Below are 55,411 nucleotides of genomic sequence, written 5' to 3'. Positions count from 1 at the left end.
CCGTTTTATCGGCAAATCCAAGGCCATGGAAATGTGCCTGACGGGCCGGATGATGGGCGCTGAGGAAGCCGAACGCTGCGGTCTCGTTTCTCGTGTCGTGCCCGCCGAGCAATTGGTCGAGGAGGCGGTGAAGACGGCGCGCACAATCGCGTCCATGTCCCTGCCGATCACCATGCAGATCAAGGATTGTATCAATTCAGCCTTTGAATCGACCTTGACCGAAGGTGTCAAATTCGAACGGCGGAACTTTCACGCCGCATTTGCGACCCACGATCAAAAGGAAGGCATGACGGCGTTCATCGAGAAGCGCCAGGCGCATTTCAAGAATCGCTGACACGATTCGCGAATAGGATTGCAAATCCCGCGTTGACGAAACGCCCTCATCGCGCTTATAAGCCCTTCACACGCGGCGCCTGCTTGAGGCGCCGTCATTGTTTTCAGGCGACGCAGCCACGACGTACGGCGCGCGCTTTCGTCCGGGGATCCTCATGGCGAATACCAAATCGGCGAAGAAGGCCGTCCGTCAAATCGCTCGGCGCACCGCGATCAATCGCCAGCGTCGCAGCAAAATGCGCACATTCATCCGCAAGGTCGAGGAAGCGATCAGCACGGGCGATCAGTCCGCCGCCAAGTCCGCGCTCGCCGCAGCCGAACCGATCCTCATGCGCGCCGCGCAGAAGGGCATTGTTCACAAGAACAATGCGTCCCGTAAAGTGTCGCGCCTGTCCTCTCGCGTCGCTGCGCTCGGCAAACAGGCGTAATCACCCCTTCTTCCGCGCCTTTTGGCCCCGCCGGTCGCTTCGGCGGGGTTTTAGATTTTATGCAGCCGAAGCAGCAGCCACTTGCATCGTTCATCGCGCCGCGTCAATATTTTATATGGCTGCAAATCCGGACGTCCTGGCCTCCAGCGCAGGGTCGCTTTCGCGACTTAATGAACGCTCGCGCGAAATTTTCAAGAATATCGTCGAGACCTATCTTGCCCATGGCGAGCCGGTCGGCTCACGCCACCTTTCCCGTATTCTGTCCGTGCCGCTGTCGCCCGCCTCGGTGCGCAACGTAATGCAGGATCTGGAGGAGTTGGGCCTGGTCTATTCTCCTCATACCAGCGCTGGTCGCCTCCCGACCGAACTCGGGCTTCGCTTCTTCGTCGATTCCCTCCTCCAGATCGGCGATCTCACCGAACTGGAGCGCGATCGGATCGAAGCGCAAATTTGCGCGGCGTCGCGGGAACGAACCATGGAGGACGCCCTGTCGGAAGCCGGGCTCCTGCTATCGGGTCTGACGCGAGGAGCGGGCGTCGTTCTGACAAGCAAGGACAATAGTCGCCTAAGACAGATTGAATTCGTGCGCCTTGAGCCGGAAAAGGCGTTGGCGATCCTGGTCTCGGACGACGGCTCCGTCGAGAACCGCATTCTGCCCGTTCCCGCGGATCTTCCGGCCTCCGCCCTGGTCGAGGCGAGCAACTACCTCAATTCGCGCGTCCGGGGCCGGACTTTGTCGCAAGTGCGTGACGAAATCGAGATTTCGCGCGTCGCCGCTCAGGCTGAACTGGATGTGCTGACCGCGCGGCTGGTTGACGCGGGCCTGGCGATTTGGGCCGGCCCGGCCGGCGCCGCCCAGAACCTCATCGTGCGCGGCCACGCAAATCTCCTTGATGATTTGACGGCGATGGTCGATCTCGAGCGTATCCGCCTGCTGTTCGATGATCTCGAAACAAAGCGGGACGTCATCGATCTGCTTTCCCGCGCCGAAGAGGGCGAGGGCGTGCGTATCTTCATTGGCTCGGAAAACAAATTGTTTTCTTTGTCCGGCTCGTCGATGATCGCCGCGCCCTTTCACGATTCACAACGGCGAATCGTCGGCGTGCTCGGCGTGATTGGACCCACGCGGCTCAATTACGCGCGCGTCGTCCCCATGGTCGATTATACCGCCCGGGTCATGGCGCGCCTCTATGGCGGCGTCTGAACGGCCGGGAGGCTCCCGACGGAGGAATATGCATGGCTCCCGAAACGGAACTTGTCGGGTTCCTTGCCGGAACGCTCACGACCTTGTGCTGGACGCCGCAGGCGGTCAAAATTCTGCGGAGCAGGGACGCGAAGTCGATTTCGATGACGACCCAGGCGACATTCGTCGTCGGCTGCATGCTTTGGCTGATTTACGGCGTCCTGATCGGCTCTCTGTCGATCGTGTTGTTCAATGCGATCACCATAGCGCTCAATGCGCTTATCATCCTGCTCAAGCTGCGTTACGACGCGAGGGTGGTCGACAACCCGGCTTGAACCTATTGGGAGAGAACGACCCCAAATATGCCGGCTGGATACGTTCCCTGCCTGGTGGGCGCATAGGACATTACGGACGAATGGTAAGGCCGCCCGGCGTAATGGGCGTAGTGACGATGATGGCGCCCGGCATTATAGGCATAATGGTGGTGATGCTTGCGATCGCGCCATTCGCTGGCGAACGGGCGGCTGGGCGGCGGGGAGCCGCTGATCCTGATCGTAGCGCCCTCCGCCCGCACCAGGGAATAGAGCTGGGCGGCATTGGCAGGGGAAATTCGGACGCAGCCGTGCGACGCCGGGCGTCCGAGGGAGCGCGTCGCATAAGTTCCATGGATCGCATAGCCGCCACGGAAGAAAATCGAATGCGGCATTGGCGAATTATGGTATTTTTTGGAATAGTGCATCCTTTGCAGAGATGTCGCCGAATATACGCCGCGCGGGGTCACATAGCCCGCGCGGGCGGAGGAGATCGGCCAGGAATAACTTTGGCCGTCGGAGGAGCGGACGTCCATCCTCTGAGTTGAGAGATTGATGGATATCTGGACCCGCGCCAACGCGGCGGGCGCAATCAAGAATGTAGCGAAAACCAGGAGGAGTTGAGCCAATTTACGCATTACGGGCTCCAGACGAACTTAACTTTCCAAGCTCCGCCTAGCATTCCAATTTACGGCGGCGCGGTAAAGTTTCGAATGAAATAAAGGTTGATGGAATGAAATCGAGCAAAATATCCATTCGCCTGGCCCTCGGTGTTTTCGCAATTCTGTCATCCGCGTTCGCGTTCGGCCTTGCCGCCGAGGCGCAGGAAAAGGGAACGCTCGACCCGAAGCCGCTGCCTCCCCTCAAGCACCCCAACGATCCTTCGACCCCGGCGAAGCAATTGTTTGGTCGGGCGATCGAACCCGCTCAGCTTTCTGCCCGTTCCATCGGATTTTATTCGCGCGGCTGCCTCGCGGGCGCCAAGGCGTTGCCGGTCAATGGCGCGACCTGGCAAGTCATGCGCGTGTCCCGCGACCGTTATTGGGGGCATCCCGCTCTTATAGGCTTCCTCGAACGCCTGGCGGCTCGTGCGCCCAGCGAGGCCGGCTGGCCTGGGATTCTCGTCGGCGACATGTCGCAGCCGCGGGGCGGGCCGATGCTCACGGGCCATGCGTCGCACCAAATTGGCCTGGACGTCGATATCTGGCTTACGCCGATGCTGGAACGCAGGCTTTCGCGTGGGGAGCGCGAGACAATATCGGCGGTGAACATGGTTCGCCGGAATGGCCTCGACGTGGATCGCTCCGTCTGGTCTCCGGGTCAGCTAGGCATTATTCGCGCCGCCGCGCGCGATCCGATCGTCGAGCGCGTTTTCGTGAATGCGGCCATCAAAAGAGCCCTGTGCCGCGACGCGACCGGCGATCGGTCGTGGCTGCATAACGTTCGCCCCTATTATGGGCATAATTACCATTTCCATGTTCGGATCGCCTGTCCGGCCGGGAACGAAGAATGTCGGCCGCAGGATCCCGTTCCGCCCGGCGACGGCTGCGATGCTTCGCTCAATTGGTGGATCACGGACGCCGTTCTTCATCCAAGACTCAATCCTCACGCCAAGCCCCGGCCCTCGCTGACAATGGCGGAATTGCCGCCGGAATGCCGACGCGTTCTGGTTGCGAAATAGGAGCCAGGCGGAAATGGCTTCGCCTTAATTTCACGTTCTTCGTCCATGAGACTGCCGAACAAGCAGCCCGATCAAGAGGTGGACGTTGCGGAGGAGCGCCTAGGATCCATCAGGGAGAGAGCCGGAATGAGCAACGCCTTTTTTTCCGATCTTTTGACGAGCATCGCCGAGCGTGGGAGGAATCTGCTCGACGGACGCTCGTGGTCGTTCAGCGAGGCCTCTGTGACCGCCGCGGATGTCCTCGCGCTTTGCGGCGCCTTATTATCCGGCCGGGGTGAAGCGACGGGCGCCGTCATTGCGCGCGAGACTTTGGACGCCTTTGCTCGTCTGCCTGAAGCCGCGCGGAAAAGCTTTTTTGAGGTTTTGGCTCGCGAGTTCGGGCCGGACCAGGCGCAACTCGAGCGGGCGGTCGAGGCGTTCAGGCTGGCTCCGGACGGCGCGGCGGCGTCACGCCTGCATTATATGTCCGAGCCGCGCCGACAGGAATTGTTCCGTCGACTCAATCGCGCTCCCGGCGGCACCAAGGATCTTGTCGCGATGCGCGTGGATTTGCTCAAAATTTGCAATGAGGTTGCAGAATTCGCATTAATCGACGCGGATTTTGTGCATCTTTTTAACTCCTGGTTCAATCCAGGCTTTCTTGTTCTGCGCCATATCGACTGGGGAACGCCAGCTAATATTCTGGAGAAAATCATTCGTTACGAGGCGGTCCATCAAATCCATGATTGGGACGACCTGCGACGCCGGATCGATCCGAAGGATCGACGCTGCTACGCCTTTTTCCATCCAGCTCTGATCGATGAACCTCTCATTTTCGTGGAAGTCGCGCTGACGGCGGCGATGCCTGACAATATCCAGGGACTGCTCGCGGCGGATCGGGCGCTCGAGCATCCGGAAAAAGCGCGCACGGCCGTGTTCTATTCGATTTCGAATTGCCAGCAGGGATTATCCGGAGTCTCGTTTGGCAATTTTCTCATCAAACAGGTCGTGGAGGAGTTGCGCCGCGAATTGCCTCATCTGGATCAGTTTGTCACCCTGTCGCCCGTCCCAGGATTTATGAAATGGCTGTCCTCTGGTGACGCGCCGCCGATCTCAAGGCTGGAGCAGGCATTGCGCGACCTGCTGATGACCGATGATTGGCTCGAGAGCCCCGAGAAACAGGAAGCCGTGCGTCGCGCGCTGGAGCCGATGGCGGCCGAATATTTTCTGAAGGCGAAATCGCAGAAGGGCCGCCCTGTCGATCCCGTCGCCCGGTTCCATCTTGGCAACGGGGCGCGGCTCGAACGCATCAATTGGCTTGGCGACCGCTCGCCGAAAGGGCTGCGCGAATCCGCCGGCATTATGGTCAATTACCTTTATGATCTTGAAGAGATCGAGGCCAATCACGAGGCCTTTCTCAACAAGGGAGAGGTCGTCGCCGCCAGCGCCGTCAAGAAATTGCTACGCGGCGACACACGTTCGATGTTCTCGCGCCAGAGCCCAAGTGGACCCGTCGCCACGACATAAAGATTGGAAGCGTCAGTTTGGTGGAGCCAGACGGAATCGAACCGACGACCTCTTCAATGCCATTGAAGCGCTCTCCCAACTGAGCTATGGCCCCATAACTTTGCCGCCTCTTAAGTCATTGGGAAGACGAACCGCTTAGCGGCGAGGCGTGGGCGGGTGTATAGCGGCAAGGCGGCGGCGGTACAAGCCCTTTAAGCATCGCGGCGGTAAAATTTTCGACCGCCGGATTTGTAGAAGATTTCTCGGTCGCGTCTTCGAAAGGCCTATCGGGCGACGGTTAGGCGCTGCGCAAAAATTCGCCCGCGTCTTGCGTTGACGCGGGCGAGAAAAACCGGACCGGAATGGAACGGCTTTCGTTTCAGCCTTCTTCGTCCGTCTCGATGTCGCTGTCGATCAGGTCGGAAACATCGTCATTGTCTTCTTCCTCTTCCTCGAGGAACGTGTCGTCGTCGCCAGCGTCATCGCCCAGATCGACCTCGTCGTCGACCGTAGCGGCGACCTTGTCCTCCGAGGCGTCGGCTTCCTCAAGCGGCACCATTTCGGCGGCGGATTCAGGCAATTCGGTTTCTTCATCCTCGGCCGCCGCAGCGCGCGCCGCGGAACGCGACACTGCGGGCGGTTGGAAGGTCGCCCCGCATTTCGGGCAGAGAATGGGATCCCTGTTGAGATCGAAAAATTTTGCACCGCAATTCTGACACTGCCGTTTGCTGCCGAGTTCCGGTTTCGCCACGTTTGGAATCCTCTTGTCGTCGGCCGCCAGCGGACCGGGCGGTCGATAGCCGTTGGACGGTCGGGTTATTCGCGCCGCGTTGCGCTGTCAATCGGTTTCGATCAGGAAAGTTCCAGGCGCGGCCGGCGCGTTGTGACGACTGATTCCGCGGTTGGGCCACCCTGTCCTCGCCCTCAGCGTTCCAATTCCGAATCCCAATAGAGAAAGTCGTTCCAGGTCTTGTGCAATTCGTTGTTCGCCTGAGGAAGCCGCCGCGCGATCATATCCAATTGATAGGGCGTCGGCTCAAATGGCGCGCGTTTCAGCTTCATTCCCGCCTGTTTCGGGGTCATGTCGGCTTTGAGCAAATTGTCGCGTTGGCAGCAGGCCACAATATTCGACCAGGTCGTTGAACCGCCCTTGGAGCGCGGGATGACATGGTCGAAGGTCAGGTCTTTCGCCAGACCCTTCTCTCCGCAATATTGGCAAGTAAACTCATCGCGCAGGAAAACGTGATAACGCGTGAAAGCGATCGTCTTGCGCCGGTGATAGGCCTTGAGGGCCACGACCGATGGGACTTCGAAGGATTTATTGGCGGATCGCACGACGACGTCTTCATAGGTCGCAACGGGATAAACGCGACCCTTCAGCAGCGCGACCAGCGCATCCTGCCAACTCCAAATCGACAGAGGCGCCCAACTCACCGGCTGCATGTCGGCGTTCAGTACGAGTGTGCGCAGATTGGCGACCGGAGCGTTCATCGGGCGCCCCGCAAAGACGGTTCGCGGGCAATCTTTGCTACGGTGCGCGTCGCCACGGCGCGGGTTCGAACAATGCGCTCCGGCAGGAGAAATATTGAAAGAGCGGCAATTTCGAGAGGCGCGGCGCCGAAGCCCACCGTTTCCGCATCCGTCGCCTCTTGGCGACTATGCAGAAACGCGGCGATCACGCCCACCTCCCTTTTCTGCTGGGCGGGACCGAATCCGCAGACGAAACCGCCGATCCGGGAAAAACCCCAGGCGCGCGTTTCGGCCGCAACTGCCCCTTCATAACTCGCCTCCGGAAAAAACGACTCGATTTGCGAGCCCGTTTTCGGGTGCGGATAATCTATAGGCGCCATGACGCCTTTGTGAAGGCGCCGCGGGCATTTTCCAAAAATCTGGCGTCCTATCGTGTCGGGATAGGCGCCCCGCTACGATAGTCGTAGAAGCCGCGTTGGGTTTTTCGGCCGAGCCAGCCTGCCTCGACATATTTCACCAACAAAGGGCAGGGTCGATATTTCGAATCGGCGAGGCCTTCGTGCAAGACCTGCATGATCGAAAGGCAGGTATCGAGGCCGATGAAGTCGGCGAGTTGCAATGGCCCCATGGGATGGTTCGCGCCAAGGCGCATAGCCGTGTCGATGGCGTCGACCGTGCCCACGCCCTCGTAGAGCGTGTAAATGGCTTCGTTGATCATCGGCAACAGAATCCGGTTGACGATGAACGCGGGGAAGTCTTCGGAAACCGTCACCGTCTTGTGCAGCGTTTCAATATAGTTGCGCGCCGCGGTGAAGGTTTCATCGTCCGTTGCAATACCGCGAATGAGTTCCACCAGTTGCATCCGTGGAACCGGGTTCATGAAATGTATGCCGATGAAGCGGCCGGGCCGGTTCGTCGTCGAAGCAAGTCGGGTGATGGAAATCGACGATGTATTGGTTGCAATGATCGCGCCCGGCTTGAGCGGCAAGCAAACGTCCGACAAAATTTTCCGTTTGACCTCTTCATTCTCTGTCGCCGCCTCGATCACAAGATCGGCCGACGCCAGATCGTTGAAGGTCAAGGCGGGCTTGATCCGCCTCAGAGCTGCGGCTTTGTCGCCGGCCGTCATCGCGTCGCGTTCGACCAGGCGGCTCAGATTTCCGTCGATTCTGGAGATCGCCGCCTGAATCCGATCTTCGGAAATATCGTTCATGAGGACGTCAAATCCGGCCGACGCGCTCACTTGCGCGATTCCGGAGCCCATCTGCCCCGCGCCGACCACGCCGATTTTGCGAATTTCGAAAGCCATGACCTTTTCCCGAGCGGCGCATGAAAACGGCGGCGATCATAGGTTACAATCGCCGCCATCGCATTTATTCTATCGACCGATTTTCGAGAGTTCTTCCTTAAATTCCGGTAAGGCGGAATAGAGATCGGCGACGAGGCCGTAATCGGCGACCTGGAAGATCGGCGCCTCCTCGTCCTTGTTGATGGCGACGATGACCTTGGAGTCCTTCATGCCGGCCAGATGCTGGATCGCGCCGGAAATCCCCACCGCGATGTAAAGCTCCGGCGCCACCACCTTGCCGGTTTGGCCGACCTGCCAGTCGTTGGGCGCATAACCCGCGTCGACAGCGGCGCGCGAGGCGCCCATGGCCGCGCCCAGCTTGTCGGCCACCGGCTCGATATAGGTCTTGAAGTTCTCGGCGTTCTGCATCGCGCGCCCGCCCGAGATGATGATTTTGGCGGATGTCAGTTCGGGACGATCCGAGACGGCGAGCGCCTCGCTCTTGAAAGACGACAGGCCTGCTCCGGCGGGTCCGCTGATCGCTTCGATCGCCGCCGAACCACCCTCGCCGGTCGCCGGGAAGGTCGAGGTCCGCACCGTGATCACCTTCTTCGCGTCCGTCGCCTGCACCGTCTGCACGGCGTTGCCGGCATAGATCGGGCGCTCGAACGTGTCGGGCGAAATCACCTTGGAGATTTCCGACACCTGCGCGACATCCAGCAACGCGGCGACGCGCGGCAGCACGTTCTTGCCGGTCGAGGTCGCCGGGGCGACGATCGCGTCATAGGACGGCGCGAGCGACACGATCAGGTCGGCCAGAGGCTCGGCCAGGCCGTGCGCGAAGGCCTCGCCCGAGGCGGTCAGCACTTTTTCCACGCCCGCGAGCTTCGCCGCCGCCTGCGCGGCTTCATCGCCCGCGCCCACGACCAGAACATGCACCGGGCCGCCGAGCGCGCTCGCCGCGGTCAGGGCCTTGGCGGTCGAATCGTTGAGATGGCCGTTGTGGACTTCGGCAAGGAGAAGAATCGTCATCACAGCGCCCCTGCATCTTTCAATTTCGCGACCAGCTCGGCGACCGAGCCCACCTTCACGCCCGCCTTGCGGGTCGGAGGCTCCGTGGTCTTGAGCACCTTCAGGCGCGGCGTCACATCCACGCCGTAATCGGCCGGGGTCTTTTCGGCGATCGGCTTCTTCTTGGCCTTCATGATATTGGGCAGCGAGGCGTAGCGCGGCTCGTTGAGGCGCAGGTCGGTGGTCACGACCGCCGGCGTCTTCAGGGTCACGGTCTGCAAGCCGCCATCAACCTCGCGCGTGACATCGACCGAGCCGTCGGCCAGTTCGACCTTGGAGGCGAAGGTGCCTTGGCCCCAGCCGAGCAATGCTGCGAGCATCTGGCCGGTCTGGTTGGAATCGTCGTCGATCGCCTGCTTGCCGAGAATGATCAGGCCGGGCTCTTCCTCGGCGGCGACGCTTTTCAGAATCTTGGCGACCGCCAGCGGCTCGACGGCCTCATCGGTCTTGACCAGAATGCCGCGATCCGCGCCCATGGCGAGGCCGGTGCGAAGCGTCTCGGTCGCCTGCTGCGGGCCGATCGAGACGACGACGATTTCGGTCGCTTTGCCGGCTTCCTTCAGACGAAGCGCTTCTTCGACGGCGATCTCGTCGAATGGGTTCATCGACATCTTCACATTGGCCAGCTCAACGCCGGACCCATCCGTCTTCACTCTGATCTTCACATTGTAATCAACAACCCGCTTCACGGGCACAAGAATTTTCATCGGTTTCAACCTCCAGGAGCCTCTTTCCGCTCAGCGCGCGGGAACAGGCTTAAACTTGCGACGATTTCGGTCTTCGTTTGCTCAAGCTTCCAAGCGGGATAAGCGGGTCTTCTTCTTCCTATGATCGCCTGAAACCTGCGTCTGGGGGCGGCTTCCGGCGAAGGGAAACAGTTGAACCAACTGGTAATCGCCGCGTTATAGCAAGTCAACGCCATCGCCGCGCCGGCGCTGTCAAGTGGCTATCGATGATCGGCCGACGTCGCCAGGGACCTATCGATTCTGGCCCGGTTTCCAGAGCACGTCATCGGCGCCGTCTCGATTGGCGACGCGTGCGGCGACGAAAAGAAAATCCGACAGACGATTGATGAATTGCAAAGCGGGCGGGCTGACGATTTCGCCCGCCGCCGCCAGCGCGACCATTCGTCGTTCGGCCCGCCGCGAGATCGCGCGCGCGAGGTGCAGCGCGGCGGATGCGGGCGATCCACCCGGCAGAACGAACGAGCGCAGCGGGCTCAGCCGGACGTTCAGTGCATCGATTTCGTCTTCAAGCCTGGCGACTTGGGACGCGACGATTCGCAGCGGCTCATAGCCGAGCGGCCGGTCGGAAGGCGGCGTCGCGAGGTCGGCGCCCAGATCGAACAGATCGTTCTGTACGCGCTCCAGCATCGCGTCGAGTTCGGGCATGTCGGCCGTGGACAATCGCGCGAGGCCAATCGCGGAATTGGCCTCGTCCACATCGCCGTAAGCCTCGACCCGGGCGTCGCTCTTAGGGCGCCTCTCGCCATTCGCGAGGCCTGTCGAGCCGTCGTCTCCGGTTTTCGTGTAGATTTTGTTCAGTTTGACCATGTGAGCTTCTATTCGCGGGATTTCATCGGCGTAGGAACAGAACGGTCATGATGACGATGAGAGCTACCAATTGCAGCCCCACGCGCCAGCGCATCAGCGTCTGCGACAGATTGGGGCTGCCGCCGCGCAGCATATTGGCCAGTCCCATCAGCAGCACCAGCGCGACAGCAGCGAAAGCCGCGGCGGGAAGTAAATTGGAAATATTGCCCATTCCCTCGTAATCCTGTTGCGGCCGGGCTGAGAGCGTTTTCAAGCGAAATGGCCACCGGTTCGCGTGAAGAAAACGCGTCAAAAAACGAGAGCTCCGATCCGAATCAACCGGATTGGGACTCTCTAGTCGGGTCTGATCAAGCGTTCGAGATAATCGAGTTCTTCGCGGGCGCGGTTGGGATCTGACAGGCGCCGACGAAGTTCCTCCAGAACTTTCCTCGCTCTTTGCGCGGTGGTCGCGTCGACATTGTTCTGTCTGTTAGCACTGCCGAAACGTCCTTCGCTGTTGCGCCCCTTGAACCCCTGCCCATTTTTTTGACCCGCCTCCTGGCCATCGCCCTGGCCGTTGCCCTCGCCCTGCGCGGCGGCGGCTTCGGCGGCGCCCTTGCGCAGGCCCTCCAACGCGCGCCCCTGTGCGCCCGTAGCGGAAGCGGCGTCTCCGTTCTTCAGGGCGTTCTCGGCCTGACGCATCGCCTCAGCGGCCTCGGCCAAGCCCTTCGATTTCCCACGCGCAGCGCCTTCCGCCTGCCCCCTGAGCGAATCGAGTTTTTCACGCAAGCGTTCCTGACGTCGCGCGAGTTCGTTTTGAAGAGCCTGGTCATTTTGCCCCTGAGACGTCTCGCCCTGCCGTTCCGGGCTCGCGGGCTTTTCGCCGCGCTCCTGAGAATCCGATTGCCCGTCGTTTTCGCGATCGCGCGCATAAGTGTCGTCGCGCAGCTTTTGCTGTTCGCGCATCATATTATCGATATCGCGCATCATCCGGCGGTTGCGCGCGGCTTCGCTCGCGCCTTTGGATTGCCGCGCCTCGCGGAGATTTTCGAGCATATCCTGGAGGCGATCGAGCATCCGCATGGCGGCGTCCTTGTCGCCCTGGCGGGCCGCTTCCGCCATCTGGTCGAGCATGGATTTGAAATCCTTCGGCGTCACCAAACGTTGGTCGCCGGGCGTCATTTCGTCCGCTTTGCTTTGCTTGGCGGCCCTTTCCTGCATCGCGGCGAGATAGCGATCGAGCGCCTTCTGCAATTGTTCCGTCAGTCGCGCGATTTCCTGCTGCGAGGCGCCCTTCTTGAGGGCGTCGCGCAGGGCCTGTTCGGCCGCCTTCAGGTCGCGTTCGGCCTGCGGAACGTCGCCTTCCTCGATCCGCAGGGCCATATTCCAAAGCAGGTCGACGACGGCCGTGAGATCGGCGTCGTTGCGGGCGTGACGAAGCGAATCATGCGCGAAGCGAAGCCCGAGATAGACGCCCAGATTGGGCATGAAAAGCTCCGGCGACATCGTCAGCGCGTCGATGGCCGTCAGCACTCTGTCCCTTTGCCAAGCGTCAAGGGCGAGGATTCGTCTTTGTTCCACTAGGGCGAGCGCGAGCGGATTCCTGAAAATCTTTCCGGGCAGGACGTAATTCTTGATGGTGGCGCGACCTTCATTGCCGGCGTCGTCGTGAACCGCCAAAGTCAAATCGACGCGAGCGCCGGCATAGGGACTGTCGCTCCAATCGACGATGGTCGCGCCCTCGCCCAACGCGCCGGGCCCTGTCGGCAATTCGAGCGACCCTTTTGGCGGTTGTACGAGCGGATGGGCGTTCAGAGAGGTTTGGCCCGAAACCAGTTTCGCGGAAAGCTCCGCGTCATGCGCGCCATAGTCGTCCTCGATGCGATACCGCAACTCGAACGAACCGCGAAGATTGGTCTTCGGCGCGGCGATCGGCGTGATCTTCGGTGGGAGGTCGGGAATGGCCTTGAGAGCCAGGCTCGCGATTTCGCCTGCGCCAAGACCAAGGCTCAAGCGCCCGTCGCCGCGCAGCAGGAAACGTCGATCCTTGGACGCGGCGTCGTGGGTCGCTGCGGGCTTTGCGGCTTCGACGCCGCCTTGGGCGACGATGCGAAGATCGCCGGCGTTGACGGCGCGGATGATGATCGACGAGCCGACAGGCGCGGAAATTGCGCCGCCGCCCTCGCTTTTGGTTCTCAGCGGAAGGACGATCGGCGGCCTGCCGGTATAGGGCGGCGGATCGATCCAGGCGTCAATGCGCGAAGGGGCGCTATGTGCAGGACGCCACCGCCAGTCAAAGGCGGCGGCGACACGGGCGTATTTTTCCGGTCCGGCAAGCAGTCCCGTCGCAAAAAGCGCCAGGACGGCAAGGGCGCCTATGGCGTAAGGGTCGGCCGACCAAAGTCGAGGCGCGGGCAAGACAAGCCGAAGCCGAGCCGCGCGTTTTTCGGCGCGGCGCTGATGAAGGCGCCAAAGGCTTTGCGTCTGGGGGTCGCCGCTGTTCGCCAAATTGTCTGCCAGAGCGGCGGCGGGCGCGGTGGGATCCCCCGCGTCGAGCGCGTCGCGGGCCTCGCCGGCCCTGGGCCAGACAAAGGCGCGCAGGCCGATCAGCGAGGCGACCAGTGCGCCGATCAGAGCCGAAACCCCGAGAATGCGAAGAAAGGAGGGCGCGCCAAGCCAGATTCCTGTCCAGCTCAGCGCCACAAAAAATGCAACGACGATGAGGACCGGAAAAAAAGCGCGGAGGAAACGCTCGAAAGCGATCGCGCCCCAGGCAAGAACAGTAAGGCGGCGCGGTCGCGCCCTTCGCCAATCCGCGATCCGGGCGCGGACCGCCTCTCGCCAACCCAATAGATATTGCTTCACTCTGCGGCGCCTCGATTTGCCCGCAATCATTTCGCGCCGAAGGGAGACTTCATGTCAACCAGGGCGGAACTTTGTCGAGGCCGATCAAACTCTCGTAATCGCCGCGCGGCCGGATCACCGCATGGCGGTCGCCATCGACGAGAAGCTCTGGAACCAGGAGCCGGGAATTATAGGTGCCGGCCTGGACGGCGCCATAGGCGCCAGCGGACATGACCGCCAGCAGGTCGCCGGGCCGGGGTTCAGGCAAATCGCGGCTTCGTGCGAGGAAATCTCCGGTCTCGCAGACAGGCCCGACGAGATCGGCCTTGATGCGCTCAGAGCCGTCGCCGGGCGCGACCACCGGGAAAATATCGTGATGGGCTTCATAAAGCGTCGGCCGGACGAGATCGTTCATCGCGGCGTCAACGATGATGAAATTCTTCGCCGCGCCATGTTTCACATAAATGACGCGGGTCACGAGAATTCCGGCATTGCCGACGATCAGCCGGCCTGGTTCGAAAATAAGCCTCGCGCCAAGCGGCTTGATGTGGCGGCGAACGATTTCGGCATAGAGTTCAGGCCGATAGCTTTCCGGATTGTCGCGTTCGGAATAGGGTATGCCAAGGCCGCCGCCGAGATCGACATGGCCGATGGGGTGTCCTTCGGCCCGCAATTCCCGCACGAAATCAGCCAGAATAGCGAAGGCGTCGTCAAAAGGCGCGAGGTCGGTGATCTGCGAGCCGATATGCATGTCCACGCCGGCGACCTCGACGCCGGGGAGTTTCCTGGCGCGCGCATAAACCTCGCGGGCGACGGAAATAGGAATTCCGAATTTGTTTTCCGATTTGCCGGTCGAGATTTTGGCGTGGGTTCTGGCGTCCACGTCCGGATTGACGCGAATGGCGATGCGAGCTTTCTGGCAGCGCGACGACGCGATTTGCGAGATGCGCTCCAATTCGGGGTCGGATTCGACATTGAAACAAAGAATGCCGTAATCGAGCGCCAGAGCGATTTCGCGGTCGGTCTTGCCGACGCCGGAAAAGGTGACGCGGTCGCCGGGAACGCCCGCGGCGCGAGCGCGCCGCAATTCGCCCTCCGACACGACATCCATCCCGGCGCCCATCCGGCTGAGCAGCGTCAGCACCGCCTGGTTGGAATTGGCTTTCATCGCGTAACAGACCAGGGCGTCGAAATCGCTCAAGGCCTGTGAAAAGACCTGGTAATGGCGGCGGATCGTCGCCGCGCTGTAACAATAGAACGGGGTTTCGACCGCCTTCGCCATCTCCGGCAAAGGGACGCCCTCGGCATGCAGCACGCCGTTCCTGTAATCGAAGAAATGCATGCCGGGCCTTAGAGGAGAAAGTCGAAGGGCGTGGGCGTCTTGCGCGCTCCGGCCTTCAGCGAATAGGGATCGAGGCCGGTCGGCAGTTTCTGGTGGGGCTGCGCCGTCGCATTGGCGCCCTCGCCAGTCTTCTGCGCGGCGGCGGAGTCGACGGGAACCGGCGGGCCGCGCCGGCCGCATCCTTCGAGCAGGAGCGCGCCCGACAGGGCGGCGGCCAGCAGCGCCGTCTTGATAAGGCTTCGACAGGTCAATGCGCCACTCCCGAAATTCGCGCGAATGGCGCGGACCATAGCCGACGGTTTGGCCGATTTTCCATTTTCGTCAAGCGGATTTCTCGCCATCGAGACGGTCGCGCCACGCTTGCGCCTGTTTGCGGACATTGTCCGGGGTCGTCCCCCCATAGCTCAGGCGGCTGCGAACCGAATTCTCCACCCCCAGAACCTCGAAGACGGCCGCGGTGATCGCCGGCTCGACCGCCTGCATCTTTTCGAGCGAAAGCTGCTCCAGCTCGAGTCCTTTTTCGGCGGCGAGCGCGACGATCCGTCCGGTGACATGATGCGCCTGACGAAAGGGCATGCCCAGTGTGCGCACCAGCCAGTCGGCCAGGTCGGTGGCGGTGGAATATCCCGACCCCGCCGCCGCCTTCATCCGGTCGAGGCGCGGCGTCATGTCGCGGACCATGCCGGCCATGGCCGCAATGCACAGCGACAGCGATTGCAGGGAATCGAAACAGCCTTCCTTGTCTTCCTGCATGTCCTTCGAATAAGCGAGCGGAAGTCCTTTCATTACGATCAGCAGCCCGGCGAGGTCCCCGATGATTCGGCCGGACTTGCCGCGCACCAGCTCCGCCGAGTCGGGATTGCGCTTCTGCGGCATGATCGAGGAGCCGGTGGTGAATTTGTCCGACAGGCTGATGAACCCGAATTGCGGCGTCGTCCACAGCACGATTTCTTCGGCGAAGCGCGAAAGATGGGTCGCCGCGATCGCGGCGGCGGCCAGGGTTTCGAGCACGAAATCGCGATCCGAGACGCTGTCGAGCGAATTGGCGGTCGGGCGGTCGAAGCCAAGGGCGCGGGCCGTCGCCGCGCGGTCGATGGGGAAGGAGGTTCCGGCGAGCGCCGCGGCGCCGAGCGGACATTCGTTGAGCCGGGTGCGGGCGTCGCGGAACCGGCCGCGGTCGCGGGCGATCATCTCGACATAGGCGAGCAGATGATGGCCGAAGGTCACCGGCTGGGCGGACTGGAGATGGGTGAAGCCCGGCATGACGGCGTCGGCGTGAGCTTGGGCCTGCTCGACAAGCGCCAGCTGGAGGTCGCGCAACTGGCCGTCGAGCTCGTCGATCGTGTCGCGGACCCAGAGCTTGAAGTCGACAGCGACCTGGTCGTTGCGCGAGCGCGCGGTATGCAGACGGCCCGCCGCCGGGCCAATCTTTTCGGCAAGCCGCGATTCGACATTCATGTGAATGTCTTCCAGCGCCCGCGAGAAGGTGAGCTTGCCGCTCTCGATTTCAGCGCCGACCTCGTCTAAACCCTTGGCGATGGCGTCGGCGTCCGCCTGGGACACAATCCCTGTCGCCGCCAGCATGGCCACATGCGCCTTAGACCCGGCGATGTCCTGCCGGGCAAGGCGATAGTCGAAACCGATGGAGGCGTTGATCTCCTCCATGATCGCGTCGGGGCCGGTGGTGAAACGACCGCCCCACATCTGATTGCTCATGACCGCTCCGCAGCGAGGACCCTAAATGAATGACGAGCAAGAACCGCAGCCGCAGGCCGATCCCGCGAAAATGCGCGCACTTGCGCGGCGGCTCGTCCTGCCGCATGTTTTTCTCGTCGCGGCGCTGATCGCCGCGGCGCTGTGGTTCGTCCTATACGAGATGAAAGGGGGCGGGAGCAAGGAAGCCGCGACCTTTGCCGCCCAGTGCCCGGTCTCGACGCCTTTGGCCGCCAAGCTCGCGCCGCTCGCCAAAGGCGAAATGGCGGCCCTCGCCATTCACGCCCATCCTCGTCCCATGCCGGCTCTCAGCTTCCTGCTTGACGGCGCGGCGACCGACGTCGCCGCTTTCAAAGGTCGAACGATCCTGCTCAATTTCTGGGCGACCTGGTGCGTGCCTTGCCGTCAGGAAATGCCGAGTCTGGACCGTCTCGAGGGCGCCGAGGGCGACAAATCCTTCAGCGTGGTCGCGGTCAATGTCGACACGGCGCGTCTTGATCGCCCCAAGGCCTTCCTGAAGGAAATCGGCGTAAAAAATCTCGGCTTCTATGCAGATCCGAAAGGGAAAGTCATTCAGGTCCTGCAGCAGACCGGCAAACTTGTCGGTCTGCCCACCACCTTTTTGGTCGGGCCGGACGGATGCGAGATTGGCGCTATGGCCGGTCCCGCGGAATGGGATAGCGCCGACGCCGCGGCTTTGATCCGCGCGACCACGCAAAAATAACCTGGGCCTTTCGCTTAGATCGCGACTTGTCGCGATCTAAGCTTCTTTCCATTGCCTCGGTGGCAAAATCGTCCCCAACCGATTCTCGCGGACGGGAACCGGCGTCAAGCCTGGCGCGGGTCTTTGACCGAAACGCCTTTCGTCTTGAACTGATCGATCAGCTCGCCGGACTGGAACATTTCACGAATGATGTCGCAGCCGCCGACGAATTCGCCCTTGATATAGAGCTGGGGAATGGTCGGCCAATTGGCGTATTGTTTAACGCCTTCGCGAATTTCCGGATCTTCGAGGACATTCACGCCCTTGTAGGGCACTTCCAGAAAGCTCAGAATCTTCGCCACCTGGCCGGAAAAGCCGCATTGCGGGAAGTTCGGCGTGCCCTTCATGAAGAGTACGACGTCGTTCTCGCCCACGTCCCGCTTGATACGGTCAATGGCGTTGGAAATCATGGCGTCTGACATAGCTTGTTCCTTTCACACGGAGGTCAAGGCTCCGCGATAGGGAATAATTAAGCCGCGTCGGTCCGCCGTTCAAGCCGTTTCGGGCGGCGCGGTCTCAAGCGCCAGGGCGTGAAGCACGCCGCCGACCTGCCCGCCGAGCGCCGCATAGACCAGCTGATGCTGGCGCACGCGGCTCAAGCCGCGAAAGGCCTCGGAAATCACTTGAGCGCGGTAATGATCGCCGTCGCCGGCGAGATCGGTGATATAGACCTCGGCGTCCGGCAGGGCCTTTTTGATCAGGCGCTCGATTTCGCTCGCTTCCATTGGCATTGTGACATCCTCGATTGTTCAGTCGGCTTTCCCGCCAGCCATGTAGGCCGGCATCCAGTTTTCGTGCGCGTCAAGCAATTCCCGCACCAGAGCCTGCGACGCCGCGCCGAGCGACAGGGCGTCGCCTCCGGTCTCGCCGATCGCCGCCACCGTCACGCCTGCCGTCTGGGCTCTCAGCAGAATCTGCTCGGCCTTGTCCCTGGACGCCGTCAGCAGGTAGCGTCCCTGGTCCTCGCCGAACCAGGCCGCGGCTGAATCGCCGCCCGGCGCCGAGGCTTTGGCGCCGATGCCGCCGGCCATCGCCATTTCGGCCAGGGCGACGGCCAAGCCGCCGTCGGAAAGGTCATGGGCCGCGCTGACGAGACCGTCCTCGATCAGGGCGCGGACGAAATCGCCATGGGCTTTTTCCTTGGTGAGATCGACGGGCGGCGGCGCGCCTTCCTCCCGGCCCAGAATTTCCCGGAGGTAGATCGACTGACCAAGCCAACCTTCGGCGTCGCCAACGAGCAGGATCATCTCGCCCGCCGATCGGAAGGCGAGGCCGACGCTTTTCTCCACGTCCGGGACGAGACCGACGCCGCCGATCGCCGGCGTCGGCAGAATGGCCTTGCCCTGGGTCTCATTATAAAGCGAGACATTCCCCGAAACGATCGGAAAATCGAGCGCGCGGCAGGCTTCGCCAATGCCTTCGAGGCAGGAGACGAACTGGCCCATGATCTCCGGTTTTTCCGGATTGCCGAAATTGAGGTTGTCGGTGAGCGCGAGCGGCTTGCCGCCCACGGCGGTAATGTTGCGCCACGCTTCCGCGACCGCCTGCTTTCCCCCTTCGACCGGATCGGCCAAACAATAGCGCGGGGTGACGTCGGCCGTCAGCGCCAATCCCTTCGGTCCGTCCTCGATGCGCACGACGGCGGCGTCGCCGCCGGGCGCCTGGACCGTATTGCCCAGGATCAAATGGTCATATTGCTCCCAGATCCAGCGCTTGGAGGCCAGATCGGGACAGGCGACGAGTTTTTTCAGCGCCGCGTCGATTGACAGCGGACTTGGCAGCTTCGCGGCGTCGAGTTTGGCGGGTTTGGGCGTCGCAATATGGGGCCGATCATAAAGCGGCGCTTCGTCGCCGAGCTGCTTGATCGGCAGGTCGGCCTTGATCTCGCCACGGTGCTTGACGACGAAGCGCAGAGTGTCGGTCGTCCGGCCAATAACGGCGAAGTCGAGGCCCCATTTACGAAAAATCGCCTCGGCCTCCTCTTCCGTCTCGGGATGGAGGACCATGAGCATGCGCTCCTGGCTTTCCGAGAGCATCATTTCGTAAGCCGTCATGCCGGGCTCGCGGCAGGGCACGAGGTCGAGATCGAGTTCGATGCCGAGATTTCCCTTGGCGCCCATTTCGACCGCCGAGCTGGTCAGGCCCGCCGCGCCCATGTCCTGAATGGCGACGACGCAGCCGCTAGCCATGATTTCAAGGCAGGCTTCGAGCAGAAGCTTCTCGGAGAACGGGTCGCCGACCTGAACCGTCGGGCGTTTCTCGTCGGAATTTTCATCGAATTCCGCAGAGGCCATGGTTGCGCCATGGATGCCGTCGCGTCCGGTCTTGGAGCCGAGATAGACGATGGGGCGACCGACGCCGGTCGCGGCGGCGTAGAAAATCTCGTTCGTCCGCGCCAGGCCGACGGCCATGGCGTTGACCAGAATATTGCCGTCGTAGCTCGAATGGAAAGCGGTGGAGCCGCCAACCGTCGGCACGCCGAAACTGTTGCCATAGCCGCCGATTCCGGCCACGACGCCTGAAACAAGATGGCGGGTCTTGGGATGGTCGATCGAGCCGAAGCGCAACAGGTTCAGGCAGGCGATCGGCCGCGCGCCCATGGTGAAGACGTCCCGCAGGATGCCGCCGACGCCCGTGGTCGCCCCCTGATAGGGCTCGATATAGGACGGGTGGTTGTGGCTCTCCATCTTGAAGACGCAGGCCTCTCCGTCGCCAATGTCGATTACCCCGGCGTTTTCGCCCGGCCCCTGGATGACCCAGGGCGCCTTGGTCGGCAATTTCCTCAAGTGAAGCCGCGATGATTTATAGGAACAATGTTCGTTCCACATCGCCGAGAAAATGCCGAGCTCGGTCAGGGTCGGTTCGCGCCCGATCAGGTCCAGAATGCGCTGATATTCGTCCGGCTTGAGGCCGTGCTGGGCGACGAGCCCCGGCGTGATCGCCGGTTCGTGGGATTGGGTGTCAACGGTCAAGGAATCCGGCCCCTCAAGGAATGGCGCCGAGAACTCGCGGCGGAGCCGGGAACAGGCGCGCTGCGTTCGATAAATCTTCGCGTCGGACTTGGCAAGGATGGCCCACGGCTCTGCAAAACCGTGCCATTTTTACAACAGGTGGTGATCGACAAATCATGGCTTCCTAATCTTTTGATCCAGATCATCCTCGCGTTATCGCAATGCGGCGAATGTCACGCCGCACCCAGAACGCCCCGAAGGCTGTCCTGAGGTCATCGCTTTTTGGAATTGGAATGCCTCCCATGAAAAATAAATTTCGCATCGCCTTCGCGGCCGCCCTCCTGAGCACCGTCGTCGTGCCGGCTTTCGCCGCCGATCTCCCCTCGACCAAGGCCGCGCCGGCCTATACGCAGATCGATGATTCCTTCGACCCCTTCCTGATCCGCGTGCGCGCGCTCGGCGTTCTGCCGAATGGCTCCGGCTCGACCATCAACGGTTCGCCGATCTATGGCGCGTCGCTCCTGCAAAATGTGGTTCCGGAAGTCGACTTCACCTATTTCTTCACCAAGCACTGGGCGGCGGAGCTGATCTGCTGCTTCGCTCATACGAGCCTGACTGGATCGTTGACCCCGGGCGGCGCGAAATACAATTTCGCCAACACCACGTTTGAAATAGCCCCGTAAGTCGCCGGACAGGCACTCCCACTTCGCTAAGAGGTAGGAGTAATGTGGTGTTTATGACTGGTGACAATCCGAAGAGTGAGGTCCTGCCGGGCCGAGAACGACGGCGTCGGCGCACGTCGGCGGAGAAATTGGCGATCATTGCCGAGACGATGGAGCCGGGCATGACGGTTAGCCTTGTCGCGCGCCGTCACGGCATCGCCCCCAATCAGCTGTTCACCTGGCGGCGGCTGGCGAACCAAGGCGCCCTGACCGCGACGCAGGCCGAGGAGGACGTCGTTCCGGCGTCCGCCTACAGGGCTTTGGTCGACCAGGTGCGCGAACTGCAGCGCCTGCTCGGCAAGAAGTCGATGGAGGCCGAAATCCTCAAAGAGGCGCTTGAAGTCGCCGTAGGCTCAAAAAAACGGATGTTGCGGTCGTTGTCGCTGCCGACGCTCAATCCACGGGACGGTTCGCGATGAAGGCCGTCTGCGAAACCCTCGGCGTCGCCCGCTCGAATGTCGCCGCGCGCATTGCCGGCGGCGCGGCCAAACGCATGGGCCGACCGCCCCTGCCGGAAGACGATCTGCTCTGCGAGATCAAGGGGATCATCGCCGAACAGCCGTCCTGGGGCTACGCCCGCGTGTGGGCCGACCTGCGCCGCAAAAGACGCGCCGAGGGCGCGGCGCCGGTCAACCGCAAGCGGGTTTATCGGGTGATGAGGGCGCACGGCCTGTTGCTTCAACGTCATGCCGGCGGCGGCGAAAACCGCCGGCATGACGGCAAGATCGCCGTTCTGCGCTCCAACCTGCGTTGGTGTTCCGACGGCTTCGAGATCGCTTGCGACAATGCCGAAAAAGTCCGCGTCGCCTTCGCGCTTGATTGCTGCGACCGGGAAGCCCTCGGCCATGTCGCCACGACGGCGGGCGTCAAGGGCGAGGACATCCGCGACCTGATGGTCAGCGCCGTCGAATATCGCTTTGGCCCGGTCAATCGCCTGCCCAGCCCGATCGAATGGCTGACCGACAACGGGTCTTGCTACATCGCTGGCGACACGAAACATTTTGCCCGCGAAATCGGCCTTGAGCCGCTGACCACGCCGGTCGAAAGCCCCCAATCGAATGGAATGGCCGAAGCCTTCGTCCGCACGATCAAACGCGATTACGCGCGCGTGTCGCCACTGCCGGACGCCGAAACCGTGATCCGCTTGCTGCCGTCGTGGTTCGAGCATTACAACACACGCCATCCGCATCGCGCGCTTGGCTATCGTTCACCCCGCGAGTTCATCGCGGATCGCTTGGCCGCCGAAGCCGGAGAGTGTCTGTCCGAAACTTAAGGGGCTACAACAACGTTGATGCCGCCGACCCTTACGCTGCAATACCACTTCGCGCTCGGCCAGCTTGACCCCTATGTCGGCGTTGGCGCCAATTATACGTGGTTCCTTTGGACCAATTCGCCGCTCACCCGAGCCCTTGGCTATGGCGACGCCGTCAACATCAAATCGGCCCCCGGTCTCGCGTTCCAGGCGGGCGTCGATTATTACCTGACCAAGCACTGGGTGCTCAACGCCGACGCCAAATATCTGGTCCTAAACACCGACGCCAATACCCCGTTCGGTCAGAACACGGTGCACATCAACGCCAACACCTGGCTGGTCGGCCTCGGCATCGGCTATCGCTTCGGCCTGCCCATGATGAGCGCGCCGGTCGTCGCCAAATATTGATCGTCTGCGTCATCACATGACGAAAGAGCCCGGCCGCCAGGCCGGGCTCTTTCATTCTGGGAGTGAAAAGCTCACAAATATCAGCGGGGACGCGCCAGACCGGCGCCTTTACGCCACCCGCAAGAGGCTTTCGAACAAGCCCCGCCCATCAATGCCCCCGACCAGCGGGTCGATCAGATTTTCGGGGTGCGGCATCATCCCGAGAACGTTGAATTTCTCGGAATAAATTCCGGCGATGTCATGGGTCGAGCCATTGGGGTTGGCCGCGCCGCCGATATCGCCCTCGGCGTCGCAATAGCGGAAGGCCACGCGGCCCTCGCCTTCCAGACGTTCGATCGTTTCCTCAAGCGCCTCGTAATTGCCCTCGCCATGGGCGATAGCGACGTCGATCGCCTGATGCAACGCATAGGCGCGGGTGAACGCCGTGTCATTGCGTTCAACACGCAAATGCTGGCGTTTGCAGACGAAGCGCAGATCGCGATTACGCATCAGGACGCCCGGAAGAATCCCGCTTTCGCACAGGATTTGAAATCCGTTACAAATGCCCAGAACCATCCCGCCTCGGTCTGCATGGCGGCGCACCGCGTCCATGATATGCGCGCGGCCCGCGATGGCGCCGCAGCGCAAATAGTCGCCATAGCTGAAGCCGCCCGGCAGGACGACGAGATCGGTTCGCGCAGGAAGGTCGTGATCCGCGTGCCAGACGATCGTCGTGTCTGCGCCCGCCTGCCGCAAGGCGCGCGCCGCGTCGCCCTCGCGATTCGATCCAGGGAACAGCACGATCGCCGCTTTCATGGCGTTCTCCCGAGGTGTTTCTATTCGAAGGAATTTGGGCCGTGCGTCAGAGCAGTTCGACGCGATAATTTTCGACGACGGTATTGGCCAGCAGTTTCTCGCTGGCCGAGGCCAGCGCCGCTTTGGCCGCTTCCGCGTCCGATCCTTCGACTTCGATCTCGAAAACCTTGCCTTGGCGAACCGAGGCGATCCCTTCGATTCCCAAGGAATGAAGGGCGCCTTCAATGGCCTTGCCTTGCGGGTCCAGCACGCCGTTTTTCAAAGTCACGGTAACGCGCGCCTTCATGGCTGCACTTTCCTTTTCCGCAATCGCCTCGGGCGGATTGATTACTGGACGAGTTTCGGGCCGCCGGAATGCGGCTTTTCGCCTTCCTGCATGATGCCGAGCCGTCGCGCGACTTCCGCATAGGCCTCGACCAGTCCGCCGAGATCGCGGCGGAAGCGGTCCTTGTCGAGCTTGTCGTTGGACTTGATGTCCCACAGACGGCAGGAGTCCGGTGAGATTTCGTCGGCGACCACGATACGCATCATGTCGCCTTCCCACAGCCGGCCGCACTCCATCTTGAAATCGACCAGGCGGATGCCGACGCCCAGGAAAAGTCCGGTGAGGAAATCGTTCACCCTTATGGCGAGGGCCATGATGTCGTCGATTTCCTGGGGCGTCGCCCAGCCGAAGGCGGTAATGTGCTCTTCCGAGACCATCGGATCGTTCAAGGCGTCGTTCTTGTAATAGAACTCGATGATCGAGCGCGGAAGCTGGGACCCCTCCTCGACGCCGAGACGGGTTGAAAGCGAGCCTGCGGCGACATTGCGCACGACGACTTCCAGCGGAATGATCTCGACCTCGCGGATCAGCTGCTCGCGCATGTTGAGCCGGCGGATGAAATGGGTCGGAACGCCGATGTCGTTCAGATTCTGGAAAATATATTCCGAAATCCGGTTGTTCAGCACGCCTTTGCCGTCGATCACCTCGTGCTTCTTGGCGTTGAAAGCGGTGGCGTCGTCTTTGAAATGCTGGATCAGAGTGCCAGGCTCCGGGCCCTCATAGAGCACCTTGGCCTTGCCTTCGTATATGCGACGGCGGCGATTCATGGGAATTAACCGATCTTTGCGATGATCCACGGATGCCTGAGCTCCCTCCGGGCCTCCAGCGATTCGAATGCCCGCGGCATTGCCGTGGGCGTCATGCGCTCTTTTGGAGCGCGCATCGCGCGGCATGGACGCCTCGGGCCATATTTGTTCAGGTTCCTAGCCCGTTCCGAGCCGTTATACAACCTGTTTCCGTTGATTGGCCCCGGGCGAGAAGGAATTTTCGAGCAGACCGGCTTCGGAAACACCTCCTTGTTCAGCGCCCAGCTAGGCAGGAACTTTCCAACTCTATATATATGCGCCGAAGCAAGCTCCGAAACGGGAAGGGGATTCGCATGTCCGAGTTCAATAAGCGCGAAGAGTCCTTTGAAAGGAAATTCGCGCACGACGAGGAAGTTCTGTTCAAAGTCCTCGCCCAGGCCAACCGGATGCTGGGGCTTTGGGCTGCCGAGCAACTCGGCAAGACGGGAGCTGCAGCGGAAGAATACGCCAAGGCGCTTGTCGAGCAGGATGTGGCGTCGCATGCGCAGGCGGGCGTTCTAAGCCAGATTCATAAAGACTTTTCCGCAGCCAGGGTCGCGCAGTCCGAGCATCAGATCGCGCGCCACTTCGAGGAATTCCGCGCGCTGGCGGAAAAGGAGCTCAAACGCTGAGCGGCAACCGCCGGAAAAGAGTTTTTTGACGATTTCCGGCTAGATTGCCGGGATGGGAGAACGACGAGGCCAATATGCGCCCGGGCCCGAATCCGGGGTCTTTCCGGGGGTAAAAGCGCGGCTCGCTGTGCCGGCTGCGCTTTGGCTGCGCCGCCTTGCCGGGGAAAGGCGTGCGTCGCCGCTGACGATTGAGGCCTATGGCCGTGATCTGCGGCAGTTTTTCCATTTCCTCCGCGAACGCTTCGAAACGCCGCCTGATCTCGATCTGCTCGGCGCGCTGAAGGCTGCGGATGTGCGGGCTTTCATGGCGGCGCGTCGCGCGGATGGCGTCGCATCGCGTTCTCTCCTGCGCCAATTGGCGGCGCTGCGGTCTTTCGCCCACTATTTGGAGCGCGAAGGCTTGGTTCGCGTCGACGCCGTCGATAAGGTTCGATCGCCGAAAATCGCCCGCGTTCTGCCGCGAGCCTTGTCTCCCGAGAAGGCCCGCCAGATCGCGAGGGGCGAGGACGGGGGCGACGAGAACCGCGCGCCTTGGATTCTGGCGCGCGACGCCGCTGTTCTTGCATTGCTCTATGGCGCGGGCCTGCGGATTTCCGAGGCGCTGTCGATCAGGCGCGGCGACGCTCCGGTTGGCGCAACCGACAGCGTGACAATTATCGGCAAGGGCGGCAAGACGCGCGCGGCGCCCGTCATTCCGCCGGCGCGGCAAGCGATCGAGACCTATCTGGAACTCTGCCCGCATCGCCTCGCTAAGGACGGTCCCTTATTCGTCGGCGCGCGCGGCGGGCCGCTCTCGCCGCGCATCGTCCAGCTTACGGTCGAACGCCTGCGCGGCGCCCTTGGCCTGCCCGATTCCGCGACCCCACACGCGCTGCGGCATTCCTTCGCCACCCATCTCCTGAGCCGGGGCGGCGATTTGCGCTCCATCCAGGAATTGCTCGGCCACGCCAGTCTTTCGACGACCCAGATTTACACCGCAGTGGATAAAGCGCGTCTTTTCGATGCCTATCGCTCCGCCCACCCGCGGGCAGGATAGCCGGACATCACATCCCGAAGGCGCTGCGGAAAGCGGCGTCGGCCTGTTCGGCGTAGCGCCGGGCGAGATAGGCCTCGTTCAGCACGCCCAGGGGGGCCTTGGTTTCCGGGTCAAGCACTGTGAGCTGGTCCGCTTCGGTCTGATCGAACAAGGTCATGGCGGTCTTGGCGTTCATTTGCGGCACAAGCCAGACCTCCTTTTGTCGCGCGAGACTTGTGATCCCGCCTTCCGACCGGTGAGCATGGACATGAGCTTCCGCCACATTGACCATCCCGGCGTAACGGCCGGCCTCGTCGAGAAGAACGACGAACTGGGCTGATCCAAGCGGATGGCGGGCGCAGAATTCGGCGATATCAAGCCCGGCGGGCGCGGTCGGCGGATTGTAGCGCATCAGTTTGCCGATCTTGAGTTCGTTCATCCAGCCGATGTCGCTCGCGCTGCGGACATTTTCGCCCCGCAGGTGCAGGCGCCAGGTCGAGAACGAGAAGCCGAAAGTGGCGCGGACCATCAGACTTGCGAGAATGGAGGCGGCGAACACGCCGGCGGTGACCGAATAATCCGATGTGTTTTCCAGGACCAGGAAGGACATGGTCAAAGGCCCGCCGACGATGACGACGCCAAGGGTCGCCATGCCGGCGAGAATGCAGACCGTTGGATCCGGCGCGATCGCGGGAAGCCAGGCGGCCAGTGCGAGGCCGTAAATCTTGCCCATGGTCGCGCCCATGAACAGAGACGCGAAAAAGAGACCGCCGCGGAATCCGGTCGAGAGCGAGATCAAGGACGCGACCATTTTCAGGGCGAGAAAGGACGCCAGCACGGTGAGCGGGAAATCGGTCGAAATGTTCAGTCCGAGCGCGCCGTGGCCGGCGCCCAGAACCTGTGGCGTAATGGTCGCGAGGCTCGCCACCGCCGCGCCGCCAATCACCGCCTTGGCCCATGCGGGCGCCGAGGTTGCCTGCAAAGCCCGTTCGGACGCGCCGGCGAGCCGCATTGCGGTCACGCCGATGACGACGGCGCAGGCGGCGACCCCGAACAGCGCCGGGTAGCCCAGGAGCGTGAGCGGCTGCACTGGCGGGGTGTCGATTTGATAGGGCGCGCCGGATATGAAACGCGTGACGAGCACGCCGACGATCGAGCCGGCGAAGACCGGGCCGGCGGCGGCGATCGAATAGCTGCCGAGGACGACTTCGAAGGCGTAAAAGGCGCCGGTGAGCGGCGCGCCGAAGGCGCTGCCGATCGCCGCGGCCGCTCCGGCCCCGACAAGAAGGCGCAAATCGCCGCGTCGCAGCCGTAATTTCTGGCCCAAAGCCGAGCCGAGGCTCGATCCGACCTGGGCGTAGCCGGCTTCAAGCCCGACCGAAGCTCCGCAGGAATTGGAAATCAAGGTTTGCAGGCCGACGACAAGGCTGTCGCGCAGGGACATCTGCCCACCGCGCAAGGCGTTGGCCTCGACGGGGTCGACCGGGCCGGGGAGTTTTTTTCTGAGGCGATAGGTCTCCATCAGGCCGAGGCTCAGGCCGCCCAGCATGAGCGAGGCGAATGCGGCCAAAGGCGGAACGTAGTCGGCGGCGCTGAGCCGCTCGTCGAAGGGCAGGTCGAAGATCAGGACATGCATGAACATCGCCGTCTTGGTCATCAAGGTGACGCTGACGGCGGCGACGACGCCGATGAGGGCGGATGCGGCGACCAGGGCCGGCTCGTTCGAACGCAATAGCGCGCGAAGACTGCGCACGAACTTGCCGGCGACTGGTCGCTTTCCCTCCAAGGTTTCGGCATCCGACGACATGGGAAATTCCAGCGCTCGATATCGTGATTCGCGGCCGCGCGCGCTGATCTTACGGGGCCGGCGTCGGGACGCCAAACGGGTCGGCAAAAGCAAAGGCCCGGAAGACCGGGCCTGAGCGAAAGGATGAATCCGGCGCGGGCGGATCAGGTGTGGATCGCGCGCTTCTCGACGGCCAGCGCCGCTTCCTTGACCGCCTCCGACATGGTCGGATGAGCGTGGCAGGTTCGGGCGAGGTCTTCGGACGAGCCGCCGAATTCCATGAGGACGGCGGCCTCGTGGATCATTTCGCCGGCGCCGAAGCCCAGAATGTGCACGCCAAGGACGCGATCGGTCGCCGCGTCGGCCAGGACCTTCACAAAGCCGTCGGTATGGCGCATGGCGCGGGCGCGGCCGTTGGCGATGAAGGGAAACTTGCCGCTCTTATAGGCGACCCCTTTCGCCTTCAGATCGTCCTCGGTCGCGCCGACGCTGGCGATTTCCGGATAAGTATAGACGACTCCGGGGATGACCTCGTAATTCACATGGCCGTGCTGGCCCGCGAGAATTTCTGCGACAGCGATGCCTTCGTCCTCTGCCTTGTGCGCCAGCATCGGCCCGCGCACCACGTCGCCGATAGCATAGATTCCCGGCACATTGGTGGCGAAATGGCTGTCGATGACGACCTGGCCGCGCTCCATGGCGACGCCGAGCGCTTCGAGGCCGAGGCCTTCGGTGTAGGGACGACGGCCGATCGCGACCAGAACGACATCGGCGTCGAGAACCTGGGCGTCGCCGCCGGCGGCGGCCTCGACCGTGACTTTGGCGGCGGCCTTCGTCGTTTCGATCTTGGCGACCTTCGAGCCGAGCAGGAATTTCACGCCCTGCTTTTCGAGCAGGCGCTGGAACTGCTTGACGGTTTCGAGATCCATGCCCGGCAGGATGCGGTCGAGATATTCGACCACGGTCACCTCGGCGCCGAGGCGCCGCCAGACCGACCCGAGCTCCAGGCCAATCACGCCCGCGCCGACCACGATCATTTTCGCCGGGACCTTGCCGAGCTCCAGTGCGCCCGTGGAGGAAACGACGATCTTTTCGTCGATCGTCACGCCCGGCAGGCCGGCGACGTCGGAGCCGGTGGCGATGACGATATTCTTGGTTTCGAGAACCTGTTTGGAGCCGTCCTCGGCGGTCACTTCGACCTTGCCGGCGGCCGGGATCGAGCCGGCTCCATGAAAAGCGTCGATCTTGTTCTTCTTGAGCAGGAAGGCGACGCCGTTGACATTGGCGCCGACCGTCTCGTCCTTGTGCTTCATCATGGCGGCAAGGTCGAGCTTAGCCTTGCCGACGTTCACGCCGAGATGCGCGAGGCCATGGGCGGCTTCTTCGAACATTTCGGAGGCGTGAAGCAGGGCCTTGGAAGGAATGCAGCCGATATTGAGGCAGGTGCCGCCATGGGTCTTGCGCTTTTCGACCACAGCGGTCTTGAGACCGAGCTGGGCGGCGCGAATGGCGCAGACATAGCCCCCGGGGCCAGTGCCGATGACAATCAGATCGTAGGACATGAATTTCTCCGCGAGGAAGACGCCGCGCCTTTTCGGGCGCGGCTTTGGGCGCATCAAAGATCGAGAACGAGACGCGCGGGGTCTTCGAGGGCTTCCTTGACGCGGACGAGGAAGGTCACGGCTTCCTTGCCGTCGACGATGCGGTGATCGTAGGAGAGCGCGAGATACATCATCGGGCGGATCTCGATTTTGCCGCCGACGACGACAGGGCGCTCCTGGATCTTGTGCATGCCGAGGATGCCTGACTGCGGCGCGTTGAGGATCGGCGTGGACATGAGCGAGCCATAGACGCCGCCGTTGGAGATGGTGAAAGTGCCGCCCTGCATCTCGTCGATCTTGAGCTGGCCGTCGCGGGCGCGCTTGCCGAAGTCGGCGATCGTCTTTTCGACGCCCGCGATCGAAAGCCTGTCGGCGTCGCGGACCACCGGGACGACAAGACCCTTGTCGGTGCCGACGGCGACGCCGATATGGCAGAAATTCTTGTAGATAATGTCCGTGCCGTCGATCTCGGCGTTGACCGCCGGGATTTCCTTCAGCGCGTGGGTGCACGCTTTCACGAAAAAGCCCATGAAGCCGAGCTTCACGCCGTGCTTTTTCTCGAACAGGTCCTTGTACTGGGTCCGCAGGCTCATCAGCGGCTGCATGTCCACTTCGTTGAAAGTGGTCAGCATGGCGGAGGCGTTCTGGGCTTCCTTCAGGCGGCGCGCGATGGTCTGGCGCAGCTTGGTCATCTTCACGCGCTCTTCGCGGCCGGTGTCCTCGGCGGCGGAAGGGGCGCGGGCGGCGGCGGGAACGGCAGGCGCCGCGGCCGGCGGATTGGCGGCGAAAGCGAGGATGTCGCCCTTGAGCACCTGGCCGCGCTTGCCGCTGCCCGGCACGTCATAGACATCGATGCCCCGGTCCGCGGCGTTCTTGGCGGCGGCGGGCGAAGGCGGCGGCAGCGGGGCGCCCGCGGCGGGCGCCGGCGCTGAGGATGCTGCTGCGGCGGCAGGAGCGGGCGCGGCGGCAGGGGCTGCATCCGGAGCGGTCGCGGCGGGCGCGCCGCCTTCGGCGATCTGGCCGAGCAGCGCGCCGGGCTCAACGGTCGCGCCATCCTTGGCGACAATCTCGGAGAGGGTTCCGGCGGCGGGCGCATTCACCTCGAGGGTGACCTTGTCGGTCTCAAGCTCCAGCAAAGGCTCGTCGGCCTTCACGGCGTCGCCTGGCTTTTTGAACCAGCGGCCGATGGTCGCTTCGGAAACGGATTCGCCGAGTGTAGGAACGCGAATTTCGGTGGTCATGGGATCACATCCGCCGCTTCAGCGGCTCATAGAGGGGGTGGAAGGCGAGAACTCCGGCTGAAAAGAGCCGGAGTCCCTGGCGAAAAAACTTCAACTCGCGAAAGCGTCGTCCAGAAAGGCCTTGAGCTGCGCGAGGTGGAGCGCCATCGTGCCCGCCGCCGTGGCCGCCGAGGCGGGGCGGCCAACATAGCGGGCGCGTTTGCTCTTGCCGCCGGCCTGATTGAGCACCCATTCGAGATAGGGCTCGACGAAGAACCACGCACCCATGTTTTTCGGTTCTTCCTGGCACCACACCACATCGGCCTTTTTGTAACGGGCAAGACGGGCGACGAGCGCCTTCAGCGGCATCGGATAAAGCTGCTCGACGCGCAGCAGCGCGATGTCGTCGATTCCGCGCTTCTCGCGCTCTTCGTAAAGATCGTAATAGACCTTGCCCGTGCACAGGATGACGCGGCGAATCTTGTCGTCCTTGACAAGCTTGATCGCCTCGTTGGGCTCGGTCTCGGCATGGTCCGACAGCAGGCGGCGGAAATGCGAATCGCCGGTGAATTCGTCAAGACTCGACACTGCGCGCTTGTGGCGCAACAGGGATTTCGGCGTCATGAGAATCAGGGGTTTGCGTATGTCCCGCTTGAGCTGACGGCGCAGGATATGGAAGTAGTTCGACGGGCTGCTGCAGTTTGCGACCTGCATATTGTCCTCGGCGCACATTTGCAGGAAACGCTCGAGACGCGCCGACGAATGTTCCGGCCCCTGGCCCTCGTAGCCATGCGGCAGCAGGCAGACCAGTCCGGACATGCGCAGCCATTTGCGCTCGCCCGAAGAGATGAACTGATCGAACACGACCTGCGCGCCATTGGCGAAATCGCCGAACTGGCCTTCCCACATCACCAACGCGTCCGGCTCGGCCAGCGAATAGCCATATTCGAAGCCAAGCACGGCTTCCTCCGAGAGCATCGAATTGATGACCTCGTAATAGTTCTGACCGCTGCTGATATGGTTCAGCGGGATATAGCGCGCTTCGTTTTCCTGATCGGTCAGCACCGAATGGCGTTGGGAAAAGGTGCCGCGTTCGCAATCCTGTCCAGACAGGCGGACGCGGTAGCCTTCATCGACAAGGGAAGCGAAGGCCAGAGCTTCGGCGGTCGCCCAATCGATGCCTTCGCCCGTCTCGATCGCCTTGCGGCGATTGTCGAGAAAGCGCTGGATCGTTCGGTGGAGGTGGAAGCCCTCGGGAACCTTGCAAAGCTTCTCGCCATATTCGTACAGCTTCTCTGTGGAGATGGCCGTCTTGCCGCGGCGCGGGTCTTCCTGCTCGGCGCTCGGAACCGATTTCAGGCCGGACCAGCGGCCGTCGAGCCAGTCCGCCTTGTTCGGCCTATAGGCTTGGCCCGCCTCATATTCGGCGTCGAGACGCGTGCGCCAATCGGCTTTCATCTTGTCGACCTCGCCCTCGGTGAGCAGGCCTTGGCCGATCAGCTTTTCGGCGTAAAGTTCGAGCGTGGACTTGTGTGCGCGAATCTTCTTGTACATCAGCGGCTGGGTGAAGGACGGCTCGTCGCCTTCATTGTGGCCGAAGCGGCGGTAGCACCACATGTCGATGACGACCGGCTTCTGGAATTTCTGGCGGAATTCGGTCGCCACTTTGGCGCAGAACGTCACCGCTTCCGGATCGTCGCCATTGCAGTGCAAAATCGGCGCTTCCACGATTTTCGCCACGTCGGACGGATAAGGCGAAGAGCGCGAATAGCGCGGATAAGTGGTGAAGCCGATCTGGTTGTTGATGATGAAATGAATAGAGCCGCCGGTGCGGTGACCTTTCAGTCCGGAAAGGCCAAAACATTCCGCAACGACGCCCTGACCGGCGAAAGCGGCGTCGCCGTGGATCAGGAGCGGCATGACGCTGCGGCGGTCTTCCGGCGCGCGATCGAGGTGCTGATCGAGCTTGGCGCGCACCTTGCCGAGCACCACGGGATCGACGATTTCGAGATGCGACGGATTCGCAGTGAGCGACAGATGCACCTTGTTGTTGTCGAATTCACGGTCCGATGAGGCGCCGAGGTGATATTTGACGTCGCCGGAGCCTTCGACCTCCTCAGGCAGGAATGAGCCGCCCTTGAATTCATTGAACAGAGCGCGATGCGGCTTGCCCATGACCTGGCAGAGCACGTTCAAGCGACCGCGATGGGCCATGCCCAACACGATTTCCTTGGCGCCGAGCGCGCCGCCGCGCTTGATGATCTGCTCCAGCGCCGGAATCATGGCTTCCGCGCCGTCAAGGCCGAAACGCTTGGTGCCGGTATAGCGCACGTCGAGGAATTTCTCGAAACCCTCGCCTTCGACCAGTTTTTGCAGGATCGCCCGCTTGCCTTCCTTGGTGAAGGTAACCTCCTTGTCCGGCCCTTCGATGCGCTCCTGAATCCAGGCTTTCTCGGCCGGATCGGAAATATGCATGAATTCCCAGCCGATGGTCGAGCAATAGGTCCGGCGCAGGATCGCCAGCATCTCGCGGATGGTGGCGTAGTCCATGCCCAGAACATGATCGATGAAGATCTTGCGGTCGTAGTCGGCTTCGGTGAAGCCATAGCTTGAGGGATGCAGCTCCTCGTGATCCTTCTGCGGATCGAGGCCGAGCGGATCGAGATTGGCGTGGAGATGGCCGCGCATGCGATAGGCGCGGATCATCATGATCGCGCGCACGGAATCCTGGGTGGCGCGGTGGAGTTCGGCGGCGGAGATGTCTCCCTTGCCTTCCTGCGCGGCCTTGGTCTTGATCTTGTCGGCGACCGCCTTTTCATTGACCGGCCACTGGCCATCGAGGGCGGCGACAAGGTCGCCCTGCGGCGGCCTCGGCCAATTCGGACGTTTCCACGAGGCGCCCCTGGCGTTGGCGGAGACCATTTCGCCGTCGTCGTTCATGGCGCCGAAGAATTCGCGCCATTCGGGATCGACCGCGCCGGGATTGGATTTATAGGCGGCGTAGAGCTGCTCGATATAGGCGGCGTTGCCGCCAAACAGGAAAGACGAATCCGCGAAAGCGGCGTTTTGCGGGGAACGGCCCAAACCACCGCCGCCATTGCTGCCATTGCTGTCTTGACGCGCCATCTCGATATCCTCTCGCTCCGCGGGGCCGGTTCGCGCGGCGGCCGCGGGCTCGGGCGGTTTCTCGCCCAAAATTGACGCCAATGAGGCGTCGGTTTCGCCCGCTTCCCACTTCGCGGCGGGCGCTCCGCCCATCAACCGGGCGCGGCGAGTGCGTCCGGATCATTTCATCGGCAGGGCGCGGACGAGCCGCCCGCGCCCGCCAGGATCACAGGCCTTTCAGCACTTCGACCAGGGTCGATCCGAGGCGCGCCGGCGAAGGCGAAACGCGGATGCCCGCGGCCTCCATCGCCGAAATCTTATCCTCGGCGCCGCCTTTGCCGCCCGCGATGATGGCGCCGGCATGGCCCATCCGGCGTCCCGGAGGAGCCGTGCGTCCCGCAATGAAGCCGACCATCGGCTTCTTGCGGCCTCTCTTGGCTTCGTCGGCAATGAACTGCGCGGCGTCTTCTTCCGCCGAGCCGCCGATCTCGCCGATCATGATGATCGAATGGGTCTTGTCGTCGGCCAGGAACAATTCGAGCATGTCGATGAATTCCGTGCCCTTGACCGGATCGCCGCCGATGCCGACCGCAGTGGTCTGGCCGAGGCCGACCCGCGAGGTCTGGAACACGGCTTCATAGGTCAGGGTGCCGGAGCGCGAAACGATCCCGACATTGCCGGCCTTGAAGATATTGCCCGGCATGATGCCGATCTTGCATTCGCCGGCCGTCATGACGCCGGGACAGTTCGGCCCGATCAGGCGGGATTTCGAGCCTGACAGCGAACGCTTCACCTTGATCATGTCCTGGACCGGAATGCCTTCGGTGATGCAGACGATCAGCGGGATTTCCGCCTCGACCGCCTCGCAGATCGCGTCGGCCGCGCCCGGCGGCGGGACATAGATGACCGAGGCGTCGGCGCCAGTGGCGTCCTTGGCTTCGGCGACCGTGTCGAAAACGGGGAGGCCAATATGGGTCGCGCCGCCCTTGCCGGGAGAAACGCCGCCGACGACCTTGGTGCCGAAATAGGCCAGCGCCTGCTCCGAATGGAAGGTGCCGTTCTTGCCGGTAAAGCCCTGGGTGATGATCTTGGTGTTGTTGTCGATCAGGATGGACATTACACGGCCTCCTTGACGGCCTTGACGATCTTCTGGGCGGCGTCGTCGAGATCGTCCGCCGGAATGACATTGAGACCCGATTCGGTGATGATCTTCTTGCCGCGGTCGACGTTGGTGCCCTCGAGACGAACGACCAGCGGAACCTTGAGGCCGACTTCCTTCACCGCCGCGATCACGCCTTCGGCGATGACGTCGCAGCGCATGATGCCGCCGAAAATATTGACCAGAATGCCTTTGACGTTCGGGTCGGCGGTGATGATCTTGAACGCCGCCGTCACCTTTTCCTTGCTGGCGCCGCCGCCGACGTCGAGGAAGTTGGCGGGCTCCATGCCATAGAGCTTGATGATGTCCATGGTCGCCATGGCGAGGCCCGCGCCATTGACCATGCAGCCGATCGCGCCGTCGAGCGTGATATAGGACAGATCATATTTGGACGCTTCAATTTCCTTGGCGTCCTCCTCGGTCTCATCGCGCAACGCAACAATATCGGGATGACGATAGAGCGCGTTGGAATCGAACGAGACCTTGGCGTCGAGGCACTTCAAATCGCCCTGCTTGGTCACGATCAGGGGATTGATCTCCAGCATCGCCATGTCCTTGGCGACGAAGGCGGCATAGAGCTGTTCGACCAGCTTGCCCACCTGCTTGGCGAGGTCGCCGGAGAGGTTCAGCGCCTGGGCGACGGTGCGGCCATGATGGGGCATGACGCCGGTCGCCGGATCGACGGAAAAGGTCTTGATCTTTTCCGGGGTCTTGTGCGCGACTTCCTCAATGTCCATGCCGCCTTCGGTCGACACGACGAAGGAAACGCGCGAGGTGACGCGATCAACCAGCGCGGAAAGGTAGAATTCCTTTTCGATGTCGGAGCCGTCCTCGACATAGAGGCGGTTCACCTGCTTGCCGGCAGGGCCGGTCTGAACCGTCACCAGGGTATTGCCGAGCATCTGCTCGACGAACAGCTTGACTTCATCGACCGATTTGGCGAGGCGCACGCCGCCCTTTTCGCCCGCGGCGGCTTCCTTGAACTTGCCCTTGCCGCGGCCGCCGGCGTGAATCTGGGACTTCACCACCCAAAGCGGGCCGCCGAGCGCCTTGGCGGCGGCTTCGGCCTCCTCGGCCTTGAGCACGGACACGCCGCGCGATACCGGAACGCCAAATTCCTTGAGAACGGCTTTGGCCTGATACTCATGAATATTCATAGTAATCCTCGTAAGAGAGCGACACCGGCTGGCGCGGTCCCCAGGGCGACGATCGCGCGAGCCGGCTGCGGCGGCTTTCGATCAGGCGAGAGCCGGATTGATCTTCTTGCAGGCTTCGATCAAGCCCTGAACCGAGGCGAGCGATTTTTCGAACATCGCCTTCTCGGCATCGTCGAAGGCGACTTCGATGATCTTTTCGACGCCCTTGGCGCCGATCAGGGCGGGCACGCCGACATAAGTGTCCTTGACGCCATATTCGCCGTTGAGATGACCGGCGATCGGCAGAACGCGCTTCTGATCCTTGAGATAGGATTCCGCCATGGCGATCGCCGAGGCGGCGGGAGCATAAAAGGCCGAGCCGGTCTTGAGCAGACCGACGATTTCGCCGCCGCCCTTGCGGGTGCGCTCGACGATAGCGTCGAGCTTTTCCTGGGTGAGCCAGCCGAGCTTGACGAGCTCCGGCAACGGAAGCCCGCCGACGGTGGAATAGCGCACGAGAGGAACCATGTCGTCGCCGTGGCCGCCAAGGGTCATGGCGTGAATGTCCTTGACCGAGACGCCAGTTGCTTCGGCGAGGAAATAGCGGAAACGGGCCGAGTCGAGCACGCCGGCCATGCCGACGACCTTGTTCGACGGCAGGCCGGAGGTTTTTTGCAAGGCCCAGACCATGGCGTCGAGCGGATTGGTGATGCAGATGACAAAGGCGTCGGGCGCATTCTGCTTGATGCCGGCGCCGACGGACTCCATCACCTTGAGGTTGATGCCGAGAAGATCGTCGCGGCTCATGCCGGGCTTGCGGGGGACGCCGGCGGTGACGATCACGACGTCGGCGCCGGCGATCGCCGCGTAATCATTGGCGCCGGCGATCTTGGCGTCGAAGCCGTCGACTGGAGAGGATTCGGCGATGTCGAGACCCTTGCCCTGGGGCGTGCCCTCGGCGATGTCGAAGAGAACGATGTCGCCGAGTTCTTTCAGCCCGGCGAGATGGGCCAACGTTCCGCCGATCTGGCCGGCTCCGATCAATGCAATCTTGTTACGCGCCATGAGTTCTCGTCCTCGTCTCAACCTGTCGTCGGTCCATCGCCGCGGCGGGCACGGCGGGGGCTGTTCCGGCGTCGCCGGACATGGGGGGCGTTTTGCCCCGATCTTTCCGGGCTTTCAAGTCGGGAGAAAGACTAAGCCTCTGACGTTATTGTGATGGCGAGCAAGGCGCAGGGGGTGGTGGATTTGGAAAGGGCCTTTGTTTTCAAATGTATAAATTCTCAGCGCGATTTTGCGCGGCGCGCAACGACTTGAACTTTCGGCTTGGTTACAGATTACAAAAAATGTTACATGTCAAAATCAGGATCGCCGAACGTCAGGCTGCGTTGGATGGCCGCAATGGCGCGGCTGGCGCGAAAATCCATCTCCGCGACCGAAACGTCTTTATCGAGAGCGATCGACACCGGTTGGACGAAGCGATGGGCGAGGTCGAAGACCAGCGCCATCGCCCGGCGCCGGTCCTGAATGCGGAACGCGCCGGATCCAATGCCTTCCTCGACGATGGCCTGAATCTCGGCCTGAACCCTGTTGCGATGCCGTCGCGCGACGCCGCCGCCTTTCTCGACCGCGTCGCAAAGCAGCCGGAACAGGGTGGGGTCGCTGTCCCTCTTTTCGCGATAGGCGCGCTGCAAGGCCGTCAGCGCCCGCTCCAGCTTGTCATAGGCCGGGTCCTGCCCCTGAACGATGACATGAAGCTGCTGTTCCAGCGGCTTGAGCCAGAGCAGGGTGACCGCCTCGAACAGCGCTTCCTTGGATGGAAAATACCGATAGACATTGGCGTGGGACATTCCAGCCGCCTCCGCGATCCCGACAATCGTGGTCCGCCGGGGCCCGAATTGGCGCAGTTGGGCGCAGGCCAGATCCAGTATTTTCTGGTCGGGGGCTTTTTCGTCCGGGCGCGCCCGATGGATCATGTCTCAACAAGACCCGTGATGTCGCCGCTGACCTTTTCGCCGCGGCCGTGAGGCAATTCAAGATATTGCGTCGAGCGCATTTCCGTCAGCCGGGAGACCGTGCGCGCGAATTCGAAAGCCTCCCAGCCCTGTTCCGCCTGATAGATCTTTTCAGGCTCGACGTCGGCCGAGGCGATCAGCTTCACGCGCTGATCATAAAGCCCGTCGATGAGGTTGATGAATCTTTTCGCTTCGTTGCGTTCGTCCGCGTTGATTGTCGGAATATTATCTACGACGAGGACATGAAAATATTCCGCGATCGCGACGAAATCGGCGGCGCCGAGCGGCTGTTTGCACAAATCGGCATAGTCGAAACGCGCGACGCGGCCCGACGCCTGCGGCACGACGATTTCGCGCCCCATCACGGGCAGGCGGAGGGAGGCGGCGTTTTTCACTCCCGTCAGGGCGTGGAAGGCTTTGTCCAGCGCGGCGCGCGCTTCGGCGTCGGGGGGCGTCAGATAAACGGGGGCGCCGCTCAACTTTTCGAGACGGAAATCCGTTCGCGCGTCGAGCCTGACAACCTCCATATTTTTCTTGATCATGCCGATGAAGGGGAGGAACAGGGCGCGGTTCAGGCCATCCATGTATAGGTCGGCCGGATCGACATTAGAGGTCGCGACGACCACCATCCCGCGCGCCCACAAGGCTTCGAACAGCCGACCGAGGATCATGGCGTCGGCAATGTCGGTGACGGCGAATTCGTCGAAACACAATAGGATCGCTTCGTCGATCAATTCGCTGGCGACCGGCGCGATCGGGTCTTCGCCTTTCACCTCGCCGGTTTTTCTCTTCTGGCGCCACGCGAAAATGCGCTTGTGGACATCCGCCATGAACGCATGAAAATGAACCCTGCGCTTTTTTTCGATCGCGATGGAATCGAAGAACAGGTCCATCAGCATGGTTTTGCCGCGTCCGACCAGGCCCCAGACATAGAGCCCGCGCGCCGTCGGCGCGGTCACGTTTCGTGCGCCGAAAAGCCAGCCGAGCGAGCTGGATTTTTTGGCGAGCCGGCGTTCGGTCAGAGAGACGCCCAGGGCGTCAAGTTTCTCGACTACCGCCATCTGTTTGGCGTCGCGCTCGATTCTTCCTTGCGCGACGAGGTCGTCATATTCGTCGATGATCGAGCGGCGCGAATGTTCCATTACCCATTCCGGATGGTGATGGAGGCGTGTAGCGGCGCGCCGCCGCGCTTGACAAGCTAGCCTTTCGCTCAAGGGCGCGCTCAAGCTTGCCGGACCAAACGTATCAGCTTACGATCAGCAGCCTGTCAAAAAGTTACCCACAATAACGAGGAAACGCCATGGTCAAAATTCGACCGTTCGATGAGCAAACACAGACCGAGCAGCCCAAACGACGCTTGCGGTCGCTCGATCTTCCCGGCGAGAACGGCGATATCACCGCCTTGCTGCGGCAGGCGGCCGGCGCGCAGCGGCTTGCCGAGGAACGGCTTCTTGCCGATCTCGGCGTGACGCCGCCGCAATTGGCGGCCTTGACCTTGATCGGCGCAAATCCCGGCCTGCTCGCGGCCGATCTGGCGCGCAAGGCCAAGCTCACGCCGCAGACGGTTTCGCTCATCGTCGCCAATTTGCGCCGCGCCGGCCTTGTGCGCGAGGAGGACGGCGCGTTTTCCGCCGCCTCCCGGGCGCGGCCGCTGGCCCTGACGCCTGAAGGCGAGAAAATCCTGCGCCTCGGTCGGGAACGGACCGAAAGCGCGAGCGCGCGTCTGACCGAGGGCATTCGTCCGAAACGGGAGAAGGCCCTGCGCCGCTGGCTTGCGGCGATCGCGGCCGGGCTGCCGCTCCCGGGCGCCGCGCTCGACGCGGATGATCTATAGGCCGCCGAGGGCGCGTATCGCCCGCCATTGCTCGGCCGAGACGGGCTGAACCGACAGCCGGCTCATCTTGACGAGCGCCATGTCGGCGAAGCGCGGATCGGCCTTGATTTCTTCCAGGGTCACCGGCCGCTTCAACGGCTCGACCGCGCGCACGTCGACCATGCCGAATTTCCCGCTGGCGTCGGTCGGGTCGGGGTGGAAGGTCTTGATCACTTCGACAATGCCGACGATCTCCTTGCCGACATTGGAATGATAGAAAAAGGCGAGGTCGCCGAGCTTCATCGCCATCATCTGCTGTTTGGCGAGATGATTGCGCACGCCGGTCCAGCCCGTTCCCTCGCCGCCGCAGGCGACCATCTGGTCCCAGGACCAGGCGTCGGGCTCGCTCTTGACCAGCCAGTACGATTTATCGTCGCTCATGAAAGATAGGTCCCCAGGACCGGCTTGTAGGGGCGCAATTCGACGGAGGCGAACAGGCCGGCCCTGGCATAGGGGTCGCTCGCCAGGAAATCGCGTGCGAAAAGCTCGTCGGGACAGTCGAGAACCAGCATCGAACCGCAGGGCTGGCCGGCGGGATCGAGAAAGGGGCCGGCGAGTTTTACGATTTCTGTCTTTTCGCCGAGGAAAGCGAGGTGGGCGGCGCGGTTTTCCAGCCGTATCGCGAGCGAATCCGGCTTGTCGAGGCAGATGGCGACAAAATGCATGTCTGGTCCCAGAATTTTTTTCGAGCGAAGAAATATTCGCGCCAAATGGTTGCACGAGAGGGCCGGCTGATTCAACCGAGGCAAGGGACCTCAAACCGGTGCGGCGTGTTGTAACTGTCGTGACTTGGTTCTAGCCTCGCGCCCGCTCCCGGTCTCTTTTGGGGACGGGCGACGCGCAAGACGATTTCTCGGGAGAGTCCCATGAGCATTTTCGGCACCATTCTGGGTAAGATCTTCGGCTCGGCGCCGGCTGATGCGGCGCCTGCAGCGGCTCCCGCCGCCGACGCTCCCGCGGCGGCGCCGGCGCTGGACGCTCCGGCGAGCGTTCCGGCCGATGTCGCCAGCAAGGTCGATATCGCGGCGGTCCTCGACGAAATGAACGAGAAGAACCCCGAAACCCTCGACTGGCGTGTTTCGATCGTCGATCTTATGAAGGTGCTCGGCCTCGATTCTAGTCTTCAGGCGCGCCGGGAACTCGCCGCCGAGCTGAAATATGACGGCGACACCCACGACACCGCCAAAATGAACATGTGGCTGCACGCAAAGGTGATCGCCCTGGTCGCGGCCAATGGCGGCAAGGTTCCGGCCGACATTCTCAAGAAATAACCAAAGACGGCGCGGCGTCATCCCTCGGCCAACAGCCCGCCGTAAGGCGGGCTCAGCCCTCAGCCTTGAAGGGCCGGCTCATCAGGGCCTCGATCGCCGCGCCGACGTCGATCCGGCTTTCGAGGATCGCCGTCACCGCCTCGGCGATCGGCATTTCTACGCCAAGCCTGCGCGCTTTTTCGACGAGGATCCGGGCGGTCAAGGCGCCTTCGCTCAATTTGCCATGGCTCGCCGCCTGCGGCGCCTCGCCTTCGCCCAGGGCGAAACCGAGGGCGTAATTGCGCGATTGGGGCGAAGAACAGGTCAAGGCGAGGTCGCCCAGTCCCGAAAGGCCCATGATCGTTTCCGGCCGCGCGCCCTGGGCGGCGGCGAAACGCATCAGTTCGGCAAAGCCGCGCGCGAGCAACGCGGCATGGGCGCTGGCCCCGAGTTTGCGGCCCATGGCGACGCCGCAGGCGATGGCGAGCACGTTTTTCGCCGCCCCGCCGATCTCGACGCCGATCAGGTCGCTCGACCGGTAGAGCCGGAAATTGGGCGCCGCCAGCCGCGCGCAAAGCTCTTCCGCGAGTTCGATGCGACCCGCGGCGAGCGTCACGGCGGTCGGCAGGCCGCGCGCCAGATCGACCGCGAAGCTTGGGCCGGACAAAGCGGCGGCAGGCTGTCCGGGCAACACGTCCGCCAGCACTTCATGCATGTAAAGGCCGGTCTGGCGCTCGATGCCCTTGGCGCAATTCACGACCGCCGATCCGGGCTGCAAATGGCCGCGCAAGGCTTCGGCCGTCGCCCGAAAATTTTGCGCCGGCACCACCGCCAGCACATGGTCCGCCTCCCCCGCGCAGGCTATGTCGGCGACGGGCTCGACGTGCCGGGCGAGATCGACGCCGGGCAGGCGGCGATCGTTGCGCCTGCTTTGCCGCATGGCCTCGACGTGGGCCGGATCATGCGCCCACAACCAGACTTTGCCGCGCCGGCTCGCCGCCATATTGGCCAGCGCCGTGCCCCAGGCGCCGGCGCCGAGCACGGCGAGCGTCGTGGTCTTGCTCATCGCGTGGGGTCCGTATTGTCGCGCCGCGCCCACAGCCTTTCGAAATGGCGGGTGAAGGCCGCGGCCGCCTGCGAACTGTCGATGATCACAATGTCATTGTCCTGCCGGGTTTCGCCGGACCAGGAAAAATTGGCCGATCCCGTGCGCAGCCAGCGCCCGTCGACGGCATAGGCTTTCAGATGCATCAGGTTGTCCTGTTCGGCCTTGATCCTGGCCTGCACATTGGGCTGGTTCACGAGCGCGAGGACATTGTCGTTCCTGCCGCCGATGCGCCGGAATTGTTCCGGATCGAAATAAAGCCGGATATGGACGCCCCGGCTCGCCGCCGCCGACAGGGCCTCGATCACGCGCTCGTCGCTCAGCACATAGGCCGTCATGTCGATTTTTTGTCGCGACCGGCGAATCAGGTCGGGGTCCAGAGTTTCGAAGCCCGGCGCGGGTCCATAGGCGACGCGCACGGGCGCCGCGATCGGGGATTGCGGCTGCAGAAAGGGTTTGGGAGCCTCGATCGCGACGACGAAGGCGGCGGGCAGGAGGAGATATTTGAGCGCGCGCAAAAAAACCTCACGCCTTGCCATGCCAGCGCGGGTCCTGGCGCGCATCGAGCGGCCAGCGCGGCCGGGCGGCGAAATCCATGCCGTCGACGAGGCCAAGGCGGAATCGCTCGAGCCCCGCCCAGGCGATCATGGCGCCATTGTCCGAGCACAGACCAGGCGGCGGCAAGGCGAGCCTCAGGCCGGTTTCGGCGCAGAAACGGCCGAGCGCGCGGCGGATCGCGCCATTGGCGGCGACCCCGCCCGCCGCCACCAGCGCCGTCGGCGCCTTGGGCGAATCGGCGAGCAGGCGCAGAGCGGCGCGGCAGCGATCCACGATCACATCGACCGCGGCGGCCTGGAAAGAGGCGCAGAGATCGGCGACGTCGGTATTGGTGAGGGGCGCGATGCGCTCGGCTTCCTGTCGGACGGCGGTCTTGAGGCCCGAAAAGGAAAAGTCGGGATTGCGCCGCGCGGCCATCGGCCGGGGGAAATCGAAACGCGCCGGGTCGCCGCCGAGCGCTGCCTGTTCGACCCGCGGACCGCCCGGATAGGGCAGGCCGAGCAGTTTCGCGGCCTTGTCGAATGCTTCGCCGACGGCGTCGTCGACCGTCGAGCCGAGCCGCTGGTAGTCGCCGACGCCATTGACCGCGACGAGCTGGCTGTGGCCGCCCGAGACCAGCAGGAGCAGATAGGGGAATTCGATATTGTCGGTCAGACGCGCCGTCAGGGCATGGGCTTCGAGGTGGTTGACGGCGACGAAAGGCTTATGCGCAGCAAGCGCGATCGCCTTGCCCGTGATCAGTCCGACCATCACGCCGCCGATCAGGCCGGGGCCTGCGGCGGCCGCGATGGCGTCAAGGTCTTCGACGCGGCAGTCGGCTTCGGCCAGGGCGCGGCGAATCAGCGGGTCGAGCGCCTCGACATGGGCGCGGGCGGCGATTTCGGGAACGACCCCGCCAAAGGCGGCGTGTTCCGCGATCTGGCTCAGTACGCAGTTCGAGAGGATTTTGCCGCGTCCCATCGAGTCGGCCTCGACCACCGCCGCGGCGGTTTCGTCGCAGGTGCTCTCAATGCCGAGAACGCGAAGACTGGCCCACATCTCTTTGCTCCCCGCGCCGCTTTCATCGCGGCGCGCTTTTTTCTATAGTCCGCCGCCTTGAGGTTTGAAAACGGCATGGAGCGAAATTTTGGCGCCCTGGATGAAAATCGGCACGCGCGGCAGTCCCCTGGCGTTGGCTCAGGCCCATGAAACGCGCCGCCGCCTCGCTCTCGCTCATGGCGCGCCGGAGGAACATTTCGAAATCGTCGTCATCAAGACCAGCGGCGACATGATCCAGGACCGACCTTTGGCCGAAGTCGGCGGCAAGGGGCTTTTCACCCGCGAGCTGGACCTGGCCCAGCTCGACGGCGCGATCGACATAGCGGTCCATTCGGCCAAGGATTTGCCCACCCTTTTACCCGAGGGCCTCATCGTCGCCGGCTATCTGCCGCGCGAGGACGTCCGCGACGCCTTCATTGGCCGTGAGGCCAGGACCCTGATGGATTTGCCGCAAGGGGCGCGCGTCGGCTCGGCGTCGCTGCGCCGGCAGGCGATGATTCGGCGGCTGCGCCCCGACCTCGAGGTCGAATTGCTGCGCGGCAATGTCCAGACCCGGCTGCGCAAGGTGGAAAGCGGCGAATTCGCCGCCACTTTGCTGGCGCTCGCGGGATTGAAGCGGCTCGGCCTCGCCGATCAGGCGACGTCCGTCCTGCCGCTCGACCTTTTTCCGCCAGCCTGCGGCCAAGGCGCCATCGCGATCACCGCGCGCGCGGAGGACGCGCGAATTCTCGCCGATCTGGCGATGATCTGCGACGCGGAGACGGGGAGCGCCCTGGCGGCGGAGCGGGCGTTCCTGACTGTGCTCGACGGCTCCTGCCGCACGCCGATCGCCGGTCACGCCGTGGTCGCCGGAGACCGGGTGAGCTTTTATGGAATCGTCCTGCGCAAGGACGGCTCCGAGGCCTTCGACGCTCGCGCCGAAGGCCTGGCCGCGGAGGCGTCCGGTCTGGGCGAATCGGCCGCGCGCAGGATTCTCGAGGCCGCGCCGGCCGACCTGCTCCATTTCTGACTTCCGATGCGCGTGCTGGTGACCCGGCCCTCCGACCAGGCGGCGCGGACGGCGAAGCGGCTCGCCGCCCTGGGCCATCGCGTCGTGCTCGCGCCAGCCCTGGAGATCGTCCCGACCGGAACAGCGCCGCCGGAAGGGGAATTCGATCTGATTCTCGCAACAAGCGCGCAAGCCTTTGCCGGAGGGGCGCCGAAGCCATCCTTGCGCGCCCTTCCCGTCGCCTGCGTCGGCGAAAGGACCGCGCGAGCCGCGGAAGCGTCCGGCTTTCGCGTGGCGCTCGTCGCTCCGCGCGCCGAGGCCCTGGCCGAACGGCTCGTCGCCGAAATGAAACCCGCCTCCGCGCTTTATTTCGCGGGCCGCGAACGCAAGCCCGTGCTGGAGGATCGTCTTCGCGCCGCCGGCTGGGCCGTCGCCGTGGTCGAGATTTATGACGCCCGTCCCGTCGCGGGCTGGCCGGACGAAGTCCTCGCCGCGCTTCGCGACGGGCGGATTGACGCCGTGCTGCATTATTCCCCGCGCAGCGCCGGCGCGGCTTTGTCCCTGATCGGCGGCGCCGCTTCGCGCCTCTCGCATTTCTGTCTTTCGCAGGACGTCGCCGACATTTGCGCGAGATGGGCGCCCACGGAACGAATCTTCACGGCTTCTCAACCCGATGAAGAGGCGTTATTGAAATTGCTCTGCTCGGTGGAGCCATTGCGAGGAGATTGATCGCGCATGAAAAGAGCCGTCGCCCTTTCCTCCGTCCTTGTTCTCATGGCGTTGGGGTCGCCGGCCGCTACGGCGGCGCAATTCCCCTATGGCGTTTGGCGGGTCGCCGACGGTTCGGCGCTCATCCGCATCTCGCCTTGCGGGGGGGGCGTTTGCGGCTATGTCGCCGCGGCGCCGCGGCCTGCGCCCGGCGAGAAATCGGCCGTCGGCAAGAAGATTTTGCTCAACCTTCGCCGCGTCGGCGATGTCTGGAAGGGGCGAATCTTCAATCTCGACAATGGCACGTTGTATGACGGGGAAATCTCGCAGGGCGGAGACGCCAATCATCTGCGGGTCCAGGGCTGCGTCGCCGGCGGGGGCCTTTGCGGCGGCGAAACCTGGAAACGGGCGCGCTGACCGGGCGTCTTTACGCCACGATCCAGTCTCGTTGACAAGGCGACGCGGCGCTTCTATCTCTCGCCCGCCGGGTTCCCGGCTTTGCGCGCTCTCGCGCCGCCTCCGTCAAAAATCGCCGCGGTCGACGAGAACAAGGCGCGGCGTCTTGTTTCTTGCGCCAAGGCTCCCGAAATAGGGGCGGCGCGTCTCGCCGGCCAAGGAGCCTCGAAAAGAAGGCCTCTCCGATCGCCGGCGTCCACCGGATTGCGCGGCTGGGCCGCCGCGCTGAAAGGTCGATTTGATGTTGGGGAACCTCGCGAAGAAGATTTTTGGCTCCGCCAACGATCGCAGGTTGAAGACCTATCGGCCCCGCGTCGCCGCCATCAATGCGCTGGAGCCGGAGATCGCCGCCCTTTCCGACGAAGCTTTGCGCGCCCGCACCGATGCGTTTCGCGCCGAACTTGCGGCGGGCAAGCCGCTCGACGATCTTATCATTCCCGCTTTCGCCACGGTGCGCGAGGCGGCAAAGCGCGCGATCGGCCAGCGCCATTTCGACGTCCAGCTCCTCGGCGGCATGGTGCTGCACGAGGGTTCGATCGCTGAAATGAAAACCGGCGAGGGCAAGACCCTTGTCGCCACGCTCGCCTGCTATCTCAACGCGCTCGCCGGCAACGGCGTCCATGTCGTGACCGTCAACGACTATCTCGCCAGCCGCGACGCCGAGAACATGGGTCGCATCTATAATTTCCTCGGTCTGACCGTCGGCGTGATCGTCCACGGCCTCGACGACGCCGAACGCGCCCAGGCCTATGCCGCCGACATTACCTATGGCACCAACAACGAATTCGGTTTCGACTATCTGCGCGACAATATGAAATATGAGCTGAACCAAATGGTTCAGCGCGGCCATTCCTTCGCCATTGTCGACGAGGTCGATTCGATCCTGATCGACGAAGCCCGCACGCCGCTCATCATTTCCGGCCCCTCGGACGACAAGTCGGACCTCTACAACACAATTGACAAGCTGATCCCGCTCCTCGGTGCGGAAGATTACGAGATCGACGAAAAGCAGCGCAGCACCAATCTCACCGAAGAAGGCAACGAAAAGACCGAGCAATGGCTGCGCGAGGCGGGCCTTTTGACCGAGGGGTCGCTGTACGAATCTACCAACGTGACCCTGGTTCACCACGTCAACCAGGCCTTGCGCGCCCATAAATTGTTCCATCGAGACAAGGATTACATCGTTCGCAACGGCGAAGTGGTCATCATCGACGAATTCACCGGCCGCATGATGCCTGGCCGCCGCTATTCCGAAGGCCAGCATCAGGCGCTGGAGGCCAAGGAAGGCGTGACGGTCCAGCCCGAAAACGTGACCCTGGCCTCGATCACCTTCCAGAATTATTTCCGGCTCTATAAAAAGCTCGCGGGCATGACCGGCACGGCGGCGACCGAAGCCGAGGAATTCGCCGAAATCTACAAGCTCGAAGTGCTCGAAATTCCGACCAACCTGCCGGTGGCGCGGCTTGACGCCGACGATGAGGTCTATCGCAGCTCGGCGGAGAAACTTGCGGCCATCGTCACGGAAATCGAGAGCGCGAACGCTGAAGGCCAGCCCCTGCTGGTCGGCACGACCTCGATCGAGAAATCGGAGCAGCTTGCCGAATATCTCGAGGGCAAGGGCTATAAAATGATCGACTTTGGCGCGTCCGGCGCGCTCGACAAGCTTTACGCCTCCGCCCGCTCCGGCAAGCCGTCGAAAAATTTCGCCGTCCTCAACGCCCGCTTCCACGAGCAGGAAGCCTATATCGTCGCCGAAGCCGGCGTTCCCGGCGCGATCACCATCGCCACCAACATGGCCGGCCGCGGCACGGACATTCAGCTTGGCGGCAATATCGACATGCGCCTCAAGCAGGAATGCGCCGGCCTCGAAGGCGAGGCGCGCGAGGCCCGCGAGAAGGCGATCCGCGAGGAGGTCGCGGAGTTCAAGAAAAAGGCATTGGCCGCGGGCGGGCTCTATATCATCGGCACCGAACGCCATGAAAGCCGGCGCATCGACAATCAGTTGCGCGGCCGCTCGGGCCGTCAGGGCGACCCCGGCAAGTCGAAATTCTTCCTGTCGTTGCAGGACGACCTGATGCGCATTTTCGGCTCGGACCGCATGGACGCCATGCTGACCAAACTCGGCCTGCAGGAGGGCGAGGCCATCATCCATCCCTGGATCAACAAGGCGTTGGAGAAGGCGCAGCAGAAGGTCGAAGCGCGCAATTTCGACATGCGCAAGAACGTGTTGAAATTCGACAATGTCATGAACGACCAGCGCAAGGTCGTGTTCGAGCAGCGCCGCGACATGATGGCGCAGGATTCGCTTGAAGACGTCATCGCCGAAATGCGCCACGGCGTGGTGGACGATCTCGTCGCGAGCCATGTGCCGCATGACGCCTATCCCGAAGCCTGGGACATTGCCGGCCTCGCCGAGGAAGTCCAGAACCAGCTCAATATCGCGCCGCCGCTGGCCGACTGGGCCAAGGCGGAAGGCATTGGCGACGAGGAGCTGCGCGAGCGGCTCGAAACCGCGGCCGACGAAGCCTATGCCGCGCGCGAAAAGATGAATTCGCCGGAGCTCACCCGCTATATCGAGAAGCAGGTGCTGCTCCAGACGCTCGACCATTTGTGGCGCGAGCATCTGGTCGTGCTCGACCAGCTGCGCCAGGTCATCGGTTGGCGCGGCATGGCCCAGCGCGATCCGCTCAACGAATATCAGTCCGAGGCTTTCGAGCTTTTCAACACCCTCATCACCCATTTGCGCGAGGCCGTCACCGCGCAGCTCATGCGCATCGAGGTCGTTCCCGAGCGCCCGGCGGAGCCGCAACTTCCGCCCATGCAGGCGATGCATCTCGATCCCTTGACCGGCGAGGATGAATTTGCATTCGCCCAGATCAACGCGCGCATCGACGCAGGCGAATTTTCGCCGGGCGCGCTGGGCGTCCCCGAGCCCTCCGCGCCGCGCGATCCGGACAATCCGGCGAACTGGGGCCGGGTGGGCCGCAACGAGCCGTGTCCCTGCGGATCGGGCAAGAAATACAAGCACTGCCACGGCGTCCTGGCCTGACGCCGCTGTCCGCGCGGCGTCCCAAGCCACGGGATCAACGCGATGAGCGAGCGCCAGTCAGAAGACCGCGCCGGCGTCGCGGACGTGCTCGTTCCAGTGGCGGTGGAACAGCCCTATTCCTATCGCATTCCCGCAGGAATGGCTCTGGCGGCGGGCGATTTCGTCAAGGTCTCGCTTGGTTCGCGCGCGCAGATCGGCGTCGTCTGGGCCGTGCGGGGCGGAGCCTCAGACAAGCTCAAACCGGTGCTGGAGCGGCTGGACCTGCCGCCGCTGCGGGAACAGTTCCGCTCCTTCCTCGATTGGGTCGCCTCCTGGACCATGGCGCCGCGCGGCATGGTGCTGCGCATGGCGACCCGGGCGGCGGAAGACGCTGAAGAAGAACCCTTGCGCATCGGGATTCGTGCGACCGGCGCGCCGCCAAAGCGCCCGACGCCGGCCCGCGCGCGGGTTCTCGCCGCCCTGCTCGGCGATCTCGCGACGACCAAGACGGAACTGGCCCGGTTCGCCGGCGTCTCCGCGGGGGTCGTCGACGCCCTGATCGACGATGGCGCGCTGGAGGCCTTCGCCCTGCCGCCTGAAACGCCCGGCGGCAGGCCCGATTTCGATTTCTGCGCGCCGGCGCTGTCGCCGGCGCAGCAACAGGCCGCCCGGAATTTGCGCGAGGCGGTCGCGTCGCGGGCGTTCAAGCCGATCCTGCTCGAAGGCGTCACCGGGGCCGGCAAGACGGAAGTCTATTTCGAGGCCGTCGCGGAAGCCTTGGAAAGCGCCGGCCAGGCACTGATCCTGATGCCCGAAATCGCCCTGACGGCGCAATTTCTCGAACGTTTCGCCAAAAGGTTCGGCCAGCCGCCGGCGGAATGGCATTCGGGCCTGTCGCCGCGTCGGCGGGCGCGGGTCTGGCGCGGCGCCGCCGAAGGCGAAGCCCGGGTGGTGGCGGGCGCGCGTTCAGCCCTGTTCCTGCCTTTCGCCGATCTGCGGCTGATCGTGGTCGATGAAGAGCACGAGGCGGCTTATAAGCAGGACGATGGCGTCATCTATCACGCGCGCGACATGGCGGTGGTGCGGGCGAAGAGCGACTCCTGCGCTATCGTTCTGGCTTCTGCGACCCCCTCGATCGAGACGCGGGAAAACGCCCGACAGGGGCGCTATGGCTGGCAGAAGCTCGAAAGCCGCTTCGCCGGACGGACATTGCCGAAAATCGAAGCGATCGACCTGCGGCGGCAAGGCCCGCCGCGCGGCAAATGGATTGCGCCGCGCCTCGCCGACGCGATGCGGCAAAATTTCGCGCAAAACGAGCAGGCGCTTCTCTTTCTTAACCGGCGCGGCTATGCGCCGCTCACCTTATGCCGCGCCTGCGGCCACAGGTTCCAGTGCCCGAACTGCTCGGCCTGGCTGGTCGAGCATCGCGCCCGAAGGGCTCTCGTCTGCCATCATTGCGGTCATGTCGAGCGCCGTCCGGACAAATGCCCGGCCTGCGAAACGGCGGATTCGCTGGTCGCCTGCGGACCCGGAGTCGAACGGCTCGCGGAGGAGGCCGCTGAACTTTTTCCCGAGGTCCGCCTCCTCGTTCTTTCGTCGGACATGCCGGGCGGGACGGCGCGGATGCGAGCGGAATTGCAGGCGATCGAGAACGGCGAGTTCGATCTCGTCATTGGCACCCAGCTCGTCGCCAAGGGCCATCATTTTCCGCATTTGACCCTGGTCGGCGTGGTCGACGCCGACATCGGCCTCGCCAATGGCGATCCGCGCGCCGCCGAACGGACTTTTCAGCTGCTCAATCAGGTGGCGGGCCGCGCCGGGCGCGGCGAACGGCCCGGGCGGGCCTTCCTACAGACCTGGCAGATGGATCATCCCGTTCTGCGCGCCCTGCTGTCCGGCGATTTTGAACGTTTCTATCGCGAGGAAACGGACATTCGCCGCGAGGCCGGCTTGCCGCCGTTCGGCCGGCTTGCCGCGCTCATCGTCTCGGCGGCGGATCGGACGGCGGCCGAACGCCACGCCCGCGACCTGGCGCGCGCCGCGCGCCAGTTCCAGGCCGGAGCGGATTCGCCCGCGTCGGACATTGTCACGCTCGGCCCGGCCGAGGCGCCGATTGCGGTGCTGCGCGGCAAAAGCCGTTTTCGCCTGCTGGTCAAAGCGCCGCGCGCCGCGGATCTGCAAGGCTTTCTGCGCGCCCTGTTAACTTTGGCGCCCAAACCGCGCGGCGGCGTGCGGGTCATCGTGGACATTGACCCGCAAAATTTTCTTTAGGAAAAATTGGGTGAAGCGTCAGTCTAATTTATCGCTAAACCATATTTCTGCCGCTTAAGTGAGGGTTGCGCAGGAAGGCGCCCTATGTTAGGTGAGCCGCGCCTTTCGGGGAGTCCAGCTACCGCCGCTTCCCGTTTCCAGACAGTTCAGCCCTTAAAGCAGTTGCGGCGTTGCGCCGAACCGTTCGAGGGCGGATGGTCGTCCGATATCGTAGGGAGCTTTTCCGCGTGGCTGAAGTCGACGACTCCAAGAATCCGACGTCCGGCGTCGCGGAACGCTATGCCCAGGCCCTTTTCTCGCTTGCCCAGGAACAGAAGGTCACCGACGCCGTCACTGAGGCCCTGGGCAATTTCGCGGAAATGATCGAGCAGAGCGCTGATCTCAAGCGCCTCGTCCTCAGCCCGGTCTTTTCGGCCGAGGAGCAGCTCAAGGCGATTTCGGCCATTCTCGACAAATATGGTTTCGGCGGCATCACCGCTAATTTTGTCAAGCTCGTGGCCGCCAAGCGCCGCCTTTTCGTTCTCCCCGACATGATCCGCGCCTTTGTCGCCCTGAACGACAAGGCCAAGGGCGTGGCCCGCGCCGACGTCACCGTCGCCGCCGCGCTTTCGCCCGGTCATTCCGCCACGCTCGAACAGGCGCTGCGCGAGGTCTCGGGGGGCAAGGCGGTCAAAGTCAATGTCGATGTCGATCCCTCGATCATTGGCGGCATCGTCGTCAAGATCGGCTCGCGCATGGTCGACGCTTCGCTGAAAACCAAACTCAATTCGCTCCGCACACGCATGAAAGAGGTCGGCTGATGGAACTCCGCGCCGCAGAAATTTCCGCGATTCTCAAGAACGAAATCGCGAATTTCGGTAATGAAGCCCAGATCACGGAAGTTGGCCAGGTTCTGTCCGTCGGCGACGGCATCGCCCGCGTCTACGGCCTCGACAACGTCCAGGCAGGCGAGCTCGTTGCGTTCGAAAACGGCATTCAGGGCATGGCTCTGAACCTTGAAGCCGACAATGTCGGCGTCGTCATTTTCGGCTCCGACCGCGAGATCATGGAAGGTCAGACGGTCAAGCGCACCGGCTCGATCGTCGACGTTCCCGTCGGCAAGGAAATGCTTGGCCGCGTCGTCGACGCGCTGGGCAATCCGATCGACGGCAAGGGCCCGATCCACGCCGCCAAGCGCTCGCGCGTCGACGTCAAGGCGCCCGGCATCATCCCGCGCAAGTCGGTGCATGAGCCGATGGCGACCGGTCTCAAGGCCATCGACGCCTTGATCCCGATCGGCCGCGGCCAGCGCGAACTGATCATCGGCGACCGCCAGACTGGCAAGACCGCGGTCGCTCTCGACGCCATCCTCAACCAGAAATCGCTCAACCAAGGCACCGACGAAAGCGCCAAGCTCTACTGCGTCTATGTCGCGGTCGGCCAGAAGCGTTCTACCGTCGCCCAGTTCGTGAAGGTTCTGGAAGAGCAGGGCGCGCTGGAATATTCGATCATCGTCGCCGCCACCGCTTCGGACCCGGCCCCGATGCAGTTCCTGGCCCCTTTCGCGGGCGCGGCCATGGGCGAATTCTTTCGCGATAACGGCATGCATTCGCTGATGGTCTATGACGACCTGACCAAGCAGGCGGTCGCCTATCGCCAGATGTCGCTGCTGCTGCGCCGCCCGCCGGGTCGCGAAGCCTATCCCGGCGACGTGTTCTATCTCCACAGCCGCCTTCTGGAGCGCGCCGCCAAGCTCAACGACGCCAATGGCGCGGGCTCCATGACCGCTTTGCCGGTGATCGAAACCCAGGCCAACGACGTGTCGGCCTATATTCCGACTAATGTGATCTCTATCACCGACGGCCAGATCTTCCTCGAAACCGACCTGTTCTACCAGGGCATCCGCCCGGCGGTGAACGTCGGCCTCTCGGTGTCGCGCGTCGGCTCATCGGCCCAGACCAAGGCGATGAAGAAGGTTGCGGGCAAGATCAAGGGCGAACTCGCGCAATATCGCGAAATGGCCGCCTTCGCCCAGTTCGGCTCGGATCTGGACGCCACCACCCAGCGTCTGCTCAACCGCGGCTCGCGCCTGACCGAGCTCCTCAAGCAGGCGCAGTTCTCGCCGCTCAAGATGGAAGAGCAGGTTTCGGTGATCTATGCCGGCGTCAACGGCTATCTCGACGCCCTGCCGGTCAACCGGATCAAGGCTTATGAAGATGGTCTCCTCGCGCTCCTGCGCACCAGCCACGCAGACATTCTCGAGGCGATCCGCGCTTCCAAGGATCTTTCGGACGACACCGCGGGCAAGCTGAAGGCGGTCATCGAAGGCTACACCAAGTCCTTCGCCTGATATTCAACCGGGCCCGCCGTCAAGCCGACGACGGGCTCGCCTCCTGGAGCGCTTCTCGGGTCGGAATGGACGGCAAGAGCGGCAGTCGAGCGGACAAACCATGGCCTCGTTGAAGGACCTTCGCAATCGCATCGCCTCGGTCAAGGCGACGCAGAAAATCACCAAGGCCATGCAGATGGTCGCGGCGGCCAAGTTGCGTCGCGCCCAGATGGCGGCCGAAGCGGCGCGGCCCTATGCCGAGCGCATGGATACGGTTTTGGCCAATCTCGCGGCGGGCGTCGTCGCGGGCTCCGGCCCCGCGCTCCTGACCGGCAATGGCAAGAACGAAACCCATCTCCTGGTCGTCGCGACCGCCGAGCGCGGGCTGTGCGGCGGTTTCAACACGTCGATCGTACGCCTTGCCCGCGAAAAGGCGCTTGCCCTTCAGGCCGAAGGCAAGACCGTCAAGATTCTCTGCATCGGCAAGAAGGGCTTCGACCAGCTTCGTCGCCAGTTCGAAAAGCAGATCATCGATCTGATCGACCTTCGTACGGTGCGCCAGATCGGCTTCGGCAACGCCGATCCGATTGGCAAAAGGATCATCGCCCTGTTCGAAGGGGGCGAGTTCGACGTCGCCACCCTGTTCTATTCCAAGTTCCGTTCGGTCATCTTGCAGATTCCGACAGCCCAGCAACTCATCCCGGCCGAAATTCCGGATGGCGGCGCGACCGCGACCGCGGCTTATGAATATGAGCCGGGGCAGGACGAAATTCTGGAGACCCTGCTGCCGCGCAACATTTCGGTGCAGGTTTTCCGCGCCTTGCTGGAAAACGCCGCTTCCGAACAGGGCGCCCGCATGAGCGCCATGGATAACGCCACGCGCAACGCGGGCGACATGATCAAGAAGCAGACGACGATCTATAACCGGACGCGTCAGGCGATGATCACCAAGGAACTGATCGAAATCATCTCGGGCGCCGAAGCGCTCTGACCGACATTTAGATTGTGAGGACGAAAAATGGCTGAAGCCCGCTCCCAAGGCCACGTCACCCAGGTCATCGGCGCCGTCGTTGACGTGAAGTTCGACGGTCACCTGCCGCAAATTCTGAACGCGCTCGAGACCATTAATAACGGTCAGCGCCTCGTTCTCGAAGTCGCTCAGCATCTCGGCGAAAATTCGGTGCGCTGCATCGCCATGGATGTGTCCGAAGGCCTGGTTCGCGGCCAGGAAGTCACCGACACCGGCGCGCCGATCCGCGTTCCGGTCGGCGAGGGTACGCTTGGCCGCATCATCAATGTCATCGGCGAGCCGGTGGATGAAGCCGGCCCGGTGCCTAATGACGGCTTGCGCGCCATTCACCAGCCGGCCCCGTCCTATGCCGAGCAGGCCACCGAGGCCCAGATCCTCGAAACCGGGATCAAGGTCGTCGATCTGCTCGCGCCCTACGCCAAGGGCGGCAAGATCGGCCTGTTCGGC

The 55,411-nt window shown here is 63.0% G+C and carries 56 protein-coding genes and 1 tRNA gene (2 of these 57 running past the window's edge); 23 read left to right on the top strand and 34 right to left on the bottom strand.

Features of this window, described 5'->3' with window-relative positions; translation table 11 throughout:
- The 4 genes from K2U94_RS01395 to K2U94_RS01380 form a co-directional block, all read left to right on the top strand.
- Positions 1-334 carry the 3' portion of an enoyl-CoA hydratase gene (locus K2U94_RS01395; protein WP_243065505.1) on the top strand. The gene continues 440 nt to the left of window position 1, outside the view, so only the last 334 of its 774 coding nucleotides appear in the window; the start codon falls outside the window, past its left edge; it ends in the stop codon at positions 332-334.
- A gap of 154 nt (positions 335-488) precedes the next feature.
- Positions 489-761 (top strand): 30S ribosomal protein S20, encoded by a 273-nt coding sequence (rpsT, locus tag K2U94_RS01390; RefSeq protein ID WP_243068774.1) that lies wholly within the window; start codon positions 489-491, stop codon positions 759-761.
- A 115-nt stretch (positions 762-876) separates the two neighbouring features.
- A complete protein-coding gene (gene hrcA, locus K2U94_RS01385) occupies positions 877-1,965 on the top strand; it encodes a heat-inducible transcriptional repressor HrcA (RefSeq protein WP_243065504.1) in 1,089 nt (362 codons plus the stop codon).
- A gap of 32 nt (positions 1,966-1,997) precedes the next feature.
- The gene (locus K2U94_RS01380) at positions 1,998-2,279 is read left to right on the top strand and encodes a SemiSWEET family sugar transporter (protein ID WP_243065503.1); all 282 of its coding nucleotides are present in this window, start codon (positions 1,998-2,000) and stop codon (positions 2,277-2,279) included.
- Between the two features lie 2 nt (positions 2,280-2,281).
- Here K2U94_RS01380 and K2U94_RS01375 read toward each other — a convergent pair whose 3' ends face one another.
- Positions 2,282-2,893: a L,D-transpeptidase gene (locus K2U94_RS01375; protein WP_243065502.1), complete on the bottom strand. Its 612-nt coding sequence runs from the start codon at positions 2,891-2,893 to the stop codon at positions 2,282-2,284.
- A gap of 95 nt (positions 2,894-2,988) precedes the next feature.
- On the opposite strand from K2U94_RS01375, the gene mepA reads away from it, so the two are divergent.
- Both mepA and K2U94_RS01365 read left to right on the top strand, forming a co-directional pair.
- On the top strand, positions 2,989-3,936 hold the full coding sequence (gene mepA / locus K2U94_RS01370) for a penicillin-insensitive murein endopeptidase (RefSeq protein WP_243065501.1): 948 nt from the start codon (positions 2,989-2,991) through the stop codon (positions 3,934-3,936).
- A gap of 126 nt (positions 3,937-4,062) precedes the next feature.
- Positions 4,063-5,442, top strand: coding sequence for a malonyl-CoA decarboxylase (locus K2U94_RS01365; protein WP_243065500.1), 1,380 nt, complete (start codon positions 4,063-4,065; stop codon positions 5,440-5,442).
- A gap of 18 nt (positions 5,443-5,460) precedes the next feature.
- On the opposite strand, the gene K2U94_RS01360 is transcribed toward K2U94_RS01365, so the two are convergent.
- The 13 genes from K2U94_RS01360 to argH form a co-directional block, all read right to left on the bottom strand.
- Positions 5,461-5,536: transfer RNA gene (locus K2U94_RS01360), tRNA-Ala, on the bottom strand.
- A 264-nt stretch (positions 5,537-5,800) separates the two neighbouring features.
- Positions 5,801-6,172: a TIGR02300 family protein gene (locus tag K2U94_RS01355; RefSeq protein WP_243065499.1), complete on the bottom strand. Its 372-nt coding sequence runs from the start codon at positions 6,170-6,172 to the stop codon at positions 5,801-5,803.
- Between the two features lie 173 nt (positions 6,173-6,345).
- Positions 6,346-6,912, bottom strand: coding sequence for an HNH endonuclease (locus K2U94_RS01350; protein ID WP_243065498.1), 567 nt, complete (start codon positions 6,910-6,912; stop codon positions 6,346-6,348).
- Positions 6,909-7,100 (bottom strand): hypothetical protein, encoded by a 192-nt coding sequence (locus K2U94_RS01345; RefSeq protein ID WP_243065497.1) that lies wholly within the window; start codon positions 7,098-7,100, stop codon positions 6,909-6,911. Before K2U94_RS01345 ends, K2U94_RS01350 begins: the two co-directional genes overlap by 4 nt.
- A gap of 218 nt (positions 7,101-7,318) precedes the next feature.
- On the bottom strand, positions 7,319-8,200 hold the full coding sequence (locus K2U94_RS01340; RefSeq protein WP_243065496.1) for a 3-hydroxybutyryl-CoA dehydrogenase: 882 nt from the start codon (positions 8,198-8,200) through the stop codon (positions 7,319-7,321).
- Positions 8,201-8,269: 69 nt separating this feature from the next.
- Positions 8,270-9,211, bottom strand: a complete 942-nt coding sequence (locus tag K2U94_RS01335) for an electron transfer flavoprotein subunit alpha/FixB family protein (protein ID WP_243065495.1) — start codon at positions 9,209-9,211, stop codon at positions 8,270-8,272.
- A complete protein-coding gene (locus K2U94_RS01330) occupies positions 9,211-9,957 on the bottom strand; it encodes an electron transfer flavoprotein subunit beta/FixA family protein (RefSeq protein ID WP_243065494.1) in 747 nt (248 codons plus the stop codon). The genes K2U94_RS01335 and K2U94_RS01330 overlap by 1 nt, the downstream gene beginning before the upstream one ends.
- Before the next feature lie 270 nt (positions 9,958-10,227).
- Entirely contained in the window at positions 10,228-10,803 is a 576-nt protein-coding gene (locus K2U94_RS01325; RefSeq protein WP_243065493.1) for a cob(I)yrinic acid a,c-diamide adenosyltransferase, read from the bottom strand.
- 22 nt (positions 10,804-10,825) lie between these two features.
- Complete coding sequence (locus K2U94_RS01320) at positions 10,826-11,014, bottom strand: twin transmembrane helix small protein (protein WP_243065492.1); 189 nt, start codon at positions 11,012-11,014, stop codon at positions 10,826-10,828.
- A gap of 122 nt (positions 11,015-11,136) precedes the next feature.
- Complete coding sequence (locus tag K2U94_RS01315; RefSeq protein WP_243065491.1) at positions 11,137-13,647, bottom strand: TIGR02302 family protein; 2,511 nt, start codon at positions 13,645-13,647, stop codon at positions 11,137-11,139.
- A 49-nt stretch (positions 13,648-13,696) separates the two neighbouring features.
- Positions 13,697-14,968, bottom strand: a complete 1,272-nt coding sequence (gene lysA / locus K2U94_RS01310; RefSeq protein WP_243065490.1) for a diaminopimelate decarboxylase — start codon at positions 14,966-14,968, stop codon at positions 13,697-13,699.
- An 8-nt stretch (positions 14,969-14,976) separates the two neighbouring features.
- Positions 14,977-15,219 (bottom strand): hypothetical protein, encoded by a 243-nt coding sequence (locus K2U94_RS01305; protein WP_243065489.1) that lies wholly within the window; start codon positions 15,217-15,219, stop codon positions 14,977-14,979.
- A 70-nt stretch (positions 15,220-15,289) separates the two neighbouring features.
- Positions 15,290-16,684 carry an argininosuccinate lyase gene (gene argH, locus K2U94_RS01300; RefSeq protein WP_243065488.1) on the bottom strand — a complete coding sequence of 465 codons (1,395 nt, stop codon included), beginning with the start codon at positions 16,682-16,684 and terminating at the stop codon, positions 15,290-15,292.
- 25 nt (positions 16,685-16,709) lie between these two features.
- Here argH and tlpA point away from each other — a divergent pair, with 25 nt between their 5' ends.
- Positions 16,710-17,405, top strand: coding sequence for a thiol:disulfide interchange protein TlpA (gene tlpA / locus K2U94_RS01295; protein WP_243065487.1), 696 nt, complete (start codon positions 16,710-16,712; stop codon positions 17,403-17,405).
- A gap of 104 nt (positions 17,406-17,509) precedes the next feature.
- Here the strand turns inward: tlpA and grxD are convergent, their stop codons facing one another.
- The 3 genes from grxD to purL form a co-directional block, all read right to left on the bottom strand.
- Positions 17,510-17,851 carry a Grx4 family monothiol glutaredoxin gene (gene grxD / locus K2U94_RS01290; protein ID WP_425332539.1) on the bottom strand — a complete coding sequence of 114 codons (342 nt, stop codon included), beginning with the start codon at positions 17,849-17,851 and terminating at the stop codon, positions 17,510-17,512.
- Between the two features lie 84 nt (positions 17,852-17,935).
- Positions 17,936-18,175: a BolA family protein gene (locus tag K2U94_RS01285; RefSeq protein WP_243065485.1), complete on the bottom strand. Its 240-nt coding sequence runs from the start codon at positions 18,173-18,175 to the stop codon at positions 17,936-17,938.
- Positions 18,176-18,193: 18 nt separating this feature from the next.
- A complete protein-coding gene (purL, locus tag K2U94_RS01280) occupies positions 18,194-20,416 on the bottom strand; it encodes a phosphoribosylformylglycinamidine synthase subunit PurL (protein ID WP_243065484.1) in 2,223 nt (740 codons plus the stop codon).
- A 281-nt stretch (positions 20,417-20,697) separates the two neighbouring features.
- On the opposite strand from purL, the gene K2U94_RS01275 reads away from it, so the two are divergent.
- The 3 genes from K2U94_RS01275 to K2U94_RS01265 all read left to right on the top strand — a co-directional run bounded on the left by K2U94_RS01275 (position 20,698) and on the right by K2U94_RS01265 (position 22,777).
- Positions 20,698-21,078 carry an OmpW family outer membrane protein gene (locus K2U94_RS01275; protein ID WP_243065483.1) on the top strand — a complete coding sequence of 127 codons (381 nt, stop codon included), beginning with the start codon at positions 20,698-20,700 and terminating at the stop codon, positions 21,076-21,078.
- A gap of 53 nt (positions 21,079-21,131) precedes the next feature.
- Positions 21,132-22,390 (top strand): IS3 family transposase gene (locus K2U94_RS01270; RefSeq protein ID WP_243065398.1). Its coding sequence is split into 2 segments (ribosomal slippage): positions 21,132-21,471 and positions 21,471-22,390, totalling 1,260 coding nucleotides; the frame shifts between segments, so codons are not numbered across the junction.
- An 18-nt stretch (positions 22,391-22,408) separates the two neighbouring features.
- Positions 22,409-22,777, top strand: coding sequence for an OmpW/AlkL family protein (locus K2U94_RS01265; protein ID WP_243065482.1), 369 nt, complete (start codon positions 22,409-22,411; stop codon positions 22,775-22,777).
- 108 nt (positions 22,778-22,885) lie between these two features.
- On the opposite strand, the gene purQ is transcribed toward K2U94_RS01265, so the two are convergent.
- From purQ to purC, 3 genes are read right to left on the bottom strand one after another with little or no spacing between them, the layout of a single operon-like run.
- A complete protein-coding gene (purQ, locus tag K2U94_RS01260) occupies positions 22,886-23,572 on the bottom strand; it encodes a phosphoribosylformylglycinamidine synthase subunit PurQ (RefSeq protein WP_243065481.1) in 687 nt (228 codons plus the stop codon).
- Positions 23,573-23,618: 46 nt separating this feature from the next.
- Entirely contained in the window at positions 23,619-23,858 is a 240-nt protein-coding gene (purS, locus tag K2U94_RS01255) for a phosphoribosylformylglycinamidine synthase subunit PurS (protein WP_243065480.1), read from the bottom strand.
- A 41-nt stretch (positions 23,859-23,899) separates the two neighbouring features.
- On the bottom strand, positions 23,900-24,664 hold the full coding sequence (gene purC, locus K2U94_RS01250; RefSeq protein ID WP_243065479.1) for a phosphoribosylaminoimidazolesuccinocarboxamide synthase: 765 nt from the start codon (positions 24,662-24,664) through the stop codon (positions 23,900-23,902).
- 332 nt (positions 24,665-24,996) lie between these two features.
- On the opposite strand from purC, the gene K2U94_RS01245 reads away from it, so the two are divergent.
- Positions 24,997-25,314, top strand: coding sequence for a DUF1476 domain-containing protein (locus K2U94_RS01245; RefSeq protein ID WP_425332538.1), 318 nt, complete (start codon positions 24,997-24,999; stop codon positions 25,312-25,314).
- A gap of 52 nt (positions 25,315-25,366) precedes the next feature.
- Positions 25,367-26,350 carry a tyrosine recombinase XerC gene (locus K2U94_RS01240; protein WP_243065477.1) on the top strand — a complete coding sequence of 328 codons (984 nt, stop codon included), beginning with the start codon at positions 25,367-25,369 and terminating at the stop codon, positions 26,348-26,350.
- A gap of 7 nt (positions 26,351-26,357) precedes the next feature.
- On the opposite strand, the gene K2U94_RS01235 is transcribed toward K2U94_RS01240, so the two are convergent.
- The 9 genes from K2U94_RS01235 to zapE all read right to left on the bottom strand — a co-directional run bounded on the left by K2U94_RS01235 (position 26,358) and on the right by zapE (position 39,493).
- A complete protein-coding gene (locus K2U94_RS01235) occupies positions 26,358-28,136 on the bottom strand; it encodes a chloride channel protein (protein ID WP_243065476.1) in 1,779 nt (592 codons plus the stop codon).
- A 143-nt stretch (positions 28,137-28,279) separates the two neighbouring features.
- On the bottom strand, positions 28,280-29,677 hold the full coding sequence (gene lpdA, locus K2U94_RS01230; protein ID WP_243065475.1) for a dihydrolipoyl dehydrogenase: 1,398 nt from the start codon (positions 29,675-29,677) through the stop codon (positions 28,280-28,282).
- Between the two features lie 53 nt (positions 29,678-29,730).
- Positions 29,731-30,957 (bottom strand): 2-oxoglutarate dehydrogenase complex dihydrolipoyllysine-residue succinyltransferase, encoded by a 1,227-nt coding sequence (gene odhB / locus K2U94_RS01225; RefSeq protein ID WP_243065474.1) that lies wholly within the window; start codon positions 30,955-30,957, stop codon positions 29,731-29,733.
- Positions 30,958-31,047: 90 nt separating this feature from the next.
- Positions 31,048-34,062, bottom strand: coding sequence for a 2-oxoglutarate dehydrogenase E1 component (locus tag K2U94_RS01220; RefSeq protein ID WP_243065473.1), 3,015 nt, complete (start codon positions 34,060-34,062; stop codon positions 31,048-31,050).
- A 205-nt stretch (positions 34,063-34,267) separates the two neighbouring features.
- A complete protein-coding gene (sucD, locus tag K2U94_RS01215; RefSeq protein WP_243065472.1) occupies positions 34,268-35,158 on the bottom strand; it encodes a succinate--CoA ligase subunit alpha in 891 nt (296 codons plus the stop codon).
- Positions 35,158-36,357: an ADP-forming succinate--CoA ligase subunit beta gene (gene sucC, locus K2U94_RS01210; protein WP_243065471.1), complete on the bottom strand. Its 1,200-nt coding sequence runs from the start codon at positions 36,355-36,357 to the stop codon at positions 35,158-35,160. Before sucC ends, sucD begins: the two co-directional genes overlap by 1 nt.
- An 81-nt stretch (positions 36,358-36,438) precedes the next feature.
- Positions 36,439-37,401 (bottom strand): malate dehydrogenase, encoded by a 963-nt coding sequence (gene mdh / locus K2U94_RS01205; RefSeq protein WP_243065470.1) that lies wholly within the window; start codon positions 37,399-37,401, stop codon positions 36,439-36,441.
- A gap of 284 nt (positions 37,402-37,685) precedes the next feature.
- Positions 37,686-38,312 carry a TetR/AcrR family transcriptional regulator gene (locus K2U94_RS01200; RefSeq protein WP_243065469.1) on the bottom strand — a complete coding sequence of 209 codons (627 nt, stop codon included), beginning with the start codon at positions 38,310-38,312 and terminating at the stop codon, positions 37,686-37,688.
- The gene (gene zapE, locus K2U94_RS01195; RefSeq protein WP_243065468.1) at positions 38,309-39,493 is read right to left on the bottom strand and encodes a cell division protein ZapE; all 1,185 of its coding nucleotides are present in this window, start codon (positions 39,491-39,493) and stop codon (positions 38,309-38,311) included. The genes K2U94_RS01200 and zapE overlap by 4 nt, the downstream gene beginning before the upstream one ends.
- A gap of 158 nt (positions 39,494-39,651) precedes the next feature.
- Between zapE and K2U94_RS01190 the strand changes: the two genes are divergently transcribed.
- Positions 39,652-40,185 (top strand): MarR family winged helix-turn-helix transcriptional regulator, encoded by a 534-nt coding sequence (locus tag K2U94_RS01190; protein ID WP_243065467.1) that lies wholly within the window; start codon positions 39,652-39,654, stop codon positions 40,183-40,185.
- On the opposite strand, the gene K2U94_RS01185 is transcribed toward K2U94_RS01190, so the two are convergent.
- Positions 40,180-40,605, bottom strand: coding sequence for an EVE domain-containing protein (locus tag K2U94_RS01185; protein WP_243065466.1), 426 nt, complete (start codon positions 40,603-40,605; stop codon positions 40,180-40,182). The genes K2U94_RS01190 and K2U94_RS01185 overlap by 6 nt on opposite strands.
- Entirely contained in the window at positions 40,602-40,889 is a 288-nt protein-coding gene (locus tag K2U94_RS01180; protein WP_243065465.1) for a YciI family protein, read from the bottom strand. The genes K2U94_RS01185 and K2U94_RS01180 overlap by 4 nt, the downstream gene beginning before the upstream one ends.
- A gap of 201 nt (positions 40,890-41,090) precedes the next feature.
- Between K2U94_RS01180 and K2U94_RS01175 the strand changes: the two genes are divergently transcribed.
- A complete protein-coding gene (locus K2U94_RS01175) occupies positions 41,091-41,495 on the top strand; it encodes a DUF3597 domain-containing protein (protein WP_243065464.1) in 405 nt (134 codons plus the stop codon).
- A gap of 52 nt (positions 41,496-41,547) precedes the next feature.
- On the opposite strand, the gene K2U94_RS01170 is transcribed toward K2U94_RS01175, so the two are convergent.
- From K2U94_RS01170 to tsaD, 3 genes are read right to left on the bottom strand one after another with little or no spacing between them, the layout of a single operon-like run.
- Positions 41,548-42,540: an NAD(P)H-dependent glycerol-3-phosphate dehydrogenase gene (locus K2U94_RS01170; protein WP_243065463.1), complete on the bottom strand. Its 993-nt coding sequence runs from the start codon at positions 42,538-42,540 to the stop codon at positions 41,548-41,550.
- Entirely contained in the window at positions 42,537-43,097 is a 561-nt protein-coding gene (locus K2U94_RS01165; RefSeq protein ID WP_243065462.1) for a phospholipase D-like domain-containing protein, read from the bottom strand. Before K2U94_RS01165 ends, K2U94_RS01170 begins: the two co-directional genes overlap by 4 nt.
- Before the next feature lie 7 nt (positions 43,098-43,104).
- Entirely contained in the window at positions 43,105-44,175 is a 1,071-nt protein-coding gene (gene tsaD / locus K2U94_RS01160) for a tRNA (adenosine(37)-N6)-threonylcarbamoyltransferase complex transferase subunit TsaD (protein ID WP_243065461.1), read from the bottom strand.
- Between the two features lie 100 nt (positions 44,176-44,275).
- Here tsaD and hemC point away from each other — a divergent pair, with 100 nt between their 5' ends.
- The 9 genes from hemC to atpD form a co-directional block, all read left to right on the top strand.
- Positions 44,276-45,184 (top strand): hydroxymethylbilane synthase, encoded by a 909-nt coding sequence (hemC, locus tag K2U94_RS01155; RefSeq protein ID WP_243065460.1) that lies wholly within the window; start codon positions 44,276-44,278, stop codon positions 45,182-45,184.
- An 18-nt stretch (positions 45,185-45,202) separates the two neighbouring features.
- Positions 45,203-45,892 (top strand): uroporphyrinogen-III synthase, encoded by a 690-nt coding sequence (locus K2U94_RS01150; RefSeq protein ID WP_243065459.1) that lies wholly within the window; start codon positions 45,203-45,205, stop codon positions 45,890-45,892.
- Between the two features lie 6 nt (positions 45,893-45,898).
- A complete protein-coding gene (locus tag K2U94_RS01145; protein WP_243065458.1) occupies positions 45,899-46,288 on the top strand; it encodes a DUF2147 domain-containing protein in 390 nt (129 codons plus the stop codon).
- A 280-nt stretch (positions 46,289-46,568) separates the two neighbouring features.
- Positions 46,569-49,376, top strand: coding sequence for a preprotein translocase subunit SecA (secA, locus tag K2U94_RS01140; protein WP_243065457.1), 2,808 nt, complete (start codon positions 46,569-46,571; stop codon positions 49,374-49,376).
- Between the two features lie 42 nt (positions 49,377-49,418).
- Positions 49,419-51,626: a primosomal protein N' gene (locus tag K2U94_RS01135; RefSeq protein ID WP_243065456.1), complete on the top strand. Its 2,208-nt coding sequence runs from the start codon at positions 49,419-49,421 to the stop codon at positions 51,624-51,626.
- Positions 51,627-51,820: 194 nt separating this feature from the next.
- Positions 51,821-52,426, top strand: a complete 606-nt coding sequence (locus tag K2U94_RS01130; RefSeq protein ID WP_243065455.1) for a F0F1 ATP synthase subunit delta — start codon at positions 51,821-51,823, stop codon at positions 52,424-52,426.
- Positions 52,426-53,955 (top strand): F0F1 ATP synthase subunit alpha, encoded by a 1,530-nt coding sequence (gene atpA, locus K2U94_RS01125; protein ID WP_243065454.1) that lies wholly within the window; start codon positions 52,426-52,428, stop codon positions 53,953-53,955. Before K2U94_RS01130 ends, atpA begins: the two co-directional genes overlap by 1 nt.
- A gap of 100 nt (positions 53,956-54,055) precedes the next feature.
- Entirely contained in the window at positions 54,056-54,925 is an 870-nt protein-coding gene (locus K2U94_RS01120; RefSeq protein WP_243065453.1) for a F0F1 ATP synthase subunit gamma, read from the top strand.
- A gap of 27 nt (positions 54,926-54,952) precedes the next feature.
- Positions 54,953-55,411, top strand: the 5' portion of a protein-coding gene (atpD, locus tag K2U94_RS01115; protein WP_243065452.1) for a F0F1 ATP synthase subunit beta. It continues 984 nt past the right edge of the window; the window shows 459 of its 1,443 coding nt (coding positions 1-459); the start codon lies at positions 54,953-54,955; its stop codon lies beyond the right edge, outside the window.

The organism is Candidatus Rhodoblastus alkanivorans, assembly GCF_022760755.1.
Lineage (GTDB): Bacteria > Pseudomonadota > Alphaproteobacteria > Rhizobiales > Beijerinckiaceae > Rhodoblastus > Rhodoblastus alkanivorans.
The sequence above is the reverse complement of the archived record's forward strand: the minus strand, read 5'-3'. Positions and strand labels throughout refer to the sequence as shown.

Bases quoted from the DNA above. Each gene is read 5' to 3' on its own strand.
- rpsT (WP_243068774.1), top strand. From the start codon at position 489: ATGGCGAATACCAAATCGGCGAAGAAGGCCGTCCGTCAAATCGCTCGG.
- hrcA (WP_243065504.1), top strand. From the start codon at position 877: ATGGCTGCAAATCCGGACGTCCTGGCCTCCAGCGCAGGGTCGCTTTCG.
- K2U94_RS01380 (WP_243065503.1), top strand. From the start codon at position 1,998: ATGGCTCCCGAAACGGAACTTGTCGGGTTCCTTGCCGGAACGCTCACG.
- K2U94_RS01375 (WP_243065502.1), bottom strand. From the start codon at position 2,893: ATGCGTAAATTGGCTCAACTCCTCCTGGTTTTCGCTACATTCTTGATT.
- mepA (WP_243065501.1), top strand. From the start codon at position 2,989: ATGAAATCGAGCAAAATATCCATTCGCCTGGCCCTCGGTGTTTTCGCA.
- K2U94_RS01365 (WP_243065500.1), top strand. From the start codon at position 4,063: ATGAGCAACGCCTTTTTTTCCGATCTTTTGACGAGCATCGCCGAGCGT.
- K2U94_RS01350 (WP_243065498.1), bottom strand. From the start codon at position 6,912: ATGAACGCTCCGGTCGCCAATCTGCGCACACTCGTACTGAACGCCGAC.
- K2U94_RS01340 (WP_243065496.1), bottom strand. From the start codon at position 8,200: ATGGCTTTCGAAATTCGCAAAATCGGCGTGGTCGGCGCGGGGCAGATG.
- K2U94_RS01335 (WP_243065495.1), bottom strand. From the start codon at position 9,211: ATGACGATTCTTCTCCTTGCCGAAGTCCACAACGGCCATCTCAACGAT.
- K2U94_RS01330 (WP_243065494.1), bottom strand. From the start codon at position 9,957: ATGAAAATTCTTGTGCCCGTGAAGCGGGTTGTTGATTACAATGTGAAG.
- K2U94_RS01325 (WP_243065493.1), bottom strand. From the start codon at position 10,803: ATGGTCAAACTGAACAAAATCTACACGAAAACCGGAGACGACGGCTCG.
- K2U94_RS01320 (WP_243065492.1), bottom strand. From the start codon at position 11,014: ATGGGCAATATTTCCAATTTACTTCCCGCCGCGGCTTTCGCTGCTGTC.
- lysA (WP_243065490.1), bottom strand. From the start codon at position 14,968: ATGCATTTCTTCGATTACAGGAACGGCGTGCTGCATGCCGAGGGCGTC.
- argH (WP_243065488.1), bottom strand. From the start codon at position 16,684: ATGAGCAATCAGATGTGGGGCGGTCGTTTCACCACCGGCCCCGACGCG.
- tlpA (WP_243065487.1), top strand. From the start codon at position 16,710: ATGAATGACGAGCAAGAACCGCAGCCGCAGGCCGATCCCGCGAAAATG.
- K2U94_RS01285 (WP_243065485.1), bottom strand. From the start codon at position 18,175: ATGCCAATGGAAGCGAGCGAAATCGAGCGCCTGATCAAAAAGGCCCTG.
- K2U94_RS01275 (WP_243065483.1), top strand. From the start codon at position 20,698: ATGAAAAATAAATTTCGCATCGCCTTCGCGGCCGCCCTCCTGAGCACC.
- K2U94_RS01265 (WP_243065482.1), top strand. From the start codon at position 22,409: ATGCCGCCGACCCTTACGCTGCAATACCACTTCGCGCTCGGCCAGCTT.
- purQ (WP_243065481.1), bottom strand. From the start codon at position 23,572: ATGAAAGCGGCGATCGTGCTGTTCCCTGGATCGAATCGCGAGGGCGAC.
- purS (WP_243065480.1), bottom strand. From the start codon at position 23,858: ATGAAGGCGCGCGTTACCGTGACTTTGAAAAACGGCGTGCTGGACCCG.
- purC (WP_243065479.1), bottom strand. From the start codon at position 24,664: ATGAATCGCCGCCGTCGCATATACGAAGGCAAGGCCAAGGTGCTCTAT.
- K2U94_RS01245 (WP_425332538.1), top strand. From the start codon at position 24,997: ATGTCCGAGTTCAATAAGCGCGAAGAGTCCTTTGAAAGGAAATTCGCG.
- K2U94_RS01240 (WP_243065477.1), top strand. From the start codon at position 25,367: ATGGGAGAACGACGAGGCCAATATGCGCCCGGGCCCGAATCCGGGGTC.
- K2U94_RS01235 (WP_243065476.1), bottom strand. From the start codon at position 28,136: ATGTCGTCGGATGCCGAAACCTTGGAGGGAAAGCGACCAGTCGCCGGC.
- lpdA (WP_243065475.1), bottom strand. From the start codon at position 29,677: ATGTCCTACGATCTGATTGTCATCGGCACTGGCCCCGGGGGCTATGTC.
- odhB (WP_243065474.1), bottom strand. From the start codon at position 30,957: ATGACCACCGAAATTCGCGTTCCTACACTCGGCGAATCCGTTTCCGAA.
- K2U94_RS01220 (WP_243065473.1), bottom strand. From the start codon at position 34,062: ATGGCGCGTCAAGACAGCAATGGCAGCAATGGCGGCGGTGGTTTGGGC.
- sucD (WP_243065472.1), bottom strand. From the start codon at position 35,158: ATGTCCATCCTGATCGACAACAACACCAAGATCATCACCCAGGGCTTT.
- sucC (WP_243065471.1), bottom strand. From the start codon at position 36,357: ATGAATATTCATGAGTATCAGGCCAAAGCCGTTCTCAAGGAATTTGGC.
- mdh (WP_243065470.1), bottom strand. From the start codon at position 37,401: ATGGCGCGTAACAAGATTGCATTGATCGGAGCCGGCCAGATCGGCGGA.
- K2U94_RS01200 (WP_243065469.1), bottom strand. From the start codon at position 38,312: ATGATCCATCGGGCGCGCCCGGACGAAAAAGCCCCCGACCAGAAAATA.
- zapE (WP_243065468.1), bottom strand. From the start codon at position 39,493: ATGGAACATTCGCGCCGCTCGATCATCGACGAATATGACGACCTCGTC.
- K2U94_RS01190 (WP_243065467.1), top strand. From the start codon at position 39,652: ATGGTCAAAATTCGACCGTTCGATGAGCAAACACAGACCGAGCAGCCC.
- K2U94_RS01185 (WP_243065466.1), bottom strand. From the start codon at position 40,605: ATGAGCGACGATAAATCGTACTGGCTGGTCAAGAGCGAGCCCGACGCC.
- K2U94_RS01180 (WP_243065465.1), bottom strand. From the start codon at position 40,889: ATGCATTTTGTCGCCATCTGCCTCGACAAGCCGGATTCGCTCGCGATA.
- K2U94_RS01175 (WP_243065464.1), top strand. From the start codon at position 41,091: ATGAGCATTTTCGGCACCATTCTGGGTAAGATCTTCGGCTCGGCGCCG.
- K2U94_RS01170 (WP_243065463.1), bottom strand. From the start codon at position 42,540: ATGAGCAAGACCACGACGCTCGCCGTGCTCGGCGCCGGCGCCTGGGGC.
- tsaD (WP_243065461.1), bottom strand. From the start codon at position 44,175: ATGTGGGCCAGTCTTCGCGTTCTCGGCATTGAGAGCACCTGCGACGAA.
- hemC (WP_243065460.1), top strand. From the start codon at position 44,276: ATGAAAATCGGCACGCGCGGCAGTCCCCTGGCGTTGGCTCAGGCCCAT.
- K2U94_RS01145 (WP_243065458.1), top strand. From the start codon at position 45,899: ATGAAAAGAGCCGTCGCCCTTTCCTCCGTCCTTGTTCTCATGGCGTTG.
- secA (WP_243065457.1), top strand. From the start codon at position 46,569: ATGTTGGGGAACCTCGCGAAGAAGATTTTTGGCTCCGCCAACGATCGC.
- K2U94_RS01135 (WP_243065456.1), top strand. From the start codon at position 49,419: ATGAGCGAGCGCCAGTCAGAAGACCGCGCCGGCGTCGCGGACGTGCTC.
- K2U94_RS01130 (WP_243065455.1), top strand. From the start codon at position 51,821: ATGGTCGTCCGATATCGTAGGGAGCTTTTCCGCGTGGCTGAAGTCGAC.
- atpA (WP_243065454.1), top strand. From the start codon at position 52,426: ATGGAACTCCGCGCCGCAGAAATTTCCGCGATTCTCAAGAACGAAATC.
- K2U94_RS01120 (WP_243065453.1), top strand. From the start codon at position 54,056: ATGGCCTCGTTGAAGGACCTTCGCAATCGCATCGCCTCGGTCAAGGCG.